At 69.7% G+C, this 49817-nt stretch carries 52 protein-coding genes (1 of these 52 only partly in view); 25 read left to right on the forward strand and 27 right to left on the reverse strand.

Going from position 1 to position 49817, the window contains the following annotated elements; genetic code table 11:
* A protein-coding gene (locus AD72_RS26465; RefSeq protein ID WP_031469310.1) for an SDR family oxidoreductase crosses the window boundary here: on the reverse strand, positions 1–545 show its 5' portion. 232 nt of this gene lie to the left of the window's left edge; 545 of the gene's 777 nt are visible here — the first part of the coding sequence; its start codon is at positions 543–545; its stop codon lies off the left edge, out of view.
* Positions 546–558: 13 nt separating this feature from the next.
* Positions 559–1830, reverse strand: a complete 1272-nt coding sequence (locus AD72_RS26470) for an MFS transporter (RefSeq protein ID WP_055731213.1) — start codon at positions 1828–1830, stop codon at positions 559–561.
* Positions 1831–2064: 234 nt separating this feature from the next.
* On the opposite strand from AD72_RS26470, the gene AD72_RS26475 reads away from it, so the two are divergent.
* From AD72_RS26475 to AD72_RS26500, 6 genes are all read left to right on the forward strand, one after another.
* Positions 2065–2631, forward strand: a complete 567-nt coding sequence (locus AD72_RS26475; RefSeq protein WP_031469312.1) for a TetR/AcrR family transcriptional regulator — start codon at positions 2065–2067, stop codon at positions 2629–2631.
* A 118-nt stretch (positions 2632–2749) separates the two neighbouring features.
* Complete coding sequence (locus tag AD72_RS26480; protein WP_231644968.1) at positions 2750–4219, forward strand: purine-cytosine permease family protein; 1470 nt, start codon at positions 2750–2752, stop codon at positions 4217–4219.
* The gene (locus AD72_RS26485; RefSeq protein ID WP_031469314.1) at positions 4216–5181 is read left to right on the forward strand and encodes a nitrilase-related carbon-nitrogen hydrolase; all 966 of its coding nucleotides are present in this window, start codon (positions 4216–4218) and stop codon (positions 5179–5181) included. Before AD72_RS26480 ends, AD72_RS26485 begins: the two co-directional genes overlap by 4 nt.
* Positions 5178–6206, forward strand: coding sequence for an agmatine deiminase family protein (locus AD72_RS26490; RefSeq protein WP_031469315.1), 1029 nt, complete (start codon positions 5178–5180; stop codon positions 6204–6206). Before AD72_RS26485 ends, AD72_RS26490 begins: the two co-directional genes overlap by 4 nt.
* On the forward strand, positions 6203–7789 hold the full coding sequence (locus AD72_RS26495; RefSeq protein ID WP_031469316.1) for an amidohydrolase: 1587 nt from the start codon (positions 6203–6205) through the stop codon (positions 7787–7789). The genes AD72_RS26490 and AD72_RS26495 overlap by 4 nt, the downstream gene beginning before the upstream one ends.
* Positions 7790–7888: 99 nt before the next feature.
* Positions 7889–9136: an HNH endonuclease signature motif containing protein gene (locus tag AD72_RS26500; RefSeq protein ID WP_082469180.1), complete on the forward strand. Its 1248-nt coding sequence runs from the start codon at positions 7889–7891 to the stop codon at positions 9134–9136.
* On the opposite strand, the gene AD72_RS26505 is transcribed toward AD72_RS26500, so the two are convergent.
* Together AD72_RS26505 and AD72_RS26510 are read right to left on the reverse strand one after the other, a co-directional pair.
* On the reverse strand, positions 9112–9792 hold the full coding sequence (locus AD72_RS26505) for a YoaK family protein (RefSeq protein WP_031469318.1): 681 nt from the start codon (positions 9790–9792) through the stop codon (positions 9112–9114). The genes AD72_RS26500 and AD72_RS26505 overlap by 25 nt on opposite strands.
* Positions 9793–9810: 18 nt before the next feature.
* Positions 9811–10389, reverse strand: coding sequence for a winged helix-turn-helix transcriptional regulator (locus tag AD72_RS26510; protein ID WP_231644969.1), 579 nt, complete (start codon positions 10387–10389; stop codon positions 9811–9813).
* A gap of 82 nt (positions 10390–10471) precedes the next feature.
* Here AD72_RS26510 and AD72_RS26515 point away from each other — a divergent pair, with 82 nt between their 5' ends.
* Both AD72_RS26515 and AD72_RS26520 read left to right on the forward strand, forming a co-directional pair.
* A complete protein-coding gene (locus AD72_RS26515) occupies positions 10472–10918 on the forward strand; it encodes a hypothetical protein (protein ID WP_031469320.1) in 447 nt (148 codons plus the stop codon).
* A 179-nt stretch (positions 10919–11097) separates the two neighbouring features.
* Positions 11098–13470, forward strand: coding sequence for an HAD-IC family P-type ATPase (locus tag AD72_RS26520; RefSeq protein WP_031469321.1), 2373 nt, complete (start codon positions 11098–11100; stop codon positions 13468–13470).
* A 3-nt stretch (positions 13471–13473) separates the two neighbouring features.
* Here AD72_RS26520 and AD72_RS26525 read toward each other — a convergent pair whose 3' ends face one another.
* On the reverse strand, positions 13474–14646 hold the full coding sequence (locus tag AD72_RS26525) for a CdaR family transcriptional regulator (protein WP_051899043.1): 1173 nt from the start codon (positions 14644–14646) through the stop codon (positions 13474–13476).
* Between the two features lie 107 nt (positions 14647–14753).
* Between AD72_RS26525 and AD72_RS26530 the strand changes: the two genes are divergently transcribed.
* A complete protein-coding gene (locus AD72_RS26530) occupies positions 14754–16106 on the forward strand; it encodes an MFS transporter (RefSeq protein ID WP_051899044.1) in 1353 nt (450 codons plus the stop codon).
* Positions 16107–16118: 12 nt separating this feature from the next.
* Positions 16119–17387: an NAD(P)/FAD-dependent oxidoreductase gene (locus AD72_RS26535; protein ID WP_031469324.1), complete on the forward strand. Its 1269-nt coding sequence runs from the start codon at positions 16119–16121 to the stop codon at positions 17385–17387.
* 25 nt (positions 17388–17412) lie between these two features.
* Here the strand turns inward: AD72_RS26535 and AD72_RS26540 are convergent, their stop codons facing one another.
* From AD72_RS26540 to AD72_RS26550, 3 genes are read right to left on the reverse strand one after another with little or no spacing between them, the layout of a single operon-like run.
* Positions 17413–17838 carry a PepSY domain-containing protein gene (locus AD72_RS26540; protein ID WP_156365381.1) on the reverse strand — a complete coding sequence of 142 codons (426 nt, stop codon included), beginning with the start codon at positions 17836–17838 and terminating at the stop codon, positions 17413–17415.
* Between the two features lie 52 nt (positions 17839–17890).
* A complete protein-coding gene (locus tag AD72_RS26545) occupies positions 17891–19174 on the reverse strand; it encodes a sensor histidine kinase (RefSeq protein WP_031469326.1) in 1284 nt (427 codons plus the stop codon).
* A gap of 7 nt (positions 19175–19181) precedes the next feature.
* Positions 19182–19865, reverse strand: a complete 684-nt coding sequence (locus AD72_RS26550; protein WP_031469327.1) for a response regulator transcription factor — start codon at positions 19863–19865, stop codon at positions 19182–19184.
* 80 nt (positions 19866–19945) lie between these two features.
* Here AD72_RS26550 and AD72_RS26555 point away from each other — a divergent pair, with 80 nt between their 5' ends.
* Positions 19946–20443, forward strand: a complete 498-nt coding sequence (locus AD72_RS26555; RefSeq protein WP_037347402.1) for a hypothetical protein — start codon at positions 19946–19948, stop codon at positions 20441–20443.
* 139 nt (positions 20444–20582) lie between these two features.
* Here the strand turns inward: AD72_RS26555 and AD72_RS26560 are convergent, their stop codons facing one another.
* From AD72_RS26560 to AD72_RS26575, 4 genes are all read right to left on the reverse strand, one after another.
* A complete protein-coding gene (locus AD72_RS26560) occupies positions 20583–21380 on the reverse strand; it encodes an IclR family transcriptional regulator (protein ID WP_031469329.1) in 798 nt (265 codons plus the stop codon).
* 46 nt (positions 21381–21426) lie between these two features.
* Positions 21427–22233 carry a DUF6282 family protein gene (locus tag AD72_RS26565; RefSeq protein ID WP_031469330.1) on the reverse strand — a complete coding sequence of 269 codons (807 nt, stop codon included), beginning with the start codon at positions 22231–22233 and terminating at the stop codon, positions 21427–21429.
* A complete protein-coding gene (locus AD72_RS26570; protein ID WP_031469331.1) occupies positions 22233–23063 on the reverse strand; it encodes a nitrilase-related carbon-nitrogen hydrolase in 831 nt (276 codons plus the stop codon). Before AD72_RS26570 ends, AD72_RS26565 begins: the two co-directional genes overlap by 1 nt.
* A 107-nt stretch (positions 23064–23170) precedes the next feature.
* Positions 23171–23557: a nuclear transport factor 2 family protein gene (locus tag AD72_RS26575; protein WP_031469332.1), complete on the reverse strand. Its 387-nt coding sequence runs from the start codon at positions 23555–23557 to the stop codon at positions 23171–23173.
* A 66-nt stretch (positions 23558–23623) separates the two neighbouring features.
* Here AD72_RS26575 and AD72_RS26580 point away from each other — a divergent pair, with 66 nt between their 5' ends.
* From AD72_RS26580 to AD72_RS26615, 8 genes are all read left to right on the forward strand, one after another.
* The gene (locus AD72_RS26580; RefSeq protein ID WP_031469333.1) at positions 23624–23920 is read left to right on the forward strand and encodes an ArsR/SmtB family transcription factor; all 297 of its coding nucleotides are present in this window, start codon (positions 23624–23626) and stop codon (positions 23918–23920) included.
* Between the two features lie 159 nt (positions 23921–24079).
* The gene (locus AD72_RS26585) at positions 24080–26077 is read left to right on the forward strand and encodes a molybdopterin oxidoreductase family protein (RefSeq protein WP_051899046.1); all 1998 of its coding nucleotides are present in this window, start codon (positions 24080–24082) and stop codon (positions 26075–26077) included.
* Entirely contained in the window at positions 26074–27543 is a 1470-nt protein-coding gene (locus AD72_RS26590; RefSeq protein WP_037347404.1) for an FAD-dependent oxidoreductase, read from the forward strand. Before AD72_RS26585 ends, AD72_RS26590 begins: the two co-directional genes overlap by 4 nt.
* Positions 27527–28900: an MFS transporter gene (locus AD72_RS26595; RefSeq protein ID WP_051899047.1), complete on the forward strand. Its 1374-nt coding sequence runs from the start codon at positions 27527–27529 to the stop codon at positions 28898–28900. Before AD72_RS26590 ends, AD72_RS26595 begins: the two co-directional genes overlap by 17 nt.
* Positions 28901–31405, forward strand: coding sequence for a nitrite reductase large subunit NirB (gene nirB / locus AD72_RS26600; protein WP_031469337.1), 2505 nt, complete (start codon positions 28901–28903; stop codon positions 31403–31405).
* Positions 31402–31755 (forward strand): nitrite reductase small subunit NirD, encoded by a 354-nt coding sequence (nirD, locus tag AD72_RS26605; protein ID WP_051899048.1) that lies wholly within the window; start codon positions 31402–31404, stop codon positions 31753–31755. Before nirB ends, nirD begins: the two co-directional genes overlap by 4 nt.
* Positions 31752–32885: a uroporphyrinogen-III synthase gene (locus AD72_RS26610; protein ID WP_031469339.1), complete on the forward strand. Its 1134-nt coding sequence runs from the start codon at positions 31752–31754 to the stop codon at positions 32883–32885. The genes nirD and AD72_RS26610 overlap by 4 nt, the downstream gene beginning before the upstream one ends.
* A complete protein-coding gene (locus AD72_RS26615) occupies positions 32882–33562 on the forward strand; it encodes a sirohydrochlorin chelatase (RefSeq protein ID WP_031469340.1) in 681 nt (226 codons plus the stop codon). The genes AD72_RS26610 and AD72_RS26615 overlap by 4 nt, the downstream gene beginning before the upstream one ends.
* Here the strand turns inward: AD72_RS26615 and AD72_RS26620 are convergent.
* The 6 genes from AD72_RS26620 to AD72_RS26645 form a co-directional block, all read right to left on the reverse strand.
* Positions 33534–34310 (reverse strand): SDR family NAD(P)-dependent oxidoreductase, encoded by a 777-nt coding sequence (locus AD72_RS26620; RefSeq protein ID WP_231644970.1) that lies wholly within the window; start codon positions 34308–34310, stop codon positions 33534–33536. The two genes, AD72_RS26615 and AD72_RS26620, sit on opposite strands and share 29 nt — an antisense overlap.
* Positions 34310–34996, reverse strand: coding sequence for an acetoacetate decarboxylase family protein (locus tag AD72_RS26625; protein WP_031469342.1), 687 nt, complete (start codon positions 34994–34996; stop codon positions 34310–34312). The genes AD72_RS26620 and AD72_RS26625 overlap by 1 nt, the downstream gene beginning before the upstream one ends.
* Positions 34993–35895, reverse strand: coding sequence for an alpha/beta hydrolase (locus AD72_RS26630; protein WP_031469343.1), 903 nt, complete (start codon positions 35893–35895; stop codon positions 34993–34995). The genes AD72_RS26625 and AD72_RS26630 overlap by 4 nt, the downstream gene beginning before the upstream one ends.
* Entirely contained in the window at positions 35892–36512 is a 621-nt protein-coding gene (locus AD72_RS26635; protein ID WP_031469344.1) for a TetR/AcrR family transcriptional regulator, read from the reverse strand. The genes AD72_RS26630 and AD72_RS26635 overlap by 4 nt, the downstream gene beginning before the upstream one ends.
* The gene (locus tag AD72_RS26640; RefSeq protein WP_031469345.1) at positions 36509–37858 is read right to left on the reverse strand and encodes a flavin-containing monooxygenase; all 1350 of its coding nucleotides are present in this window, start codon (positions 37856–37858) and stop codon (positions 36509–36511) included. The genes AD72_RS26635 and AD72_RS26640 overlap by 4 nt, the downstream gene beginning before the upstream one ends.
* Positions 37859–37943: 85 nt before the next feature.
* The gene (locus tag AD72_RS26645; protein ID WP_031469346.1) at positions 37944–38459 is read right to left on the reverse strand and encodes a putative immunity protein; all 516 of its coding nucleotides are present in this window, start codon (positions 38457–38459) and stop codon (positions 37944–37946) included.
* Between the two features lie 33 nt (positions 38460–38492).
* Between AD72_RS26645 and AD72_RS26650 the strand changes: the two genes are divergently transcribed.
* Entirely contained in the window at positions 38493–38888 is a 396-nt protein-coding gene (locus AD72_RS26650) for a VOC family protein (RefSeq protein ID WP_031469347.1), read from the forward strand.
* A gap of 8 nt (positions 38889–38896) precedes the next feature.
* On the opposite strand, the gene AD72_RS26655 is transcribed toward AD72_RS26650, so the two are convergent.
* Positions 38897–40018 carry a serine hydrolase domain-containing protein gene (locus AD72_RS26655; protein ID WP_031469348.1) on the reverse strand — a complete coding sequence of 374 codons (1122 nt, stop codon included), beginning with the start codon at positions 40016–40018 and terminating at the stop codon, positions 38897–38899.
* Positions 40019–40026: 8 nt separating this feature from the next.
* Complete coding sequence (locus AD72_RS26660; RefSeq protein WP_197285081.1) at positions 40027–40494, reverse strand: hypothetical protein; 468 nt, start codon at positions 40492–40494, stop codon at positions 40027–40029.
* Between the two features lie 85 nt (positions 40495–40579).
* On the opposite strand from AD72_RS26660, the gene AD72_RS26665 reads away from it, so the two are divergent.
* On the forward strand, positions 40580–41227 hold the full coding sequence (locus AD72_RS26665) for a TetR/AcrR family transcriptional regulator (protein WP_031469350.1): 648 nt from the start codon (positions 40580–40582) through the stop codon (positions 41225–41227).
* Positions 41228–41231: 4 nt separating this feature from the next.
* Here the strand turns inward: AD72_RS26665 and AD72_RS26670 are convergent, their stop codons facing one another.
* The 4 genes from AD72_RS26670 to AD72_RS26685 are packed head-to-tail and all read right to left on the reverse strand — an operon-like array spanning position 41232 to position 45163.
* A complete protein-coding gene (locus AD72_RS26670; protein WP_031469351.1) occupies positions 41232–42665 on the reverse strand; it encodes a CoA transferase in 1434 nt (477 codons plus the stop codon).
* Positions 42666–42702: 37 nt separating this feature from the next.
* On the reverse strand, positions 42703–43698 hold the full coding sequence (locus AD72_RS26675) for an MDR family oxidoreductase (protein WP_031469352.1): 996 nt from the start codon (positions 43696–43698) through the stop codon (positions 42703–42705).
* Positions 43699–43726: 28 nt separating this feature from the next.
* Positions 43727–44119 carry a tautomerase family protein gene (locus AD72_RS26680; RefSeq protein ID WP_031469353.1) on the reverse strand — a complete coding sequence of 131 codons (393 nt, stop codon included), beginning with the start codon at positions 44117–44119 and terminating at the stop codon, positions 43727–43729.
* Between the two features lie 18 nt (positions 44120–44137).
* The gene (locus tag AD72_RS26685; RefSeq protein WP_031469354.1) at positions 44138–45163 is read right to left on the reverse strand and encodes an NAD(P)H-dependent flavin oxidoreductase; all 1026 of its coding nucleotides are present in this window, start codon (positions 45161–45163) and stop codon (positions 44138–44140) included.
* A gap of 128 nt (positions 45164–45291) precedes the next feature.
* Here AD72_RS26685 and AD72_RS26690 point away from each other — a divergent pair, with 128 nt between their 5' ends.
* Positions 45292–46137 (forward strand): LysR family transcriptional regulator, encoded by an 846-nt coding sequence (locus AD72_RS26690; protein WP_031469355.1) that lies wholly within the window; start codon positions 45292–45294, stop codon positions 46135–46137.
* Here AD72_RS26690 and AD72_RS26695 read toward each other — a convergent pair.
* Complete coding sequence (locus tag AD72_RS26695; protein WP_031469356.1) at positions 46123–46401, reverse strand: hypothetical protein; 279 nt, start codon at positions 46399–46401, stop codon at positions 46123–46125. The two genes, AD72_RS26690 and AD72_RS26695, sit on opposite strands and share 15 nt — an antisense overlap.
* A 27-nt stretch (positions 46402–46428) precedes the next feature.
* Positions 46429–46671, reverse strand: a complete 243-nt coding sequence (locus tag AD72_RS26700; RefSeq protein WP_231644971.1) for a PspC domain-containing protein — start codon at positions 46669–46671, stop codon at positions 46429–46431.
* Positions 46672–46784: 113 nt separating this feature from the next.
* Between AD72_RS26700 and AD72_RS26705 the strand changes: the two genes are divergently transcribed.
* The 3 genes from AD72_RS26705 to AD72_RS26715 are packed head-to-tail and all read left to right on the forward strand — an operon-like array spanning position 46785 to position 48993.
* Positions 46785–47975, forward strand: coding sequence for an FAD-dependent oxidoreductase (locus AD72_RS26705; protein WP_031469358.1), 1191 nt, complete (start codon positions 46785–46787; stop codon positions 47973–47975).
* A 9-nt stretch (positions 47976–47984) separates the two neighbouring features.
* Entirely contained in the window at positions 47985–48521 is a 537-nt protein-coding gene (locus tag AD72_RS26710) for a TetR/AcrR family transcriptional regulator C-terminal domain-containing protein (protein WP_031469359.1), read from the forward strand.
* Positions 48514–48993 (forward strand): SRPBCC family protein, encoded by a 480-nt coding sequence (locus AD72_RS26715; RefSeq protein WP_031469360.1) that lies wholly within the window; start codon positions 48514–48516, stop codon positions 48991–48993. The genes AD72_RS26710 and AD72_RS26715 overlap by 8 nt, the downstream gene beginning before the upstream one ends.
* Position 48994: 1 nt before the next feature.
* On the opposite strand, the gene AD72_RS26720 is transcribed toward AD72_RS26715, so the two are convergent.
* Positions 48995–49174: a hypothetical protein gene (locus tag AD72_RS26720; RefSeq protein WP_156365383.1), complete on the reverse strand. Its 180-nt coding sequence runs from the start codon at positions 49172–49174 to the stop codon at positions 48995–48997.
* Positions 49175–49817 lie beyond the last annotated feature (643 nt).

A 49817-nucleotide genomic window follows, 5' to 3' on the forward strand; every position in this document is an offset into this window, starting at 1 on the left:
CCGAGTTCATCGCAGTACGCCTTGGTGAATCCGACGATGCCGTGTTTGCTCGCGGCGTAGGCCGGGGACCACTGGCCGCCGAGAAACGAGAACAGCGAGGCGATGTTGATGATCTTCCCGGAACCCTGATCGATCATGAACCGGGACACCGCGTGGCCGAGCTCGAACGGCGCGGTGAGGTTGACCGAGAGCATCGGATCCCACTGTTCGCGGCCGAATTCCTCGACCGCGGCCAGCCGGGCGATCCCGGCCGAGTTCACCAGGATGTCGACCGAGCCGAGAGTGTCCACACAGGACTGGGCGACCTGCGCGGGGGCTCCGGGCTCGGTGAGGTCGATCCGGTGGAACTCCATCCGGCGCCCGGTCCCGGCGATCAGTTCCCGGGTCCGGCCACCGTCGTCGAGCACGCTCGGCACGTAGACATCCGCGCCCGCCTTGGCCAGCGCGAGCGAGAACGCCTGCCCGAGCCCGGTGTTGCCGCCGGTGACGATCGCGTTCTTTCCGGTGAGCGAGAAGAAATCGAGGGAGAAGTCGTCGATGTCCAAGTGTCTTTCCTTTTCAGGCAACGGGTTCGGGGGCCGGTTCCGGCGCGGATTCGCGGCGCTGGGCGCGCACGGTGAGCGTGGTGAGCAGGAGGCCGAGCAGTCCGGCCACGGTGAGTGCGCCGAACAGGGCACCGTAGCCGCCGTGTGGCGCGGTGTTCGTGCTCGGATCGCCGATCCACCAGGCGGACAGCGCCGGGAGGAAGGCATCGGGAAGGTAGGCCAGTCCGGAGGCGAGCCCGATCACCCCGGCACGCTGCTGTTCGGGGATGCGCGCCTCGGTGATGCTCGCCCAGTACACACCCCTGCTGGTGAACACCATCGCGGAGAGCACGAACATCAGCACGAGCGCGGCCCACCACAGCTCCGCGCGCTCGGGCAGCACCAGGAACAGGGCGACACAGACCGCCGCGCCCGCGAAGGTCAGCCGCAGGAACTTCGGGGTCGAGCCGGTGAGTTTGTCCACGCAGAACCCGCCGACCGGTCCGGCGAGGAACTGGAACACGTAGGTGCGCACCACTCCGATGATGCCGATCAGCCCGAGTCCGAGGCCGAAGCGGTGTTCGAGCAGCGGGGAGAAGTAGCCGAGGGTGGTGTAGAAGCAGTACATCAGCATGATCGAGCCGCCGAGCAGCCAGGTGTACTTGTTCCGTACCGCGGCGGCGAGGACTGCGAACGAGAGGGTGCCCGTGGTGGCCGGGACACCGCGCTCCCGGTTGCCGAGCACGAACCAGACGAGCACCGCGAGCAATACGCACAGCACCCCGTAGATGCCGATCAGCCGGAGCACCCCGGTCTCCGGTGCGAGCGCGTTGCTCACCAGCAGCGCACCGATCGCGCCGATCGCGGTGGATGTGATGCCGCGGATCGCCTCGAGGAAACCGAACAGCCTGCCCTGTTGCCGCGCCTGTCCCAGCGAGCCGATCACCCGCACCAGGGCGGGCCAGTACAACGCCATCCCGGCGACCGCCATCACGACGTGCGCGGCGAGCACCCCGCCGTAGCCGGGAACGGTGGTCAGATAGAGATCGGCGGCCCCGGTGCCGAGCAGCGCGAGCACGATGAGCGCGCGTGGCGGGAACCGGGAGGCGAACCAGCCCCCGGCGAAGTACATCACCGCGGCGACCGCGCCGAAGACCGACATGATGGCGCCGTATTCCTGAGCGGTCAGGTGCAGCGCCCGATAGGTCGGTTCGAGGAAGACGAACCGGATGTAGGCCACCTGGAAGATGACGCCACCGGTCACCGAGAGGAGCAGGTAACTCACCCGCTCCCGGGTACCGCGCATGAAAACCACCCCGCACTGCCGTAGTCCGAGCACAAAAAAAGAGAACAGTCTCCCGTCGTGTGCACGGGTCACTGTTCTCTCAGGTCTCTAGTAACCGCCCGCCGCAGCGGGCCTATTCGGTTGTCGCGGGGCGCACCTCCGCTTCGCCGCGAAATCTAATCCGCGGCCAGCCGGACTGTCAAACCACCGGGGCGCTCGGCGGGAGCCGGGCGAGCGCCCGTTACCGTGCAAGGCGTGACCGACCGCCGAACGCAACTGCTCGCCGCCGCCTGCCACGTGATCGCGCGCACCGGGGTGCGCGGGCTGCGGGTGGAGGAAGTGGCCGCGAAGGCCGGGGTCTCCACCGCGCTGATCTACCACCATTTCCGCAACCGCTCCGGACTGGTCACCCAGGCCATGCTGTACATCAACGAACGGCTCGCGGCCGAATCGGCGTCCGCGAGCGGGGGCACCGGGATGCGGCGGCTGCTCGAGCGAATGCTCAGCGAATTCGCCGAGGACGAGCAGACCAGGGAGAACTCGGCGGTGTGGGGCGAGGTGCGCGGGGCCGCGGTGTTCGACGAGGAGTTGCGCCCGATCATCCGGGACGCGACCGACTACTGGGCCGGTCAGCTCGTCGAACTGATCGAACAGGGCCGCGCGGACGGGAGCATCCGCGCGGACGCCGAACCCGAACCGGTGGCACTGCGGCTGACCGCGATGGTGGAGGGTCTGGCCAATCGCTGGCTGGCCGGGCTGCTGAGCACCGAACAGGCGCGCACGCACATCACCGCGACGGTGCGCGCCGAGCTCGATTCCTGACACTTTCCCGCCGACCGGCCGGACCCGGTCAGCGCTTCGGCATTGACTGAATTTTCAGTCAATGCCATGCTGCGATCCATCAGGCGCGCGTCTGAGAGCCCAGTGCAGGGAGGTGCCCGTGTCCGGACACGACCGGTTCGGCAAGGTGGAGCAGGCGGGAATCGAGTACCTGTCCGAACACGAGCGGACCTCCCGCCCTGCCAACCTGTTCACGGTGTTCTTCAGCGGGAACCTCTCCTTCGGGGTGATCGTGTTCGGCTGGCTCCCGGTGACCTACGGGCTGGACTTCTTCGACGCGGTCACCTCCAGCCTCGCCGGGATCGCGCTCGGCACCCTGCTCGTGGCCCCGCTCGGCCTGCTCGGGCCGCGTACCGGAACGAGCACCCCGGTCTCCAGCGGCGCGCACTTCGGGGTGACCGGGCGGCTCGTCGGTTCCGGGATCACGCTGCTGTTCGCGCTCGCCTACGCCGCCATCGCGGTCTGGACCTCAGGGGACGCGCTGATCGCCGTGGCACACCGGGTTTTCGGGCTCTCCGCATCGGATGGCACCCGGGCGATCGGCTATGGCCTCATCGCGATCGAGGTGGTCGTCGTCGCCCTGTTCGGGCACGGCACGGTGGTCGCGATGCAGCGCTTCGTGCTCCCGGTGGTCGCGGCACTGCTGCTGCTCGGCCTGCCCGCGTTCGCCTTCGGTTTCCGGGCGGCGCCCGCGGGAACCGGGCACTATCTGCTCGGCGGGCATTGGCAGACCTGGGTGTTCGCGGTGGTGATCGCGATCGGCGGGCCGTTGTCCTATGCCACCGGGATGGGCGACTACACCAGGCGGGTCGCGCGGCGCCACGGTGACCGCAGGGTGCTGCTCGCCTGCGGCGGCGGGCTGTTCCTCGGTCTGGGGATCACCTCGGTGTTCGGCTCGTTCACCGCGACCGCGTTCGGCGGGCTGACCGGGTCCTATGTGCAGAACCTGGTCGCCATCGCGCCTGCCTGGTACGTGCTCCCGGTGCTGCTCATCGCCCTGGTCGGCGGGCTCGGCCAGGGCGTGATGACGGTGTACTCCAGCGGCCTGGACCTCGTCGCGCTGCTGCCGAGGCTGCGCAGGGTGCACACCACGCTGATCACCTCGATCGCCTCGGTGGCCCTGGTCTATCTCGGCGCGGTGGCCACCGACGCGGTGGACTCGATCACCGCGATGACCGTCGTGCTCAACGGGTTCGCCGGGCCCTGGGTGATCATCACGCTGATCGGGTTCCTGCGCACCCGCGGCCGCGGCTACGACCCGGCCGATCTGCAGGTGTTCAACGAGCGCCGCAGGGGTGGCCGCTACTGGTTCACCGGGGGCTGGAATCTGCGCGCGGTGATCCCCTTCGCGCTCGGCTCGGTGTTCGGCCTGCTCGCCGTGGACACCGAGCTCTACCACGGACCGCTGGCCGCGCTGGCCGGTGGCATCGACCTCTCGGTGCTCGGCTCGATGGCGATCACCGGGATCGGTTACCTGATCGCGCTGCGTTGCTGGCCGGAGCCGGCTGACCCGATCGCGGCAGCCGCCCCGGCCACCCGTGCCCGGATCACGAGTCAAGGAGAAGGATGAGAGTCATCACCAGCACGGCCCCGCCCGCCTCGCTCGCCCGCGCGGACCGGGAAGCCCGTCCACCGCTGCGCATCGGGCTCGTGCAGCACGCTTGGGATCCCGACCCCGCGGCCTTGGAGCAGCGGCTCTCCGAGGGGATCGGCGCGGCCGCCGAACAGGGCGCCCGCGCGGTGTTCCTGCCCGAGCTGACGCTGTCCCGCTACCCAGCCTTCGAGCGTGCGGGCACCGAACCCGGACGCGCCGCCGAGGAACTCACCGACGGGCCCACTTACGCCTTCGCCTGCCGCGCGGCCAAGGAACACGGTGTGCTGGTGCACGCCTCGCTGTATGAGCGGGCGGATGCCGCGGACGGCCTCGGGTTCAACACCGCGATCCTGGTCGGCCCGGACGGCGAGTTGCTCGGGCGCACCAGGAAACTCCACATCCCGGTCAGCCCCGGCTACTACGAGGACACCTACTTCCGCGCCGGACCGGCCGAGGACGCGTATCCGGTGTACCGGCCCGGCGCACTCGACGGCGCCGCACTCGGACTGCCGACCTGCTGGGACGAGTGGTTCCCCGAGGTGTCCCGCTGCTATTCGCTCGCCGGTGCCGAACTGCTCGTCTACCCCACCGCGATCGGCTCCGAGCCCACCTTCCCCGGATTCGACACGCAACCCTTGTGGCGCAAGGTCATCGTGGCGAACGGGATCACCGCGGGCACCTTCATGGTGGTGCCGAACCGGACCGGGGACGAGGGCGGACTGCGCTTCTACGGTTCCTCGTTCATCTCCGACCCGTATGGCAGGGTGCTCGTGGAGGCCCCGCGCGAACAGGAGGCGGTACTCGTGGCCGATCTGGACCTGGATGCCCGCAAGGACTGGCTGGACCTGTTCCCCTTCCTGACCACGCGCCGCCCGGACACCTACGCCGCGCTCACCGAACCGGTGGTCCCTGGCGCGCCCTACGGAGGCAAGGCATGACCTTCCGGATGCCCGCGGAAACCGATCCGCAGGAACGGGTCTGGATGGCCTTTCCCACCGCCGGGTACATGCTCGGGGAAACCGATGCGGAGGCCGAGGAGGCCTTCGCGGCGTGGAGCGCGGTGGCGCTCGCGGTCGCGGAGTTCGAACCGGTGACCGTGCTCGTGGACCCGAGCGCGCGCACCGAGGCCCGCGACCGGCTCGGCGAGGCCGTGGAGCTGGTGGAGTACCCGCTCGATGATGCCTGGATGCGCGATATCGGCCCGACTTTCGTGTTCGACGAGCACGGCGCACCGGCCGCGGTGGACTGGGTGTTCAACGGCTGGGGCCAGCAGGAGTGGGCGCGCTGGGGCAGGGACCAGCACGTGGGCGCCGAGGTCGCCCGGCTAGCCGGGGTGTCCCTTGTGGACTCCCCCTTGGTGAACGAGGGTGGCGGGATCCACGTGGACGGGCTCGGTACGGTGCTGCTCACCGAGACCGTGCAACTGGACCCGTACCGCAATCCCGGGCACACCAAGGAATCCGTGGAGGCCGAGCTGGCGCGGACCATCGGGGCGAGCAACCCGATCTGGCTGCCGCGCGGGCTGACCAGGGACGCTCAGCGGTTCGGCACCCGCGGCCACGTGGACATCCTCGCCACCATCCCGGAACCGGGAACCCTGCTCGTGCACGCCCAGCGCGATCCCGGGCATCCGGATCACCGGATCAGCCACGACATCCGGGAACGGCTCGAAGCCGCGCGCACCCCGGACGGGGATCCGTGGCGCATCGTGGACCTTCCCGCCCCCGAGGTGCTGCGCGATGCCGAGGGCTGGGTGGACTACAGCTACGTCAACCACCTCGTGGTCAACGGCGCGGTGATCGCCTGTTCCTTCGCGGATCCGGTGGACGCCGAGGCGGCCGCGATCCTCGCCGAGGCCTATCCCGGCCGCCAGGTGGTCGGCATCGACGCGCGGGCCATCTTCGCCCGTGGTGGCGGAATCCACTGCATCACCCAGCAACAGCCGCGAAGGGCCGCACCGTGATTCGTTATGTCAACGGGAAACTGTTCACCGCCGATCCCGGGCAGCCGTGGGCAAGCGCGCTCGTGGTCACCGGGGACCGCCTCGGTTATGTCGGCGACGAGCAGGGTGCCCGCCACCACGCCCCGGAGGCCACCGAGGTCGACCTGGAGGGGCGGACCGTGCTCCCCGGTTTCGTGGACGGGCACGTGCACCTGCTCATGGCCGGTGCCGCGCAGCTGCAGGCACATCTCACCGATGCCGGGGACCTCGCGGAGATCCAGCGCCGAGTGCGCGACTGGGCGCGGGACAACCCGGACGCGCCGCGGGTGCTCGGCCGGGGCTGGCTGTTCGACGCGGTCCCCGAGGGTCGCCCGACCCGGGACATGCTCGACACCGTGGTGCCCGATCGGCCGGTGTACCTGGACGCGAACGACTACCACTCGGTCTGGGTGAACAGCGCGGCGCTTGCCGAACTGGGCATCGACGCGAACACCCCGGATCCGGTCGGCGGCCGGGTGGACCGCGATCCGGTGACCGGGGAACCGAGTGGGCACCTGGTGGAGACCGCGGCCCAGGATCTGGTGTGGCCCTTCCTCGAGGACGTGTCCACCGACGCCGAACGGGACCGCGCACTGGCCGCCGCGACCCGCGCGTATCAGGAAAGCGGGGTGACCGGCGTGGTGGACATGGCCCTGGACGAGCACGGGCTCGCCGCCCTGGAACGTGCCGGGGAACCCGGGATGCGTATCGCGGCACACTGGCTGATCAGCCGCAACCGGGATCCGCTCGAACAGGTGCGCCGCGCAGCCGAACTCGCGGAGCGGCACCACACCGGGCGGCTGCGTGTCGTCGGGGTGAAGTTCATCGTGGACGGGGTGATCGACGGCTGCACAGCGAGCATGAACACCCCCTACGTGGACGGATCCAACGCCGAGGCCATCTGGGAACCCGAGGCGCTCGCGCCCGCGGTGGCCGCGGCCGATGCGGCGGGGCTGCAGATCGCGCTGCACGCCATCGGGGACCGCAGCGTGCGGATCGCGCTCGACGCACTGGAACACGCCGCCCGGGTGAACGGCCCGCGAACGCGGCGGCATCGCATCGAACACCTCGAGTACGTGGATCCCGCCGATGTTCCCCGGCTCGCCGAGCTCGGCGTCACCGCCTCCATGCAACCAGTGCACGCCGATCCCGCCATCCGCCCCAACTGGGCCGCCATGCTCGGACCCGGGCGCGCCGAACGCGGATTCGCCTGGCCCGAGTTCACCGCGGCCGGTGCCCGGCTGGTGTTCGGTACCGACGCGCCCACCGCCCCGCATCCACCGCTGCCCAATATGTTCATCGCGAACACCCGGCGTTCCGCCTTGTCCCCCGAACTTCCCGCGCTGCAACCGGAATTCGCGCTCGAACTCGGCGAGGCGATCACCCACGCCAGCGCCGACTCCGCGTGGGCCTGCGGGGCCGAACACGACCAGGGCAGTCTGCGCGCCGGATTGTTCGCCGATTTCGTGGTGCTCGACCGGGATCCGTTCGCCGGTCCGGAGGAACTGCTGCGGGCGGACTGCGTGCGCACCGTGCTCGGCGGGAAGACGGTATTTTCTGACTGAATGACCGGAAATGTTCATACGGTTTTATGGTTGCCCCGTTCAGGCGATTATTTGACTATTCCCTGACCACACCCCCGTTGTTTCGGTATCATTGATGGCATGAGCACTGGGGAAATAGGCACAATACTGTCGAGTCGGGAACGGTTGGATCGGTTCATCGAGCAGGCCGCCGTGGTGCGGCGTGCCGAGGCGGAGTTGTTGCATCAGCTTGCCGAATTGGACAAAGATGGTGCTCCGGTCGAGTTCGGGTATTGCGGTTCGGCGGCGACTTTGGCGCAGGACGTGTTGCGGATCAGTCGCGCCGAAGCCCGCAGAATGGCCGAACGAGCACGAGTGTTGTTTGGTGCGCTCGGGATCAGCGGGGAACCACTGTCCCCGGATCTGCCGAATACCGCGGAGGCGTATTCGCGTGGCGAGGTCGGTGTCGAGCATGTGGATCGGATCCGCACATTTGCCGCCGAGCTTCCGGCTGAGGTGTTGATCGGGGATGCGTGGCCGATCGCGGAAAAAGCCCTCGCCGAGATCGCCGGTGAAGTGGGCCCGCATGGGCTCGTCCGGCCGATCCGGGAACTGCGGGCACGCCTCGATCCAGACGGGCACCCACCGAATGACCATGAACCTGTGCGCCCGGATCGGGAGATCTGGTTCCGGCAACACGCAAACCAGTGGGAAATCCGGGGACGCCTGGACTATGAAACCGGGCTAAAGCTCCGCAGTGTTCTCGATGCGCTCGGGAAACCCCGCAGCAGTGAGGCTAACGGCGGAACACCCGACACCCGCACCCCAACAGAACGCGACGCCGACGCCTTCGCCGAGATCGTTCAGTTGGCGGCGAACCCGGAGAATCTTCCCGAAAACGGGGGCGAGCCGTTCACGATCATGGTGACGATGACCGAAGCATCCCTCCGCGAAGGCATCGGCCACGCCACCACCATGGACGGCACCACCATCCCCGCCACCCAACTACGCCGCATCGCCTGCGATGCGGGAATCGTCCCCACGGTTCTTGGCTCAGCGGGCGAAGTGCTCGACATGGGCTGCCGCGACCGCACCGCACCACCCAAACTCCGCCGACGCCTCATCGCCAGAGACCACGGCTGCGCCCACCCTGACTACGATCACCAGCCAGCCCTCACCCAGGCCCACCACATCCACCACCACGCCAACGGCGGACCCACTACCGAAGAAAACATGGTCCTGCTCTGCGCCCACCACCACCGCATGATCCACCACACCGAATGGCAAGTCCGCATCCACAACGGAAAGCCCGAATTCACCCCACCCGAATACCGGCGAGGTATCAGGTTCGCGAACGCCGAACCTCAGCGGCTCCTGCGTTCGTCGTAGAGGAACAGCGCGAGACCGATGGCGAGCAGTGCGGCCACCGGCCAGGTCGCCGCGTCCCCGAGCAGCAGGGTCAGCGGGGCACCGGCAGCGGCACCAGCCAGGAAACCGAGACAGATCACGCCGAACGCACCGGCCTGTTCGGCGGCCTCCCGATCCCGCCTGGCCACCGCGCGGAACGCGGCCGAGGTCGCGGTGCGCAGATTCCCGGTGGTCATCACGCTGTTGTAGGACCAGCGGCGCAGCGTACGAAAGGAGGTGGCCTGCACCGCGGCCACATAGGCCACCAGCACCACGACCGCGGTGTCCCCCAGTCCACCGGGCACCACGGCGAGGACCGCGAGCACCAGGATCTCCAGCACGAGCGCGAGCCGCATCGGCCGCCGCACGAACCGGGCGACCCGCGGCAGCACCAGCGCCTCCGCGGTGAGCACACCGAGCACGAAGGCGAGCAACGGCGGCACATGGCGCACCGCGTCCGCCCAGTGCCCGGTCGCCGCGGAGATCCCGAGCAGCACCACGTTTCCGGTCTGCGCGTTGGCGAACACCCCATGGTGGCCCACATAGGTGAAAGCATCGAGGAAGCCGCCGCCCGCGGACAGCAGCACACCCAGTGGCAGCGAGGGCGCGGTCAGGCGGGCGTTCTCGGTCTCCGGCACGTCTGCGCAGCCTAGCGTTCAGTCCGCACTGTCAGCACTGCCCACGCCGTCCGCACTGTCAGCACTGCCCACACCGTTCGCACTGTCCATGCCGTCCGCGCTGCCCGCTGTGGCGCGCCGGTGCAGCAGTGCGGTTCCGGGGCCCGCCGCCGCACCCGGCCCGGGCAGCTCGGTGACGGTCGCCGCGGTCACCGGCTCGCCGCAGTCCGAGCAGCACACCCGCGGAGTGAACAGCGCCCCGCAGCTGTCATGGCGCAGCCGGACCGGTGGACCCCCGGGAGGCGTGGCCCATTTGTCGCCCCAGGCCATCAGCGCCATCAGCACCGGGGCGAGCTCCCGCCCCGCCTCGGTGAGGTGATATTCGCTGCGCGGTGGTCGATCCTGATAGAGCCTGCGTTCCACGATGTCCGACTCCACCAGCTGGGCCAACCGCCCGGTGAGCAGGTTCCTGGAAATTCCGAGGTTCTCGGTCAGATCCTCGAACCGGTGCAGCCCGAGCAGCAGATCGCGCAGGATCAGCGGGGTCCACCAGTCCCCGACGAGCTCGAGCGCCTGGGCTATCGAGCAGTGCATCTGCGTGAAACTTGTCCTTCGCACGCCCCGAGCCTAGTCAGTTGCCTCATTGAATGCACTTCGCTACCGTCATCATGGTAAGCAAGTTCAATGGAAGGACTTACTCATGCCATTCGTGGAACTGTTCGCCCCGAAGGGAAGCCTCGACGAAGACCGCCGCACACGGATCGGCGAAGACCTCGTCGCGGAGGTGATGCGCGCCGAGGGCGCACCGGACACCGAGGCCGCTCGGTCCATCTCCTGGCTGACGATCACCGAGATCGACGACTGGTTCGTCGGCGGAACCCGGACCGCCCCCGGGGAACCGCCCCGCTTCGTGGTCAAGGTGAGCGTCCCGGCGGGCTCGATGAACGAGGCCAAGCGCACCGACATCGTGGAGCGGGTCACCAAGGTCCTCGCGGACTCGGATCCGGATCCACGCCGGTTCTACGAACGCGATTCCGGGGCGTGGGTGCACATCTACGAGATCCCCGAGGGCAACTGGGGCGCGTTCGGCCGCGTGGTGCGAATCGGGGACATCCTCGAATACGTGACCACCGGCGCGGCGGCCTGAGCTCACCCGCACCACACCCGACATGTCGTATAAGTCCGTTTCATCCACCTTCGAGTGGTGCGTCTTGGTACTGTGAGATCACACAGCACACCGCGACGAACACGGCGCGGAGCGTTCGGATGAGCAGCGTTCGGATGGGCAGCGTCCGAACGGGACAGAGGTGGGGTGCGGGTCGGTTCATGGACAACAGCCGGGAAACCGTCGTGGACATCGACCTCGAGCACGGCCTGAGCAGCGAACAGGTCGCCGCCCGCCGTGCCGAGGGCCGCGGCAACGATGTGCCGACCAGGGCGAGCCGTAGCACGTGGGACATCGTCCGGGGCAACGTGTTCACCCGGATCAACGCGTTGCTCGGCATCCTGTTCGTCATCATCCTGACCACCGGATACCTGCTCGACGGGCTGTTCGGGGTGCTGATCGTGGTGAACAGCCTCACCGGGATGATCCAGGAGCTGCGCGCGAAACGCACCCTCGACCAGCTCTCCATCATCGGCCAGGCGAAACCACGAGTACGCAGGGACGGGCAGAGCCAGGAGCTGGCCCCGAACGAGATCGTCGCCGAGGACATCATCGAGATGGGCGCAGGCGACCAGATCGTGGTGGACGGCCAGGTGCTGACCGCCGAGGCACTCGAGGTGGACGAATCGCTGCTGACCGGGGAATCCGACCCGGTGCTCAAACAGCCCGGCGATCAGGTGCTCTCCGGCAGCTTCGTGGTCGCGGGGACCGGGCTCTACCTCGCGACCAAGGTCGGTCACGAGGCCTATGCGGCGAAGCTCGCCGAGGAGGCCAGCAAGTTCACCCTGGTGGACTCCGAACTGCGCAACGGCATCAACCGGATCCTGAAGCTGATCACCTATCTGCTGATCCCGGCCGGTGCACTGTCCATCTACAACCAGCTCTCCGGGAACCAGGCGCTGCCCGAGGCGCTGCGCGGAATGGTCGCCGCGCTCGTGCCGATGGTGCCCGAGGGACTCGTGCTGATCACCTCGATCGCCTTCGCGGTCGGGGTGATCCGGCTCGGCCAGCGCAAGTGCCTGGTCAACGAGCTGCCCGCGATCGAGGGCCTGGCCAGGGTGAACGTGGTCTGCGCGGACAAGACGGGAACCCTCACCGAGAACGCCATGCGGCTTTCCGAGGTGCGCCCCTTCACCGCGGACGGACACGAGCTCGCCGGGAAGGCACTGGCGGCGCTCGCCGCCGCCGATCCGCGCCCGAACGCGAGCCTGCTCGCGATCGCCGAGGCATACACCGAGGATCCCGGCTGGCACAGCACCGGGATCGCACCGTTCTCCTCGGCGCGCAAATGGAGCGGGGCGAGCTTCGCCGAGCACGGGAACTGGGTGCTCGGCGCACCGGACGTGCTGCTCGCCGCGGACAGCGCGGAACGCGCGGAAGCGGAGCGGATCGGATCGCGCGGGCTCCGGGTGCTGCTGCTGGGCCGCGCCGCGCAGGCGGTGGACGCCCCGGAAGCGCCCGGCGAGATCACTCCGGCGGCACTGGTGGTGCTCGAACAGCGCATCCGCCCGGACGCCAAGGACACCCTCGAATACTTCGCCTCCCAGGATGTCACGGTCAAGGTGATCTCCGGGGACAACGCGCAGTCGGTCGGCGCGGTCGCCGCCTCGCTGGAACTGCCGGACGCCGAGCACCCGGTCGATGCGTTCACCCTGCCCGAGGACCCCGAACGGCTCGCCGGGGTCATGCAGGAGTCCTCGGTGTTCGGCCGGGTCACCCCCGCGCAGAAGCGGTCCATGGTGGGCGCGCTGCAGGCCAAGGGACACACCGTGGCGATGACCGGCGACGGGGTGAACGACGTACTCGCGCTCAAGGACGCCAGCATCGGCGTGGCCATGGGCGCGGGCAGCCCGGCGACCCGCTCGGTGGCACAGATCGTGTTGCTGGACAACAAGTTCGCCACGCTGCCCCACGTGGTCGCCGAGGGCAGGCGGGTGATCGGGAACATCGAACGGGTCGCCAACCTGTTCCTGACCAAGACCGTCTACTCGGTACTGCTCGCGGTCATGGTCGGCATCCCCGGGCTGATCGGCTTCGACGCGCTGCCCTATCCCTTCCTGCCGAGGCATGTGACCATCGTCGGCTGGTTCACCATCGGGCTGCCCGCCTTCGTGCTCTCGCTGGCCCCGAACAACGAGCGCGCGCGGCCCGGATTCGTGCCCCGGGTGCTGCGCATGGCCATTCCCTCCGGGATCATCATCGCCGCAGCGAGCTTCGTCTCCTATCTGCTCGTCCACGGTGGACAGGCCGATCAGGTGCAGGTGAGCACCACCGCGCTGATCACCGTGATCACCATCGCCCTGTGGGTGCTGGCGATCGTGGCCCGGCCCTACACCTGGTGGCGAGTACTGCTGCTGGTCGTGATGGCGGTGCTCTCGGCACTGATGTTCGTGATCCCGCTGGCCAAGCAACTGTTCCAATTGGACCCGAGCAATCTCGCGTTCACCTGGACCGCGCTGATCTGCGCCGCGGCCGGGATCGTGCTCGTCGAACTGGCCTGGCAGATCTCGAGCCGGATCGCCGGGAAACGCTGAGGATCACCCGCCATCCGGATCCGGCCCGCTCAGTTCCTCGGCGAGACAGGCGAGATACATCGGCAGCGCCGACCGCGGATCCCGGATGTCCGCACCGGTTTCCCCGCTGATCTTGTCGAGCCGGTACACCACCGTGTTCCGGTGCACCCCGAGCAATGCCGCGGTGCGCACCAGATTGAACCCGCTCGTGCACCAGGCGATGACGGTCGAGCGCAGCTGCCCGGCGTCCCCGCACCGGCGCAGCGCGCTGAGCTGGCTGCCGACATAGCGTTCCCGCGCGGGAACCGGGACCGATTCGAGCACCTGGTGCATCCGCACGGTTTCGATGTCGAGAACCTCGTGCGCCGGGAAGCATTTCCGCCCGATGCGCAGCGCGGAATCGGCGTCCGCACAGGATCCGGCGAGCGCGGCGACGCCACGGCCGATGCCGCCGATGCCGATGCGTACCACCGTGCCGCGCCCGCCGAGCGTGTTCGCCGCCGCACGGCAACGCTCGAGCAGCCGCTGCCGCGGGGCACGGGCGGGATCGGCGCTCCGGGAGAGGCGATGCAGTACCACGCATCGGCCCTGCGGCAGTTCCGCGACGATGTCCTGCCGGTTCGCGAACGCGTCCCGCACCAGCTGGGCGCGCGGGGCCCGCGTTCCCGTGCCGTCCCGGGATTCGATCGCGATCGCCACCCGGTCCCCGGACAGGTCGTAGCCGAGCTCGCTCGCACGCGTGCGCAGTACCCCTTCCTCGAGCACCCGCTCGTCGTACATGACGATGTCCCGGACCAGCTGGGTGGCCGCGTTCTCCCGGAGCACCCTGGTGCGCTGGGAGAAGGATTCGCGCAGCAGGATCTCGGTCTGGCGCTGCACGAGGCGGCCGAGTTTGCGCACCGTCCGCACCGGCCCGGCGATCCCGACCGTGCCGATCGTGGTCCCCTCGATGATGATCGGCATGGTGATCCCGGGCCGCACCCCCGCATCGGGGAGTTCCGCGCGGGTCTTGCTGCTGGCCAGCTGGGTGGCGGCGACCTGGACCGAGGGCGAGTGCATGGTGCCGATCCGGTCCGGTTCCCCGCTGCCGATCACCAGCCCGCGGTTGTCGGTGATCAGTACCCGGTAGCCGAGGATCTCGCTGGTCTCCTTCGCGATCTCGGTGGCGAGTTCGGTGGTCAGCATCGACGGATCCATCACCGCACCTCCTGGATGATTCGAACAATCCACTCCGGGATTCACCGGCCGAACTTGGCCGTATCGTACAGTGACGCCAGCCACTGCCCTGGCTAACGTCACCGGGTATGCGGACAAAGGCAACGCGGCCGGCTCGATCCCGCACACCGGTGCTGATCACGCTCTACGCGGGCGGCGGCGAATTCTGCGACGGCTACATCCTCAGCGTCATCGGGGTGTCCCTGCCCATGCTCGGTGAACAGTTCAGCCTGACGAGCACCCAGTCCGGGCTGATCGGTTCCGCGGCACTGGTCGGGATGTTCCTCGGCGGGCTGGTCTTCGGCTATGTCACCGACCGGGTCGGCAGACAGAAGATCTACCTGTTCGACATCGCGGCGTTCATCGTGTTGTCCGCCTTGCAGTTCTTCGCGACCGCACCCTGGCAGCTGATCGTGCTGCGGTTACTGATGGGAGTGGCGATCGGCGCGGACTTCGCGATCGCCAGCACCCTGGTCTCCGAGTTCGCCCCGAAACGCTCCCGGGGCCCGCTTCTGGTCATGCTCGCCACGATGTGGTCGGTCGGTGCCGCGGTCGCCTACATCGTCGGCTGGCTGATCGTGTCGAACAGCGATGACCCCGGAACCTGGCGCTGGGTGCTCGGCTCGAGCGTGGTCCCCTCGCTGCTCATCCTCTTTCTCCGGATGGGGACCCCGGAATCCCCGCGCTGGCTGCTGAGCAAGGGGCGCCGTGACGAGGCGAGAGCGGCGCTGCGCAAGATGCTCGGCCCGGACGCCCGGATCGAGGACCTCGCCGTCCCGGAGAACACCCCGACCCGGTACAGCACGATCTTCCGGCCGCCGTACCGCCGCCGGACCGGTTTCGTGTGCCTGTTCTGGGCGTGCCAGCTGCTGCCCATCTACGCGATCAGCACCTACGAACCCACGATCCTGGCCTCGTTCGGGCTCAGCGAGGGAAGTTATCTCGGCGCGGCCGTGCTCCAGGTCTTCTTCGTCTTCGGTTCCCTTTCCGGGGTGTTGTTCGTCAACCGGGGCCGTCGCAAACTACTGCTGGCCAGCTTCGCCCTCTCCGCGGTCTCGCTCGGCGGGCTCACGATCCTCGCGCAGCCACCGACGGCGCTGGTGATCGCCCTTTTCGTGTTGTTCGGCCTCGGCATGTACTCCGCGCAGTGCCTGGAATCCCTTTATCCGTCGGAACTTTTCCCCACCCGGGTGCGGGCGACCGCCCGCGGGTTCACCACCGGGGTCAGCCGGATCGGCGCGGCCATCGGCACCTTCGGTGCCCCACTCCTGCTGAGCGCGAACCTCCAGCTCGCGATGGCCGTCGGCGCCGGAATCTGCCTGCTGGGCCTGATCAGTTCCTATTTCCTCGCCCCGGAAACCCGCGGGCTCAGCCTCGAGGAAGCCAGCGGCGAGGCACCCGCCGCGGAAAACCAGCCGGTACAGCGGTCAACGAAGAGTTAGGAAGGAAACCGCATGCACGGGGAGCCACTCCCGGAATCGATCGTCGTCGTCGGTGCGGGCCTCATCGGCCTGTGCTGCGCCCATTATCTGCGCCAGCAGGGTTTCGAGGTCACCGTCATCGAGCGCGACCGGCTCGGCAGCGGGGCCGCGCGCGGGAACGCGGGCGAGATCTGCCCCGGTGTGGCCCAGCCGCTGGCCGCTCCGGGCATGGTCTCCTCCGCGATCGCCGGAATGTACCGGCCGGATTCGGCACTGCACATCCATCCGAGCCCGGACGCCGCGCTGATCCGCTTCCTGTCCCAGTTCCTGGTCAACGCCACCGCGCGCCGTTATCGGTCCGGGGTCGCCGCGCTGGCCATGCTCGGCGCCGATGCCCGGCGGCGGTTCGACGAGCTGCGCGCCGAGGGGGTGGATGTCGAGATCAACAAGAAGGGTTATCTCTACGTCTTCGGCTCCGAGAGTTCCGCGGCCCGCGTACACGAACTGGTCCGTGCCAACGGTTCCGCCGCGGCCGGTCCGCTGCTCACCGGCGGTGCGCTCGCCGAACGGGAACCCTGCCTGGCCGAAGGGGCCCGCGCCGGATTCGAGATCGCCGAGGAGTGGACGCTCGATCCGTCCCGGTTCGTGTCCGCTCTGGTCACGGTGCTGGAGAAATCCGGGGTCCGGTTCATCGAGGGCGCCCGGGTCAACGACATCCGGGAAGTCGCCGGGGAGACGGTGATCCACACCAGCCTCGGCGAGACCCGGGCCGGCGCCGCGGTGCTCGCGGCCGGGGCCCGGAGCCCGGAGCTGAGCGCGAACGCGGGTGTCGCGCTGAACATGTTCCCCGGCAAGGGATACAGCTTCTCCGCGGAGTTCAGCGAACCACCGAGCAGGTTGGTCAAACTCGAGGACGCCCGGGTGGCGGTCACCCCGATGGACGGGCATGTCCGGATCGCCGGGACCATGGAGTTCGATCGCGATCACGATCGGCTCAACCGCGCCAGGATCGCGGCCATCGGCAAGGCGGCGCACCCGTATCTGCGCGGCGTCGACTGGTCGCGCATTCACTCGGAGTGGGTCGGATCCCGGCCCATGACACCGGACGGCCTGCCGTTGATCGGCCGCCTTCCCGGGCACCGCAACACGTATCTGGCCACCGGGCACAACATGCTCGGCCTCGCGCTCGGCCCCTCGACCGGTGCCCTGATCGCCGGGCTGGTCACCGGGCAGCGCGAACAGCCGCCGGAGTTCCGCCCCGAACGGTTCGCCAGGAAGGTCCGTGCCGGATCGGCGCGGTAGCACCGATCCGGCTCGATCCGCGGGCTCAGTCGTCGTCGCAGACGCCGTCCCGGCCGTCGTTGTCGTCCTGGTCCACCTTGAGCACCGCGCCGGTGTGCGCGTCCACATCCACCTCGTACTCGGTGCTCGGGTTCTCCAGATCGATCTCCCAGATGAGCACGCCGTTCTCGTGGTCGAGCTCCGCCTCGGTGACCCGCGCCTGGGGCACCTTGGCCTGGGCGGTGCGCACCGCCTGGTCCTTGCTGATGGTGCCCGCCGCCTGCGCCCGGCCGGTGCCCTGATCCTGGCTGGTGCCCTGGTCCTGGCTGATGGTCCGGTCCGCGGCCGGAGCGACACCGCCCGCGGTGCTCGCCAGCGCCGCTCCGGTCCCGGCGAGCGCGAACGCCCCGACTGCCGCCACGGTGATCACGGTCTTGCGCATCATGGTCTTTCCTCCATCGGTCTCGTCCAAGCTGACCGGTCCACCATGTCGCGGCGGGCGCTAGGACCGCGCTGCGCGAGGGTTAAGCGTTCCCTAAGGGCGCGCCGAGCTCCACGCGCACCTCGGCACCGCCACCGGGTGCGGTGCCGAGTACCAGTTCGCCGTCCGCCTCGCGCGCGGCACGCCGGGCGATGTCCAGGCCGAGCCCGGTGGAACCGGCCCCGCTCACCCCGCGCCGCGACGCGGCCGCATCGGGGAATCCGGGGCCCCGATCGCGCACCACGAGCCGGGCCCCGCCCTCCGGGCGCGCGGTGAGCAGCACGGTGAACCCGGTGCCGTCCGGGGTGTGTGCGAACACGTTGCCGAGCAAGGCATCCACGCAGGCGGCGAGCGTTTCCTGGGTCAACCGCACCGGAATCGGGCCCGGCGCGAGTTCGGCGCGCACCTCCCGCTCGGTGTCCTCGGCCAGCGCCGACCAGAACCGCACCCGTTCGGCGACCACGGCGGCCGCGTCCGCGCACCCCGGCTCGCCCTGCTGTCCGCGCGCCTGGGTGATGACCGCGGTGATGGACCGCTCCAGCGCGTCGACGCCCGCGTTGATCCGCTCCGCCTCGGCCGGATCACGCAGTGCCTCGGCCTCCAGGCGAAGCGCGGTCAGCGGAGTGCGCAGCCGGTGCGAGATATCGGCCACCGCCTCGCGTTCCGCGGTGAGCAGATCCCGGATCCGCCCGGCAAGGTGGTTGAGCGCGGTGGCCACGGAACGCACCTCGGCCGGTCCCTCGGCGACCGCGCGCGCGTCCAGTTCACCGCGGGCGAGCCGGTGCGAGACCGCGGAGAGCTCCCCCATCGGGCGCACCAGGGTCCTGGCGAGCCGGTCCGCGACGAGCACCCCGACCAGCACGAGCACCACACCGAGCCCGGCCAGGATCAGCCAGGCCCGCTGCACCCCGCGCTGCATCGCGGCATCGGTGACGAAGGTCCGGATCACCGCGGTGCCGCCGCCGGTGCCTACCGCGACCAGGATCTCCCGCCCACCGGGCGCCTTGGCGGACAGACTGTTCCCGCTCCCACGCCCGGCAAGGCGCACCGCGGCCGAACGCGGCGCCGGTTCACCGAGCACCGTCCCCTCCGGCAGGAACAGCGTGACCGGCTGTTCCCCGGTCGCGTTCGCCTGGGCCACGGACAGCGCGAGCGTGCGCCGGTCGGCGGCGGCGACCACCGGGGCGAGCGAATCCACGGTGTGCGTCGCCGCGTTCACCGCCCGGTCCTCGGCGACCGTGTGCACCAGCATCGCCAGCGGGATCACGAAGGCCACAAGCACCAGCGAGGTCGTGGCGGCGACCAGCAGCGCGAGCCTCCTCCTCATGTCCGCCTCACGACTCCGGCGCCGTGACCTTGACCCCGACCCCGCGCACCACGTGCAGATAGCGCGGGTTCGCCGCAGTCTCGTTCAGCTTGCGGCGCAGCCAGGCCAGGTGCACGTCCACGGTCTTGTCCGCGCCGCCGTAGGGAATCTGCCAGACCTCGGTGAGCAGTTCCCGTTTGCTCACCACGGTTCCCGCGCGCACCGCCAGATAGTGCAGCAGCTCGAATTCGCGCGGGGCCAGGTCGAGGCGTTCCCCGTCGAGTTCCACCTCGCGGGAACGCGGATCCACCCGCAGCCCGCCGACCACGCAGGCGCTCTCCTCGTCCTCCCGGCCGCCCCTGCGCAGCACCGCGCGAATGCGCGCGTCCAGCTGGGCCCCGGAGAACGGCTTGACCAGGTAATCGTCCGCTCCCGCGTCCAGCACCCGCACGATCTCGCTCTCCTGCTCGCGCGCCGTGGCCACGATCACCGGCACCGAGGACACCGCACGCAGCATGCGCAGCATCTCCACCCCGTCCATGTCCGGCAGCCCCAGATCGAGCACGACCAGATCGGGGCGGTCCTTGGTGGCCCGGGCCAGCCCCTCCATCGCCGCACGCACCGAGGCCACCGCGTGTCCGCGTTCATCGAGGGCCCGGTGCAGCGCGGCCCGGATGGACACCTCGTCCTCGATGAGCAACACGTTCGCCATCCGGACACGGTAGCCCAGTGATCGTCTTCGCGTCGGGGTCCTTAGTGCGCGCTTAGCCTTCGGCCTGGGATAGTCGGGGCATGGCAAGCAACGGCACCCGGACCGTCCTGGCCGTCGCCGGCTGGGTGTGCGCGGCGGCCGCGGCGACGGCGGTCGGCATCGCCTCGGTCACCGCGATCGGCAGCGGGATCGCCGACAGCACCCAGCGCCCGTTCAACGGCCAGCAGGTCGCGGCCGCGCTGGCCAGGCCGGTTCCCCCGACGCCGCCCGCGCAATCGAGCACGCCGGGTTCGACTAGTGCCCCGGGGGCCACCCCGGGCCCGGCGAACAAGGTGCTCGCTTCCGCGGGCGGCAGCGTGGTCGCCGCCTGCTCGGCGGGCAAGGCCCAGTTGCTCTCCTGGACCCCGCGCCAGGGGTACCGCACCGACGACATCGACCGCGGCCCGGACCGCACCGCGAAGATCGAGTTCGAATCCGCGGACACCGAGATCACCGTGCGGATCGACTGCGCGAACGGCGTACCGACCGCGCACACCACCCTGGACACCGACGGCGACAACGACGGGGACGGCGACTGAGCTGGCGCGTCGGCGGTGCGCGGACGCCGTGGAATCGCGGACGAACCGCTGTGCCGCAACGGAATCGAGGCCAGCTGGCTGGACGGTGCGGCCAAGGCTAGGCTGACCGGCGAACTCGGCGCCATCCGGTGAGCCCGCCTCAGCTCCGGTGCGTCCGGGGTGCCCGGGGCTGCCCGCCCGCGAGGCTCACGGACAGCTGTTCGGCGGCCGCGCGCACCATGCGCCCGATCGTGTCCAGTTCGCGGCCGATCCGGAACTTGGGCGCGGAGACGTTCAGTGCCGCCACGATCCGGCCGCGGAAATCCCGGACCGGGGCCGCGGTCGCGACCAGTCCCTCCTCGAACTCCTCGTCCACGAGCGCGTAACCGCGGTCGCGCGCCTTGGCCAGCCGGGCGAGCACGGTGTCCGCATCGGGTGCCGATTTCGGTCCGCTGCCGGGAAACGCGGCTTCCGCGAGCAGTTCCCGCACCTCTTCCTCGGCCGTGTCGAACAACAGCGCCCGCCCGCTCGAGGTGTTGTGCAAGGGGGTGATGTGCCCGACCCAGCTCACCGCCTGCAGCGCGCGGGCCGGGCTCTCGGAGAGCACGGTCAGCGCGCCGGCGCCGTCCAGCACGCTCAGGTGCGCGCCCTCCTTCGTCGCGCTGACCAGTTTGCGCAGCACCGTGGGCGCTTCGACGAGCAGCCGCTGCCGGGAGACGGTGGCCGCCATGGTGAACAGCCGTGGTCCGAGCCGGTAGCCGAGGGTGTCCCGGTCCCGTTCGACCAGCCCGGTCTCCTCGAGCACCCGCAGCGCGCGGGAGATCTGGGTTTTCTCCTTCCCGACGGTCCGGGCGATCTCGGTGACCCCGAGTCCTTCGCGGACCGCGTTCCGCTCGGATCCGAGGGCCAGCAGAATCGCCGCTGCCCGGTGCACGCTGTTCGTCGGCTCGGTCGCCATGCGGGCAAGCTTGGCGACCGCGGCACCAGCGGGCAACCCCGGTTGCTCAGCGAGCAACCACGAGCCGTTCCGCCCGTTCCCCCGCGCAGGCGAGCAGCGCACCCCGGTCGAGCCCTTCCCCGGCGAGCGTGTCCACGAGCAGTTCCAGCGCCTGCGGTGGCGGCGGGGAGTCCGGCTGGCCCGCGTCCGAGGACAGCACGATGTGCTCGAGGCCCACCCGCGCGGCGAAATCCGCGAGCCGGGCCGCGGTCATCTCCGGCTGGTGCAGCAGCTGGAACGCGGTGATCTCGGCGCACGCGCCCAGTTCGGCGAGTTCCCGCGTCCGTTCGGCGCTCATCGCGGGGACCGTGTAACCGGGGTGGGTCAACAGGATCCGGCGCACCCCTTCGGCGCGCGCGGTGCGCACCAGCCAGGCGACCTCTTCGGCCCCGAGGTGCCCGGTGGCCAGTACCGCATCGGCCTCGGCGATCAGTGCGCAGATCCGGCGCGCGGGTTCGCCCGTATCCGGATCCACCGGCGGCAGCGCGTAGGTCGGGCCACCGTGCAGGCTCGGCAGCCCGGCCGTGCGCTGCAACCGCGCGTCCTGGGTCGGCATCCACACCACCCGCCCGCCCGCGGCGAGACAGGCACGCACCGCGGCCGGGTTGATCCCGCCTGCGTGCTGGTTGAGCGCGATGCCGCCGTAGACCGGGAGCGCCCCGGTCACCGCGGCGGCCCTGCCGACCGTGGACTCGTAGTGTCCTTTGAGGACACAACCGGTGAACCCGGCGGCCGCATAGGCCTCGACGACCTCCCGGTCCCCGGCCAGCCGGGGCGTGATGTCCGGGGCGGCGTGTACGTGCACGTCGAACATCAGTCGTGCCCCTCCGCGAGCAGCCGGTTCACTTCGCGGGAGACCAGGCCGAACCGCGATTCCTGCACCAGCGGCATCTCCCTGCGCCGCCGGCGCACCGCGGACACATCCAGTTCCGCCACGAGCAGTTCCTCCGTATCGCCGGGTATCTCGGCGTGCACATCGCCCCAGGGATCGAGCACCCGCGAACCGCCCCAGAACCGCGCGTTGCCCTCCACACCGACCCGGTTCACGAACACCACCCAGCACTGCTGCAGCCGCGCGATCGCCAGCAGCAGATCCCGCCAGTACACGGTGGTGTCGATCGCGCCGGGGGCGAGGCCGGAGGCGCTGTTGGTGGGTACGAACAGCACCTCCGCCCCGTCCTGGGCGGCGAGCCAGGGCAGCACCGACTGCCAGGCGTCGTTGCAGATCAGCGTGGCGGCCCTGGCATGCGCGGTGTCGAAGGCCCGCAGCGTCTGCCCGGGGCTGAAGTGTTTGCGCTCCTCCCAGTCCCGGTAGTTGGGCAGGTACAGCTTGCGGTGGGTGTGCAGCAACTCGCCGCCGCTGAAGTAGCTCGCCGCGTTGTACAGCCGCAGCCGTCCGTCCTCGTGCAGGCCGAGCAGCACATCCGGGCCGTGCGTGGACAGCTTCGCCAGCCGCGGATCGGTCACCGGCACCGACATCTCCCGATCCAGTGCCCCGAGCGAGTAGCCGTGCAGGCTCAGTTCGGGGAACACCACCACATCCGCGCCCTGTTCGGCGGCCCGGCGCACGACGCGCTCGGCCGTATCCAGGTTCGCGGCCACATCACCGAGGTGGCAGTCCACCTGAGCAATTCCCACCCGCATCCGATTCACCTCTCGCCGAAGCCGCACCCGCGCCGTTCGCGGACGACCAGTGCGTTGTAGACAGCCGGAGGCGGGCTGACAAGGGCGGTTGCCGTGGCGGCAACCGCTTATTCCGGCGGCTCGGCGAAGAAGGCGTTCATCCCGTCCAGATCCGAAAGATAGGTCTCGATCGAGGCGATCAGTCCGTCCTCGATCCGGCACACCGTGGCCAGGTGTTCGTCGAGCACGAGCTCTCCCCTGCGCGCCGTGTTGTGCAGCGCGAGCGCCATATTGTCCCTGCTGAGCAGCACGTGTTCGAGCGCGAAGTTCAGCCCATAGCTCGCGATCAGTCCGGCACGGGCGAGCACCTCGTCCACCCCGTGCGCGGTACCCGAGATCCGGTTGTCTCCGGGAAGGGTCCAGCTCACATCCGCGCGCATGAGCGTGCGCATCAGGGCCCAGTCCTTACTGGTCAGTGCCTTGTGGAAGGTCTCGGCGAGTTCCTGCTGGGTCACAGCTCCTCCTATAGTTCGATTCGATTCGAACCGTATCCGTTCGAGTCGAGTCGTACAATCGGATGTGTGGAGGAACTCGAACACCCCGATCGCGCGGGGCTGCGCATCGAGGCGGTACTCGCCGCGCTCGATCACCCGGTGCGGCTGCGCGTGGTGCGCACCCTCGCCGATGGGGAGGAACTGACCTGCAGGCAGATCCTGCCGGAGATGACCAAGAGCAGCGCCAGTCACCACTGGCGGGTGTTGCGCGAGAACGGGATCGTCGAACAGCGCAGACAGGGCCGGAACCTGTACATGCGGCTGCGCCGCGCCGACCTGGACGCTCGCTTCCCCGGAGTGCTGGACGCGGTGATCGACGGCTGAATCTCACCGGGCCCGCGTGTGGATTCCGGCACGATCTCAACTGGCCGAAACATCGCGGTAGCACTGGTTAACAACGCCCACCTAGCGTCGGAGGACACCGATGCCTGGAGGTGGGCCGTGGCCGATACGCATTGCCCCTACTGCGCGCTGCAGTGCCGGATGAGGATGGACGGCGCCCGGATCACGGCCGCCGAGGGCGGGCTGTGCCAGAAGGGCTGGACCGCGGCCGAGACACTGAACTCCGGGCAGCGGCTCAGGAATCCCTTGGTGCGCACCGGCGGCCGCCTGCGCCCGGCGAGCTGGGACAGCGCGCTGGACCTGATCGCCGAACGGCTCGCCACCCTGCGCGCCGCGCACGGACCGGATACGAACGCGGTGTTCGGCGGTGGCGGGCTCACCAACGAAAAGGCCTATCTGCTCGGGAAATTCGCCCGGCTCGCACTCGGTACCGCGCGGATCGACTACAACGGCCGGTTCTGCATGTCCGCCGCGGCGAAAGGGATGCGCAGGGCCTTCGGCATCGACCGGGGCCTGCCCTTCCCGCTCGCCGATCTGGGCGAGGCGGACGCGGTGCTGCTCATCGGCGCCAACCCGGCCGAGACGATGCCGCCCTTCCTGCGTTACCTGCGCGGGGCCCGGGAAAACGGCGGGCTGATCGTGGCGGATCCGCGCCGCACCGCGACCGCCGAACAGGCCACGCTGCATCTGGCCCCGGCCCCGGGTACCGATCTGGCCCTCGCACTCGGCATGCTGCACGCCGCGGTCACCGAAGGGCTGGTCGATCAGTCCTATGTGGACGACCGGACTGCCGGTTTCGAGGAAGCCTGGCGGATCGCGGCCGACTGGTGGCCGGAACGGGCCGAACTGGTCACCGGGGTCGCGGCGGCCGACCAGCGCCGCGCGGTCCGGATGCTCGCCGCCGCGGATCGTGCCTATGTGCTCACCGCGCGGGGCACCGAGCAGCATGCGGACGGCACGGCCACCGTGCACGCGTGGATCAACCTCGCGCTCGCGCTCGGTCTTCCCGGAACGCCAGGCAGCGGATTCGGTTGCCTCACCGGGCAGGGCAACGGCCAGGGCGGGCGCGAACACGGCCAGAAATCCGATCAGCTTCCCGGTTACCGGGACCTCGCCGATCCCGCGGCGCGCGCCCACATCGCCGGATTCTGGGGTATTTCCCCGGAACAGTTGCCCGCCCCGGGCCCCTCCGCCTATGAACTGCTGAACTCGCTGGGCACCGAGACCGGCCCGCGGTCCCTGCTGGTGTTCGGCAGCAATCCGGTGGTTTCCGCACCCGATGCGGCCCGGATCACCGGGAAACTCGCCGCGCTGGATTTCCTCGTGGTCGCCGATCTCGCCGTCTCGGCGACCGCCGAACTCGCCGATGTGGTGCTCCCGGTGACCCAGTGGGCCGAGGAAACCGGCACCATGACCAATCTCGAAGGCCGGGTCCTGTTACGCGCCCGCGCGGTGTCCCCGCCCGCGGGAGTGCGTTCCGATCTGGAGATCCTCGCCGCGCTGGCCCACCGGCTCGGCCAGCCGCGCGAACGTTTCCCTTCCGCGCCCGAGGATGTGTTCACCGAACTGCGCGCGGCCTCGGCCGGTGGTCCCGCCGACTACGCCGGGATCAGCTACCCGCGACTGCGTTCGGGTGCGGCACTGCACTGGCCGGTGCCGCACCCGGAGCACGCGGGCACACCCCGGCTGTTCCTGGAAGGCTTCGCCCATCCGGACGGGCGCGCGGTGTTCCATGCCGAGCCGTACACCGGTCCGGCGGAACCACCCGATACCGGCTTTCCCTTGCAGGCCACCACCGGGCGGATCCTGCGGCACTATCAGTCGGGCACCCAGACCAGGATGGTCCCCGAGCTCGCGGACTCGGTGCCCCGGGTGCACGTCGAGATGCATCCGGAGACGGCGCGGCGTGCCGGGCTGGCCGAGGGCGCACCGGCCCGGGTGAGTTCGCGGCGCGGTTCGGTGCTCGCCGAGGTGCGCTGTATCGAGTCGATGCGCCTGGATCTGGTGTTCCTGCCGTTCCACTTCCCCGGCGCCGAGCGGGCGAACCTGCTCACCGACGGAGTGCTGGATCCCGAGTGCGGGATGCCGGAGTTCAAGGTGTGCGCGGTGCGCCTGGATCCCGCCGGAGTGGCCGCATGAGCCCGCGTTCGGTGCTCGTGCTCGGTTACGGGATGGCGGCGGCACGGTTCGCCGAACAGGTCCGCAGGTCCGATCCGGACGGGGAACTGGTCCGGCTGACCGTGCTCGGCGCCGAGGACCGTCCCGCGTACAACCGGGTGCTGCTCTCCCCCGTGCTCGCGGGCAGCGTGCGCGCCGAACACCTCGCCCTGCATAGGGATTCCTGGCACCACCGGCGTGGCATCGCCGTGCGCACCGGCTGCGCGGCGGTCCGGATCGACCGCGCGGCCCGGATCGTGGAGTGCGCCGATGGCAGCAGCCACCACTACGACGAATTGGTCCTGGCCACCGGCGCCCGGCCGTGGCTGCCCCCGGTCGACGGACTGCGCGAGGAGGACGGCGCGCTCACCGAGGGAGTGCGGTGCCTGCGCACCCTCGCCGATACCGAGTACATCGTGGACCGTTCCCGCGGGGGCGGACCGATCGCGGTGCTCGGCGGGGGTGTGCTCGGCATCGAGGCCGCGCGAGCCCTTGCCCTACGCGGGAATCCGGTGACCGTGGTGCATCCGGCCGGTCATCCGATGCAGCGCCAGCTCGATCCGGAGGCGGGCCGGGTGCTCGGCAGGGTACTGTCCCGCCTCGGTGTCGAGGTCCGTCTCGAGGCGCGGGCACGGCGCTACCTGCCGGGCGATGGCCTCAAACTGGACGACGGCACCCTGGTACCCGCCGAACTGCTCGTGCTCGCGGCCGGAACCCGGCCCCGCACGGAACTGGCGCAGCAATCCGGGATCACGGTGGATTCCGGGATCCTGGTCGACGATCTGCTGCGCACCAACGATCCCCGGGTGCACGCGATCGGCGACTGCGCCCGCCACCCCGGAGCCGTTCCGGGCCTCGTGCAACCGGCCTACGAACAGGCCGACGCGCTCGCCGCCACCCTGACCGGGAATCCCGCACCGTACCGCGGAACCTCGGCGCCGACCCGGCTCAAGGCGGATGGGATCGAGCTGACCGCGTTCGGCGATTCCCTTGCCGGAACGGATGATCCCGCTGCCGAGGTGTGTGCCTTCAGCGATCCGGCCGGGGGCCGCTACGCGAAGCTCGTGGTGCGCGAGGACCGGGTGCACGGCGCGATCCTGCTCGGGTTCCCGGACGCCGCTGCGACGCTGGCCCAGTGCCATCACCGCGGTGTTCCGGTGCCCGAGGACCGGCTCCCGCTGCTGTTCGGCCGTGCCCTCCCTGGGTCCGCCGGCACCACGGCCGGTCCCGCCGATCTGCCGGGCGGATCCGTGGTGTGCCAGTGCAATTCGGTGACCAAGTCGGCACTGGTCAAGGCGTTCACCGCGGGCGCGCGCGGCACCAGGGGGCTGGCCGAGGCGACCAGGGCGAGCACCGGCTGCGGCGGTTGCCTCGGCGCGGTCGGCGGGATCGCGCGCTGGCTCGCCGAAAGCGAAGGAGAGGAAACCACCGATGAACTGGCTTCATGACTGGGATCCCGAGGACCGCGCGTTCTGGGAACGGACCGGGAAACGGATCGCGAACCGCAACCTGTGGTGCTCGGTCTTCGTCGAGCACATCGGCTTCTCGGTGTGGACACTGTGGTCGGTGTTCGTGCTGTTCCTCGGCCCGGAGTACGGGCTCTCGGCCGGGGACAAGTTCCTGCTCGTCTCACTGTCCTCGCTGGTCGGCGCGCTGCTGCGGATCCCGTACTCGCTCGCGGTTGCCAGGTTCGGCGGCCGGAACTGGACCGTGGTCAGCGCGGCCTCGCTGCTGATCCCGACCGTGTTCGCGGCGCTGGTGCTGCATCCGGGCACCCCGCTGTGGGTGTTCGCGCTGCTCGCCGCAGCAGGCGGGCTCGGTGGCGGGAACTTCGCCTCGGCGATGGCGAACATCAATTCCTTCTACCCGGAGCGCGCCAAGGGCTGGGCGCTCGGGATCGGCGCGGGCGGCGGAAATCTGGGTGTCGCGGTGATCCAGCTCCTCGCGCTCGGGGTACTCGCCATCGCGGGCACCGCGGCGGATCCGCGGCTGCTGCTGTGGATCTACATCCCGCTGATCGTGCTCGCCACCGGGCTCGCCGTGACCAGGATGGACAATATCGCCCGGGTGCGCGCGGAGGGCAACGCGATGCGCGAGGTGCTCCGGCACGGGCACACCTACCTGATCTCGCTGCTCTACATCGGCACCTTCGGCTCGTTCATCGGCTACAGTTTCGCCTTCGGACTGGTCCTGTCGAGCCAGTTCCAGCAGAGCGCGGTGCAGGCGGCGACGGTGACCTTCCTCGGCCCGCTGCTCGGTTCGCTTTCCCGGCCGCTCGGTGGCAGGCTCGCCGACCGGTTCGGCGGCGCGGTGATCAGTTTCGGCTGTTTCACGCTGCTGGCCGCCGCGACGGTACTGGTCCTGGCCGCCTCGGGCACCGGATCGCTCGGCGCCTACGTCTGCGGTTTCATCCTGCTGTTCGTGCTCTCCGGGATCGGCAACGGTTCGGTGTACAAGATGATCCCGGCGATCCACGCGAGTGCCGCGGACCGCGCGATCGGCGCGGGCGCGCCCGTGGCGGCCAGCCTGGCCACCGCGCGCAGGCACGCGAACGCGCTGATCGGGATCGCGGCCGCGGTCGGCGCGCTCGGCGGGGTGTTCATCAACCTCGCGTTCCGCGCCTCGTTCTCCGCCACCGGCTCGGGAGATCCCGCCTGCTACGGCTTTCTCGGCTGCTATCTGCTGTGCGCGCTGCTCACCTGGGCGGTCTATCTGCGCGGATCGGTAACACGGACGCAACCGCGGCGAAGCGGTGCCGACAAATCCGCACTGCACGCTGATCCGGAAGCCTTGGAGGTGCACTGAATGCGGTTGCTCATCATCGGGAACGGCATGGTGGCCCATCGCCTCGTCGAGGCGGTGCTCGCCGAACCCGGTCTCACGGACTGGCAGATCCTCGTGCTCGCCGAGGAGAACCGGCCCACCTACGACCGGGTCGCGCTCAGTTCCTATGTGGACAGCTGGGACCCGGCGGCGCTCACCCTGCCCGGTTCGGACTACGCCGGGCAGCACCGGGTCGAGCTGCGGCTCGGCGACCCGGTCGCGCACATCGACCGGGAACGCCGCGTGGTGACCACGGCCGCGGGTGCCGAGCACGGCTACGAGCAGCTGGTGTTCGCGACCGGATCCCGCCCCTTCGTTCCCCCGGTGCCCGGGCACGACCTGCCCGGTTGTTTCGTCTACCGCACCATCGACGACCTGGACGCGATCCGGGAGGCGGCGCTGGCCCGGCGGCCCGGCCGCAGCTCCGCGCTCGTGGTCGGCGGCGGCCTGCTCGGGCTCGAAGCGGCGAAGGCCTTGCGGGACATGGGGTTGTCCCCGCACGTGGTCGAGCTCGCCGACCGGTTGATGCCGGTGCAGATCGACGAGGGCGGGGCCGGGCTGCTGCGCGAGCTGATCACCGCGCTCGAGGTCACGGTGCACACCGGGACGGGAACCGAGGCGATCGAGCGGGATGGCGAACGGCTGCTTGCCAGGCTGGGCAACGGAACCGAACTGGACGTCGACCTCGTGGTCTGGGCCGCCGGGATCCGGCCACGTGATGAGCTCGCCACCGAATGCGGGCTCGAGCGCGGCGAACGCGGCGGAGTACGCACCGACGACGCCTGCCGCACCGGGGATCCGCGGGTCTGGGCGATCGGCGAGTGCGCCGCGGTCGATGGGAAGGTCTACGGACTGGTGGCACCCGGATACGCGATGGCCGAGGTGGTCGCGGCGAACCTCGCGGGGCAGCCGGCAAGCCTTCCCGAACCGGACACCGCGACCAAACTGAAACTGCTCGGCGTGGATGTGGCGAGTTTCGGGGACGCGCACGCCGCGAGCGAGGGCGCACTCGAGGTCGTGTTCGCCGACCGGGTCGCCGGAACCTACAAGAAGCTCGTGGTCTCCGACGATGCGCGCACCCTGCTCGGCGGGATCCTGGTCGGGGAGGCCGGGGAGTACGGCACCCTGCGCGCCCTGCTCGGCGCCGAACTGCCCGCCGAACCAGCGGCCCTGCTCGCCCCCGCGGCCGGCGGATCGGCCCTCGCGGGCCCCGACGCGCTGCCCGGCACCGCGCAGATCTGCACCTGCAACGCGGTCAGCAAGGCCGCGATCACCGGCGCGATCACCGAACAGGGCGCGGATTCGGTCGCCGCCATCAAGTCCTGCACCAAAGCGGGCACCTCCTGCGGTTCCTGTGTCCCGATGCTCGGCAAACTGCTCACCGGCTGCGGCGTCGTCCAGTCGAAGGCCCTGTGCGAGCACTTCGATGCCTCGCGCTCGGAACTGTTCGAGATCGTGGCGGCCACCGGAATCGGCACCTTCAGCGAGCTGATCTCCCGCTATGGCACCGGTTCGGGCTGCGCGGTGTGCAAACCGGCGGTCGCCTCCATCCTGGCCAGCCTCGGCAATGGGCACATCCTCGGCGGGGAGCAGGCCACCCTGCAGGACACCAACGACCGGTTCCTGGCGAACATGCAACGGAACGGAACCTATTCGGTGGTGCCCAGGATCCCCGGCGGGGAGATCACCCCGGAGAAGCTGATCGTTCTCGGTGAGATAGCCCGTGATTTCGGCCTGTACACCAAGATCACCGGCGGCCAGCGCATCGACATGTTCGGCGCGACCGTGGAGGATCTGCCGCTGATCTGGCACCGGCTCGTGGAGTCCGGCTTCGAATCCGGGCACGCCTACGGCAAGGCGCTGCGCACCGTGAAATCCTGTGTCGGCCAGACCTGGTGCCGCTACGGCGTGCAGGACAGCGTCGCGCTGGCGATCGAACTGGAGCTGCGCTACCGGGGGCTGCGTTCCCCGCACAAGCTCAAGGCCGGGGTCTCCGGATGTGCGCGGGAGTGCGCCGAGGCCCGCAGCAAGGACTTCGGCATCATCGCGACCGAGAACGGCTGGAACCTCTACGTCGGCGGCAACGGCGGGGCGAACCCCCGGCATGCCGAACTGCTCGTGTCCGATGTGGACCGTGCCGAGCTGATCCGGATAATCGACCGCTACTTGATGTTCTACATCCGCACCGCGGACCGCCTGCAGCGCACCGCGGCGTGGATCGAGGAGACCGAGGGCGGTGTCGAGCATCTGCGGGAGGTGATCGTGCGGGACAGCCTCGGCATCTGCGCGGACCTGGAGGAGGCCATGGCCGGGCACATCGAGCACTACCGTTGCGAATGGCGCGAGGTGCTCGAGGATCCCGAGAAACTGGGCCGGTTCGTGTCCTTCGTGAACGCACCGGGAACCCCCGAGCCGGGGATCTCCTTCCGTACCGAACGCGAACAGCGGGTACCCGTGGCCCTCGGCATTCCGGTGGTGGCGCGATGAACTGGATCCGTATCTGCCGGGCCGCGGAACTGCCGGACGGCGGCGGGCGTGCGGCGCTGCTCCCCGGACAGCGCAGCATCGCCGTGTTCCGCTACCGGGAAACCGAGTACTACGCGCTGTCCAATGTGGACCCGTTCAGCGGGGCACCGGTGCTCGCGCACGGCATCCTCGGCGATGCCGGTGGCGAACCGTTCGTCGCCTCCCCCATCTACAAACAGCGCTTCTCCCTGCGCACCGGGGTCTGCCTGGACGAGGAGGAGGTCGTCGTGGCCACCTTCGGGGTGCGCATCCGCGACGACCTGCTGTACGTGGGCGAATCCGCACTATCCCCCTTGGACGCGGTGCCGTGACCGGGCAGGTGCCGCCGCTCGCGGGGTTCTCCGTCGGGATCACCGCGGCACGCCGGGCCGAGGACCTCGGCGCCCTGCTCATCCGCAAGGGCGCGGAAGTCCACTATGGACCGGCGATCCGGATCGTCCCGCTCGCCGACGACACCGAGCTGCACGCCGCGACGCTGCGGTTGCTCGCCGAGCCGGTGGACACCGTCGTGGCCACGACCGGAATCGGGTTCCGCGGCTGGATCGAGGCGGCCGAGGGCTGGGGACTGAGCCAGGCACTGCTCGGCGCGCTCGCCGGCACCCGGGTGTTCGCGCGCGGCCCCAAGGCCACCGGTGCGGTGCGCGCCGCCGGGCTCGCCGAGGCGTACTCCCCCGAATCCGAGAGCAATGCCGAGGTGCTCGCCGAACTGCTCCAGTCCGGAGTGGACGGCCGCAGAATCGCGGTGCAACTGCACGGGAAACCGCTGCCCTACTTCGTGGAATCACTGCGCGCCGCCGGAGCGGAGGTCATCGAGATCCCGGTCTACCGCTGGGTCGGGCCCGCCGATCCACGGCAGCTGGACCGGCTGCTCGAACGCGCGCTCGGCGGTTGCGTGGACGCCCTGCTGTTCACCAGCGCCCCGGCCGCGGCGAGCACCATCGCCACCGCGAAGCGCACCGGGCGCCTGCCCGCACTGATCCGCGCCTTCGAGCGGCGGGTGCTGGCCGGTTGCGTCGGCCCGATCACCGCCGCACCGCTGGCCGCGCTCGGCATCCGCACCGTCACTCCGGAACGGGCTCGCATCGGTGCCCTCGCCCGTACCGTCGCCACCACCCTCAGCGAGAGCGCGCCCCGGCTGCGTGCCGCGCAGGGCCAGCTCGAACTGCGCGGGCAGGCCGCCCTGCTCGACGGGGATCTGCGCGAACTGCCGCCCGCTCCCATGGCCGTTCTGCGGGCGATGGCCACGCGCCCCGGTCAGGTCGTCTCCCGCAGGGCACTCGCGGCCGTGCTTCCGGGCCACGGCGAGGAACACGCCGTGGAGGCCGCGGTCGCCCGGTTACGCAGCGGACTCGGCAGCGGCGACCTGGTGCAGACCGTGGTCAAGCGCGGCTACCGGCTCTGTGTCAAGGAATCCAGCGCCGAGGAGGCGGACCGGACATGATCGTGCTCGCCGCGCATGGCACCCGTGATCCCGCCGGTGCCCACGCCATCGAACACCTCGCCGGGCAGGTGCGCGCGCACGGCGTGCCGGTCCGCGTCGCCTACGCCGATGTCCGCGAACCCAGCGTGACCACCGTGCTCACCGGGCTGCACGGGCAAGCCGCCCTCGTGGTGCCCGCCTTTCTCGCCGCCGGGTACCACGTGCGCGCCGACCTGCCCGCGCAGATCACCGCGAGCGGGCACCCCGCCACCCGGCTCACCGAGCCCCTGGGACCCGATCCCGCGCTGCTGCGCATCACCGCGCACCGGTTGCGGCACAACGGATTGCGCGCGGGCGACCAGATCGTGCTCGCCGCGGCCGGTTCCCGCGACCCGCAGGCGCTGGCCGAAGTGCGCCGCGCCGCGGGACAGCTCGCCCGGCTGCTCGGCGCTCCGGTACGGATCGGCTACCTCACCAGCGCAGAGCCCCGGCTTCCCGAACTGGTCCGGTCCCTGCCCGGCCGGGTGGTCGTGGCCTCCTGGCTGCTCGCGCCCGGACTGTTCCACCGGCGGGTGCGCGAGTGCGGCGCCGATTTCGTCACCGGCCCGCTGCTGCCGCACCCCGGGATCGCCGAACTGATCGTGCGCCGCTACACCGCCGCGCTCCCGCTCAGTCCGACGGCCGCACGTACCGGGTGATCAGCCTGCCGAGCAGCCGGGGCGCGAACCGGCGCGCCCGCCACAGCGCCCGGGTACCCGCGGCCGGGAACACGAACAGCGGAGCGCGCGGATCGGCGATCGCACGGTCCACGGCGTCGAGCACGCTCGCGGGATCGGCGCCCCGGCGCCCGCCGAGCACGGCGGGATCGGTGGCGCGCACCTGCTCGGCCAGTGGCGTCTCCACGTGATCCGGGCAGGGGCACAGGATCCGCACCCCGGTCCCCGCGGTCTCCTGCGCGAGCACCTCGCAGAACGCGGTGACGGCGAACTTCGAGGAGGAGTAGGCGGCCAGCCGCGGGGAAGGCAGCCACCCGGCGAGCGAGCCGAACACGACGAGGGTGCCCCGGCCGCGCTCGATCATTCCCGGCACGCACGCACGCGCCACGTGCACGGTGCCGAGGTAGTTGACCTCGAACACGCGGCGCAGGGTGTCCAGCGGCTGATCGAGTGCGCGGCCGATCCGGCATAGCCCGGCGGCGTGCACGACCAGTTCGACCGGGCCGAGTTCGGCGGTGACCGCGTCGACCGTGGCCCGGACGGCGGCTTCGTCGGTGACATCGCAGGAGTAGGCGCGCATCGCCGGTGCCCGCCGTACGGTTCCGGCGAGCCCGTCCGCGTCCAGGTCGACCGCGGCCACCGGGGTTCCCGCCGCGGCCAATCGCAGCGCGGCCAGCCTGCCGAGACCGCTCGCCGCACCGGTCACCAGTGCCGTCATCGGTGCCGTCATCACAGCACCTCCGCATCGCCGAAGCTCATCCGCATCCGGGCGATCCCGCTGCTGAACAGTGCCCTGCCTGGCAGCCCCATCCGGCGCAGTTCCGCGGCGACGGGATGCGCGCCGAGCCGCAGTACGGCCCCGCCCGGCCGTGCCCGCACCCCGGCGCCGTGCAACCGCCACGGAGTCCGGCGCAGTACCCCGTCCGCATACGTGTAAGCGTCGATCGAGGTTCCCGCTCCGCGAGCGGGAACGGGAACACCGGGCCGGATGAGGAGTTCCAGCACCCGCTCTCCTTCCAGGTGCACGGCGCAGCGGCCGGTGCCGCCGGAGAACCCCAGCTCGATATCGGCCATCTCCTTGGGGAAACCCCAGATGGAGCGCCCGGCCTCCAGGGTGAAGGACTGGTTGACCGGTAGCCAGTGGACGAACGCGCCGAGCCCGCGCCCGGCCGGGGAACGGATGAGGAACACCACGCCGAATTCGTGGTACGGCCCGAGATCCCCGTCCAGATAACGCACGAAGACCAGCGAGCACAGGGCACGGCCGGGCACCGGTTCGGCGGGCACCACCCCGGCATGGCCGAGCACCGAACGGACCACGCCCGCGCGCACCGCGAACACCGCCGTGCACGCGCTCGCGTCCCGGATCTCGACGGGCATGGTGATCCGCTCGCCCTGGATGAGGTGTTCGGTCATCCGCGTTCCTCCTCGCTCAGGTGCCGCCGCAGGAAGGCGAGCTGATGCTCGACCGCGGTCCGGTACCAGGACCGGCCGGGCAGCACGTCGAAGTGATCACAGGGGTAGTGCCGGACCTCGGCGCGCCCGGCGATCGCCGCCCTGGCCGCCGTGTGCGCGGGACTGCTCCGGTCCAGATCGGCGATCTGCACCAGCAGCGGGCAGCGGATCCGGGCCGCCTGCCGGATCGGCCGGTAGCGGCCGATCTCCACCCCCGCGAACGCGTCGATCTCGTTGCGCCAGCCGGGACCCGCGATCTGGGTGTACGCCTCGAACTGTCCGGGCAGGGAGAGCGCCGCGCCCGAACCGGGCGCCCCGGCAAGCGGCACCGGTGCGCCCGTCCGCCCGGCCAGCCGGGCCATCATGCCGCGCGCCGCGGTACGTGCCGCACGCCCCAGCCGCAGTGGCCGATCCTGGCGGGCCGCGTGTTTCGCGGCGGCCAGCCCGTCCACCATGGGAACGAGCGCGACGATGGCCGCCACCTCCTGGTCCCGCGCACCGGTGGCGAACACATGGCCACCGCCGAGGGAAACGCCCCACAGCACCACGCGCCGCGGATCCACTCCGTCCAGCCGGCGCGCCATGCCCACCGCGGCCCGGTAATCGGCGAGCTGTCCGGCGATGCGCACGGTCTGCCGGGGTCCACCGCCGCTGTCCCCGAAACCGCGGTAGTCGAAGGCGAGCACATCCAGCCCGGCAGCGGAGAACTCGGCGGCGAACGCGTCCAGCCCGCAGTCCCTCGTGGCGCCGAAACCGTGCGCCATCACCACACACGGCCGCCCCTTCCGGTCGCCCCCGCGCCACCAGCGGGCGGCGCATTCGGCGTCCCCGGAAGGGAAACGCAGGTCCGTTCCGGTCATCCGGGACCGCCGTAGATCGTCCGCAACCACACCGTCACCAGCCCTTCGCGCAGTTGTTCGCCGGAAAACGCCGAGTAGCCTCCCCGGGAGATCCGTTCCAGGGCGCGGTCGTTGAGCTCGAGCAGCACGGTGGCCAGCACCGCGGCATCCGGGCCCTCCGGCGCCCTCCCCGCGGCGCGCTCGTTCTCGATCAGCTCGGCGACCTGGGGGATGAACGATTCCCGGTCCCGGTCCCACAGTTCCCGCACGGTCTGATCGGCGTCCCTGGCCTCCAGCATCGCCCGGAACACGTGCCGGTGCTTGCCCCAGGCCTCGAACAGCCCGGCGATCGTGCGGCCGATGCGCTCCTCAGGGGAATCCTGTCCGGAAGCCAGCATGGTGCCCGCGGTGAACGCTTCCTGGTACATCTCGTCGCAGAGCGCGGCGACCGCGGTGGCCTTGTTGTCGAAGTAGAAGTAGAACGCCGAACGGGTCACCTCGGCCCGCCGCGAGATCTCCCGCACGTTGATCGAACCGAGGTCACCCTCACGCAGCAATTCGTCGAGCGCGCCGAGCAGTGCCCTGCGGCGCCGATCGCCGCGATTGGGTCCGCGACGGTCCAGGATCTGTTCCCTCACCCGGTTTTCCCTCCGAATACCACGGGGCCCAGCTCCCGCACCCGATTACGCCCCGCGGGCAGTTCCCGCGTACGGATGTCGTGCTCGTAGACGAAATAGTCGACCTGCTGGGTGTGCCGCGGCCGGTCACCGAAATGCGCCACGAACCGTTTCTCGTCCTCGGCGATGATCCGCCGCATCCGGTCCCGTTCCGGTGGCCGGTACACACCGGCGAGATAGGCGGCGAGCAACCGCGCCTGGCATTCCACGAACGGAAACAGCGTCGGGGTGGCCTGGGCGAAACCGATGAACGCGAGGTCCGGGATGTCCGGGCGGAACATCCGTTTGTACAGGGGAAGCCGATTGTCCGGGGCACTCAGGAACTCCGGATCGAAGAACGGGAACGAGATATCGTAACCGGTCGCGTAGACGACGGCGTCGAATTCCGCGCTCGTCCCGTCGGTGAACCGCACGCGGTCCCCGTCGAGCCGTTCGATATCGGGTTTCGCCGTGATGTCCCCGGAACCCAGCCGCAGCGGCAGTTCGTGCGACTGGGTGGGATGGGCCTCCAGGAAGTGGTGGTTCGGCGTGGGCAGGCCGAACCGCTCCGGGCGCCCGGTGAGCAGGACCGGGCTCTTCCGGAACAGCCGCCGCTGCCAGGAGAGCGGGAGATGCGGGCTGGTGGCGAACAACCGGTCCGCGGGAACACCGAGAATGTATTTCGGCACGATCCACGCACTGGAGCGCGTGGAGAGCACCACCGTATTGCCGAGGCTGCGCTGGGAGAGCTCCACCGCGATGTCCGCCGCGCTGTTGCCGATGCCGACAACGAGGATCCGTTTCCCGTGCAGCCGGAACGGATTATCCGGGTCGACATAGTGATGCGAGTGCATGCTCTTGCCGGTGAATTCCCCCGGGAAATCCGGCAATCGCGGGTCCCAGTGGTGCCCGTTCGCCACCACGAGGGCCTCGAAGAAATGCCGCTCCCCGTCTGCCGTGCGGATCTCCCAGCCGCCCCCGGGTAACCGGTGCGCCCGCGCCACTGTGGTGCGGAAGCGGATGTTCTCCTTCAGCGCGAAGGCCGCCGCGTAGTCCTCGAGGTACTCCTTGACCTGCGAGTGATGCGGGAAGTCCGGAAACCGTTCCGGCATCGGGAAGTCCGCGAACGACAGCCGGTGCTTCGAGGTATCGATGTGCAGCGAACGGTAGGCACTCGAATGCCCGTTGGGATTGCCGAACGCCCAGTTGCCGCCGATCCGGTCGGAGGACTCGAAACAGACGTAGGGCACACCGTAGTCCGACAACATCTTGCCCGCGCAGAGCCCGCTGAGCCCCGCCCCGATGATGCATGTCCGCGGTCCGGCCATGACGGACACCGTACGAGCGAATTTGACACGCGTCAATAATCACAGACAGGCGTCAGGCAGCGGCGGGGCGATGGCTGCCGCGCGCTCAGCAGTCGAACACCGACCAGCAGATCTCGTTGCGCAGTCGCTGATCGTCGAGCACGAGTTCGCGGATCTCGTCCGGTAGCTGCTCGCGCTGCCAGCGGCATTCCCGCTGCCCCGCGGCCGCGCTCTCCTCCCCCGGGACCGCGGCGCGGGCGGCCTTGATCGCATAGGCGGCGGCCCCGAGTTCGTGGGCGGCGACGTGCGCGACGGCCCCGGCCTGGCCCGCGGCGTAGGCGGCGTGCCGGGCCGCACCGCGCAGATCCCGTGCCGCGCCCATGGCGTGCCCGCCCGCCGCGCGAGCCTGCATCATCTTCACCTCACCACGCACCCAGGCGCGGGCGTGCTCGATCGCCGCGCGCGGTCGCGGATCCCCGGGCCGCACCGATTCGAACAGCTCGAGGACGTGTTCCGCGCAGGATGCCGCCCACAGCGCGAGAAGCCGGTGATCGGAATCCGTGAGCGTCCCGCCGCGGCGGATCGTCACGAAGCGGGGATCGCGTACCTTCGGAAGAATCACCACTGGCACGCTACCCGACCAGGAGGTCCGGCCATGGCCAGTAAATTCACCGAACTCGCGATCGACTGTGCCGATCCCGCGGGGCTCGCCCGGTTCTGGTGCGCGGTACTCGGTTACGAGGTGCGGGACGAGGACGAGGCCGACGGGGTCGTCATCATCGGCTCACCCACGGTCCCGGAAGGCAAGGACCGCCCCGGCCCGATCCCGCCGATGCTGACCTTCGCGCGGGTTCCCGAGGCGAAGAGCATCAAGAACAGGCTCCATCTCGACCTGAATCCGACCGATGCGGATCAGGCCGAGGAGGTCCACCGGCTGCTCGGACTGGGCGCGCGCCATGCCGATGTGGGACAGACCGGCGAGGAGTCCTGGGTCTGTCTCGCCGATCCGGAGGGCAACGAGTTCTGCGTGCTCGCCAGCCGCTGCCCCTGAAGAAGGACCTACTCGCCACCCATCGCCGACCGGTAGAGGGCCGCGAGCGGGGCATCGATGGGATGCGGGCGAGGTTTCCCCTCGGCATCGAGTTCGTTCCACCGCTGGCGGTTGATCGCGATCGCCATCTGCCGCATTCCGTCGGCGCGGGTCATGGTGATCGTGCCACCGCCCCACACCGATCCGTCGTGCCCCCAGAAGACGCCGTGCCCGGGAACCTCCTGGCGGTGCAGACCGAGCCCGTAGTCGATCATCGTCCCGTCGAGCGCGATGACCGGGACGGTGCGCCGCATCTGGTCGAGCAAGCCAGCACCGAGGAGGTCCCCGCCGAGCAGCATGCCGAAGAACCGGTTGAGGTCCGCGACGGTGGAGATCAGCGAAGCGGCGGGGCCCACCCAGGACATGTCGTAAACGCTGTACTCGTGCGGTGGTTCGAGCATGCCGAACCAGGATTCGTACAGCCGCGAATGAGGACCGTCGATCACGGTGCCGCTCGGCAGCACGGTGTGTTCGAGCCCCGCGCGGTCGATGACGTCCTCGGTGACGTACCGCTGCGCGGTGGTACCGGTGACCAGTTCCAGAATCCGGCACAGCAACAGGTAGTTGGTGTTGGAGTAGACGCCCGGTGTGCGGCCCGGGACACGGTCGGCCGGTGCCGCGAGCCCCATCGCGATCAGCTCCGCCGGATCGAATCGGGTGAACCGGTTGTCGTCCAGGCTGTCCGGCCGGGTGCGCGCCACGGCGGGAAACGCCTCGAGGGAAGGGAAAGCGGCGGGAAGGTAATCGGAAAGCCCGCTGGTGTGGTTGAGCAGCATCCGGACCGTGACAGCCGCTCCCCGCTGCCCGGGAACCAGCCGCGGCAGATAGTGCCCGATCGCCGTGTCGAGTCCGATCGCCCCACACTCGACCTGCCGGAGCACCGCGGCCGCCAGGAACGTCTTGCTCACGCTGCCGACCCGGTGCCGCATATCGGCGGTGACCGGGGCTCCGGTATCGAGATCGGCGAACCCCGCGGCACCCCGCCACACCTCGGCGCCGTCCCGGACTTCGCCGAACACGCCGGGAATTCCCGCCCGGTGCACCCGTTCCATTGCCGCGTTCAGCCGGACGGGATCGAGTCGCTTCGCCATGTCGCCCCTCAGCCGGTCACCCGTGGCGAGCGCGGCAGCCACAGCAGGACCACCGCGACGAGCCCCGCCACACAGGGCAGCACGCCGAGCCAGCCGATGACCGGCGGCACGCCGGTGTCCCCGGAGGTGTCCTTCACCACCGCGAGGTAGACGGCGGTGATCGTGCCGAGCACGAAGAGCGTGGCCGCTGCCCAGCGCGCCCAGGCCTTCCGTGCGCTCGCCGCCCAGATACTGCCTACCCAGCCGAGGACGCCGAGGGCCCCGACTACGGCAAGTACGGTCACATAAACACTGACGGCCGAATCGATCTGTGCCTGATCGGAACCGGGATACCCGGCCCGCACGTGCCCGGCGAGCAAACCCTTGGCGGCGAATGGAACCACCAGGGCGGTGACGGTGAGCACGAGGCCCGCGTACATCGTCCGGATCGCCGGGCGAACCGGAGAGGTTTCGCCGGGCGGGACTGTGCGAGTCATGAAGTCCCCTCTGTGTTTTACGCTGTAAAGACGATACGCCGAGCATAGCTTTACGACGTAAAACATGTCAACGCGGAGGAGCACGATGAACGCCAGCCGAAACCGCGGGCAGCACGCGGGCCTGGACGCCGGGACGATCCTGCGTGCCGCCATCGGCCTCGCCGACCGGGAAGGGCTGGCCGCGCTTTCCATGCGCAGGCTGGGCACCGAGCTCGGCGTCGAGGCGATGGCGCTGTACCACCACTTCCCCAACAAGGACGCCCTGCTCGACGGGGTGGTCGGGGAACTCGTCGCGGAGGCGGACGTGCCGGAGTTCGGGGGCGCGGACTGGCGGGACAATCTGCGCGTCTACACCCGGGCACGGTTCGACACGCTCGTCGCGCACCCGAACCTGATTCCGCTCACCCTCTCCCGGCCCGCGACGACCGAGGGGAATCTGCGCATCATGGAACGGGTGCTGCGCTCGCTGGAGAACGCCGGGTTCGAACCGCTGCGGGCACTGGACATGGTGTTCGCCCTCAACGGGCTGATCGTGATCAACGCCGCACTGCTGACGGGCATCGGCGATGCACCGGAACCGCATGGGGAGCCCGGCCAGACCGACCGGCTCGCCAGGTTGTCCCCGGAGAACTATCCGCTGCTCGTCGCGGCCGCCGAGGCGGGCGCCGGCCGCGGTCCGACGGCGCGCTTCGAGTTCGCCCTCGAAGCGCTGCTCGCCGGATTCGAACGCTGACCGCTCAGCGCGGCAGCCATTCCGGATCGGAGCTGCCCAGCCGGGGAGTCGTCCGCGCCCAGCGGGGCGCGGTCTCGGACATCCGGATGATCGGGCCGAGGCTCTTCAGATCGCCGTAGTGGGTTCCCGCATCGGTGACCGCGTACCGCTCGAACTCCTCGGGACGGAGCCGCCCCGGCGCGTCCTCGAAGTCACCGATCAATCCCTGGCGCTGCAGGAGCATCGAGGACTGGCTCAGCGAGACCTGCACCCGGTACGACCCGCCTTCGGTGGCACGGCGGGCCAAGGCGAGCATGGCACCGAAGCTGCCGAGGAAACCGGTGAGGAAATCGCACAGGTACACCGGGGTCAGCTGCGGCCTGCCCGCCCCGAGCGCGTTCCCCTGGACATCGCAGATTCCGGTGACCGCCTGGGCGATCTGGTCCCAGCCCGCCCGCGGCTCGAACGGTCCGCCCGAGCCGTAGCAGTCCACGCTCACGTACACCAGCCCCGGATGGTCCGCGGCGAGTTCCTCGGCCCCGAAACCGTGCGCCTCCAGGCGATGCGGGCGGTATCCCTCGAGGAACACATCCGTGTCCCGGGTGAGCTCGCGCAGCCGGGCGGCCTGGTCCGGCTTGGTGAAGTCCAGATAGGTGCTGCGCTTGCCGTGACTGGTGTCCCGCACGAACGGGGGCACCTGCGGCAGCTGCGGGGCGGTGACCATGAGGACATCGGCGCCATGCTCGGCCATGCTCAGCCCGGCGGTCGGACCGGCCAGGATGCGGGTGAGGTCGAGGACCCGGACCCCGGAGAGGGGTTCGCTGCCCTCGCGCAGCGGCATGGGCTCGCCATCCCCGATCTTGGTGATCTCCACGACCGGGCGCGAGGCGAGGTAGGCACCGTGCGGGTGGGCGAGCCATTCCGCCGCCGTGCGTACGATTCCGCCGCAGGCGCCCGCGTCCGCGATGGCGTCCTCGAGATCCTGGGCCTTCCACGCGCGGACCGCGGACCGCACCGAATCGGGAGTCGGCTCGCAGCCGAGCACATCCAGCACCCTGCGTTCCAGGTGCGGCAGATTGAAGTGCGGCACGAACCAGCGGTCGTCGGCGGTCTGCCATGGCTGGGTGAGCGAAACCATGTGCTCGACATCGGGGGAAAGCGGAGCCGGGCGGAACTCCCCCTGCTCGTCCCGGACGAGGGTCATGTCCTCACCGCCGAGGGCGGTGGCCGCCGCGGCTCGCACATCGACCCCGATCCGCTGACGGCGCCCGGTGCGCAACTCCCAGAGATCGTTCGCGGCCACCGCGCGCGCCGCGAGGGCATCGGCGAGGGTCGCCCCGATCCGGAACGGGGACACGAACAGCGGGTCCGATCCGCTGATCGTCACCTCGTCCTCGGCGGGCCGTGCTGTACCGCGAATCGCCATCAGTTCATCGAAAGCGCGGGGATCACTGCTCATCGTCATTTCCTTTCTCATCGATCAAGTTCGTCGTTGATCAGTCCGTCTTGGTGTCCACGACAATGCGGCCGGTACCGCGCCCGGCGAGGACCTCGGCGGCGGCATCCTGTGCCTCGGCGAGCGGGATCGTGTGCGTCACCGCGTCGAGCAGGTCCGGGTCGAGATCGCGGGCGAGCCGCTGCCACGCGGCCTCCCGGCGCTCGACCGGGGTGCGCACCGAGTCGATGCCGAGCAGTGAGATGCCCCGGAGAATGAAGGGCAGCACATTGCCCGGGTATTCGGCGCTCGCGGCGAGCCCGCAGGTGCTCGCGATGCCGGAGTGATGCAGTCCGGACAAGGCCCCGGCGAGGACCGTGCCGCCGACGGCGTCGATCACGCCCGCCCATCGCTGCCGGGCCAGCGGTTTGCCGCCCCCTTCGAGCTCGGCCCGGTCGAGCACACTGCTCGCGCCGAGCGCGGTGAGCCGATCGCCAAGCGATTCGGGACGGCCGGTCGCGGCGACCGGTTCGTAGCCGGAACCGGCGAGCAGCGCGAGGGCGATCGATCCGACACCACCACCGGCGCCGGTGACCAGGACCGGACCGGCGGCCGGGGTCAGGCCGTGCCGTTCCAGGGCGAGCAGGCTGAGCGCCGCGGTGAATCCGGCGGTGCCGATGGCCGCGGCGTACGCCGGGGTGAACGGTTCCGGTACCCGGACGAGATCGTCGCCGTGCACCACGGCGTGGGTGGCGAGCCCGCCGTGCAGCTCCTCCCCGAGCCCCGCGCCGTCCAGGGTCACGAGATCTCCGCGCTGCCAGCGCGGGTGCCGGGAGTCCAGGATTTCCCCGGTCACATCGATTCCCGGGATCAGCGGATACCGGCGGATCACCCCGGGCTTGCCGTGCAGAGCGAGCGCGTCCTTGTAGTTGACGCTGGAATAGTGCACCCGGATCGTGGTGTCCAGGTCATCCAGCATGCCGTGGTCGAGTTCTTCGAACCGGGCACGGCGGCCCTCGGCGGTGTCCCGGACGATCCAGCCGGTGAATGTCGTCATGTGCTTGACCTTTCTGTCGATGGCGGGGTCAGCTGAGTTCGCCGGTGAGGAACTGGGCGCGGCCCGCGCCGAAGGACCAGTCGGTGTCCTCGTTCTCGGTGATCGTCACGATCAGGTCGTCCCCGCTGATGCCGAGGCGGTCCCGCAGGTGCGCGGCGAGAAGTTCGTAGAGCTTCACCTTCTGCTCGCGGGTCCGGCGGCGGCTGACGAAGTGCAGGACGACCAGGTCCTTGCTGCGCGGATGACCGAGACCGGTGTCCAGGGCGCGGATCTCGCCCGGTTCGTGCTGGCTGACCAACTGGTAGCGGTCGGTTTCCGGCACTCCGAACGCTTCGACCTGAGCATCGTGGACGGCATCCAGGAGCGCATCCAGCTGTTCTGCGGTGCGGCCGCGCAGGACGTGCACGTTGACAAGGGGCATGATGGCGGGCTTTCCGTTCTACAGTGCGGTGGCGAGGTGGCCGAGAATCGCGGCGGCGGGCCCGGTGCGCGCGGATCGGTATCCGGTGCCCGCCCACAGGTGCATACGGCCGGTGTCCCCGGCCTGGCCCGCCCGGCGGCGCAGTTCCCTGGTGAGGTGGTGCACGGCCGGATAGGCGGTGATCGCCTCTCCCTGGTGCCGGTCGATGAACCCGTTGTGCAGTGCGCGGGCCGGTCGTCCGGTGAACGCGCGAGTGATCGTGGTGCCGGTGAATTCCGGTGCGGCGAGCGCATTCTTGTGCGCGGCCGAAGCACCGGACTCGTCCGCCCGCAGCAACAGGGTGCCGACCGCCACCGCCTGCGCGCCGCAGTGCACCAGTTCGCGCACCACACCGGGTCCGTCCACCCCACCGGCGGCGATGATGGGGAGTCCGGTCACCGTGCGCACCGAGCGCACCACCTCCGTGGTCGCGGCCTCGGTGATCGCCCGGTCCGGATCCCAGGTCCCGGAATGCCCACCGGCAGCGGGGCCTTGCACGACCACACCGTCCACACCGGACTCCTCGGCGGCGCGCGCTTCGGCGGGCGTGGTCACCGTGGCCAGTACCACGGTGCCGACCCGGCGCAGGGCCGCGATCTCCCCCGCTGCGGGCAGGGCGAAGGTGAACGACACCACCGGAACCGGGTTTTCGCGCAACAGCGCCAGTTTGTCCGCCCAGTGATCATCGTCCGAACGGGGCGCCGGATCGAGCTCGACCCCGTGGGCCGCCGCCTCGGGTTCGAGGGCTCGCGCATAGGCCGCGAACGCCGCCGTGTCGACCCGATCCGGCCCGGGGGCGAACAGATTCACCCCGAACGGGCTCCCCCACCCCCGGGCTGTGGCGATCTGCTCCGCGAGTGCCGCGGGCTTCTGGTAACCACCCGCGAGAAAGGCGAACCCACCGGCATCGGTGACCGCTTCGGCGAGTGCCGTGCTCGTCGGGCCACCGGCCATCGGTGCAGCCACGAGCGGAAGTTCGCTACCGAGTAACGACGAGCTGGTCATTTGGCGCCTCCTGGGGACTCTTCCTGACGTCTGCCTCGATTTCGACGTTAGGCAGGCGAGCGCGCCGAGGGAAATGCCGATGCCGAGCGATCTATGCACCCCATGCATAGATCGCCTACGATGGGGGTATGGAGGTGGAACTGCGGCATCTGCGGGCGTTCGTCGCGGTGGCGACCCAGCGCTCGTTCACGGCCGCGAGCCGCGAACTACTGATCACCCAGCCCGCCCTGACACGCACCATCCAACAGCTGGAGACCACGGTGCGGGCCCGACTGCTGGAGCGCACCTCACGCAGTGTCGAGCTCACCGACACCGGCGCGGAACTGCTCGAACGCCTGCGTGTGGTGCTGCACGACCTGGACGCCGCCCTGATCGCCGCCGGTGGCCGCGCCGGGCTGCGACTCGGTTTCCAGTGGGCACTGCCCGATCCGTGGATCAGCGAACTGCTCTCCGCGTTCGAAACCGCGACCGGTGCGAGCGTGACCCTGCTCCGCAGGGACGACATCGTCACCGCCCTGCATTCCGGGGATGTCGACGCCGCGCTGGTGCGCGCCCCGGTGCACGCTTCCGGCATCACCCAGACCGTGTTGTTCGAGGAAGACCGGGTCGCGGCCGTGTCCGCCGGATCGCCACTTGCCGCCCGCACCGAACTGGACTGGTCGGAACTGGCCGAGCATCCGCTGGTCGTCAACACCGTGAGCGGGGCGACAAGCGTCGACCTGTGGCCGCCCGAACACCGGCCGACGCAGGTGATCGAGTGCGGCAGCTACGACGAATGGCTCACCATCATCGCCGCGGGCCGCGGTGTCGGATCCACCACGACCTCGGCCGCCGAGGCGCACCTGCACGCGCGGGTCACCCATCTGCCACTCGACGGCGCACCGCCGGTCGCCCTGCGGCTGTTGTGGCCCACCCGCCGCAAGAACGACACCCTGCTGCGCCGGTTCAGCGAATTCGCCTCATCCGTGCGGTGAAACCGGGCCGTTCAGCAAAGTGTTGCTGTAGCAGCTGATCCAGCCGACCAGCGTGAGCCGATTCGCCCCGTCGAGGTTGTCCGGGGCGGCGAGCGCAGAGCAGAACAGCGATGCGGCACTGGCGTGCCCGAGCACGGCCTGCCAACGACGTCCGGCGCAAGCCGAGTTCGGGCCATCCGGCCCGGCCTCGACATTCTCATCGCCACCGATATCGACGCCGCACTCACCGCCGAAGGCGGCTGACAGCCCGAGGACGTCGAGCACCGGTGGAGCCGGGTGCTTTGCCGCGAGCTACTCGCCGACACCCCGGTTTCGCCGTGACTCGATAGGAACGAAGAACCACAGCAACAGGTACGCCAGCATCGACGGGCCCGGAACCGACCACGAGACGATGAACAGGACCCGCACCAGCGCCGGCGACCAGCCGAGGAATTCCGCCACACCACCGCAGACACCACCCACGAGATTGTGCTCTCGCGAACGGGTCAGCGTGCTGGCACGCACATTTCCTACCCGTCCGTAGTACTCGGTCACGACTCACCCTTTCCTGTGCTGACACCAAACCGGCACTGGGCGGGCACGGTAACACGCGTCCCCCCAGGCCTCCGCAATTGACCCTTCGCCATAGTCGAGAGTAACCTCATCTTATGGATAACACGCAAGTCTGCGTCGTCGGTGGCGGCCCGGCAGGCATGATGCTCGGACTTCTCCTGGCCAGATGCGATATCGACGTCACCGTTCTGGAGAAACACGGCGATTTCCTCCGGGACTTCCGTGGTGACACGGTCCATCCCTCGACCTTGCGGCTCCTCGACCAGTTGGAGCTGGGCGAGGAGTTCGCCGCCATCCCGCACACGAAGGTGCAAGCCATCGACTCCGTCTCCGTCGCGGACGGCCGCCGGGCGGTGCTGGGCGACCTGACCGGGCTGCGGACCCCGCACCCGTACATTTCCCTTGTCCCGCAATGGGATTTCCTGAACCTGCTGGCCGAAGCGGGAAAGCGCGAACCTCGGTTCGACCTGCGCATGAGCACCGAATGCACGGGCGTGATCCACAGGAACGGGAAGGTGACCGGTGTACGGACCAGCGAGGGCGACATCGCCGCACAGTTGGTCGTGGGCACCGACGGACGCTGGTCGACGGTACGTACGAGCGCGGGTATGCGCCCGTACGAAATTCCCACACCATCCGATTCCTGGATATTCCGGCTCGAACACCCCGAGGAACGGCTCGGCACACTCGAGGCTCGCACGCTGCGCGAACAGACCCTGACCGCGACACCGCGCCGGGACTACGTGCAGCTGGCCTACCGCGCTCCCAAGGGGCTGGATAACCGGCTTCGCACGGAGGGACTGGATTCCTTCCGCGAACGGGTCCGGGTGTTGATGCCGGAGTTCACCGAACAACTGCGCGGGCTGGAAACGATGGACGAAGTCAAGCATCTCAGTGTCCGCATCTCGCGCCTGCGCCGGTGGTTCGGCCGAGGCGTACTGTGCATCGGCGACGCTGCCCACGCCATGTCTCCCATGGGCGGGGTCGGGGTCAACCTCGCCGTGCAGGACGCCGTGGCCACTGCGCGGATATTGGCAAAACCCTTGCGGGACAACAAGCTGAGCCCTCGGAGCCTGGCGCTCGTCCAGGCGCGCCGGTACCTGCCTGCGGTGGTCGTCCAGGGTATCCAGCGCGCCATCGAAAGCAGGACCGATCACCGCGGGACCAGCGAAATCCGCGGGCCGTGGAAGACCGCGGTGAATTTCCTCTCCACCCGGCCCACCGCGATGGCCCGCTTACTGGCCGTCGGCCTGCAGGAGAACCCGCCACCGCCCGCCCGTAGATAAGAGGTTTCCATGAACCAGACCATTCTTCACACAGCCGAGGACCTGCTGAATGCGCGCGGTCTCGATCACCTCACCCTCCCCCACCTAACCGAGAAACTGGGATCGGAGCCGCCGTTCACCGACGACTCGGCGCTCCGGGCGGCACTGGTGGAGAAGCTCTTCACGGAGCATCCGTTCACCCCGTCGCGGTCCTCGCTTGCCGAGCATCTTCGGGAGACGGCCGCCGGGAATCGCCGGATCATGCTCGGCTGCCGGGACGGCGCCCGGCTGGTGTCCGAGTATTTCGCGCGGTCCACTGCCGCCATGGCAGTGTTCGCGAATTCACTGTCCTTTCTCACCGGGGCCGGATTCGGGAGACACGAGGCCGCGCTCGTGCTCGACACGCTGTACTCATACATCAGCGGATTCGTGGCGACCGAGCAGATCAAATACGGTTTCCCCCGGTCGCGTGAGTCCCAGCACGATCGCGAGGAACACTTCCGGAAGGCCACCGAGCTGATCGCATCCGGGGCACGGGCCATGAAGGTACGGAGCGGCGATGCGTGACACCTATTCGTTCGAACTCGCCGGTACCACCCGGGCTCCGATAGAACGTGCATTCGAGGCGGTCGCGGATCCCGCGCAATGGGAGAGGTGGGCACGGCCCGTCGTCCGGCGCGCCGTGCTCAGCAGGGCCGGCCATCCGGAGAGATTCGGCGCCGGAGCGGTCCGGGCCATGGGACCACTCCGCCATGGTCCGGCACCGATCAGGGAAAGAATCCTGGAGTACAGCAGGAACGAATCCATTGTCTACAGCCAGGAACCTCCCGTCCCGTTCCGGACCAATCACGGGGAGATCCACTTCAGGAAGAAAACCTGCGGCACCGAAATACGCTGGACTTGCCGCTTCGCCGAGCTGATTCCCGGATCGGGACCGGTACTCCGATACCTCCTTGCCAAATTCGTGGGTTTCCTGCACGGCCGGCTGATCGAATACCTGGACGCCGAGCACCCCGCGTGCACCGAGGCGGTCAGCTAGTTCAGCTCCCCCGGTACGAGAGCACCGATGAGGAACGCATCCATTGCGCGTGCCGGTATCCGAGCCGCCCCCGGGTCGCCACCACGAGCCCCAACGCCACCACCCCACGGCCGATGAGGGTCGCGTGCCAGAGCATCGCGATCAGCACCGCGCCCCCGGTGCGGTTCACCAGCCAGCTCATCACGATGCTCGTCGCTGTCGAAGACAGCGGCAGGACCACGAACATGATCAACGGATCGGCATCGCCACGCGACCACTCCGTGAAGAACAGTGGCCAATGCCAGATCGCCCACCCGCACCGAGCACCACCGAGGCGGCCAACGGGCCGAACCGATCCTGCAGCCGGGGCAGCGCGAAACCCGCTAACCCGGTTCCTTGGCGATCCCGGTGATCCCGGTGATCCCGGTGATCAGCACCGGCGGCCCGAGGAGCACGATCGCGTACCACTACCAGCTGAATCGCCACCGCAACAGACCACGTAGCCACACCCGCGCTCCAGCGCGGCCGCGCACGATCCGGGTCACGATCAGCGCCGAACCCAACAGGCCCAGGTAGCCGCCCCGGCACGATGCCGAGAAACTGCCCCGTGCCGAGTCCCCTCGGAAAGCGAAACGCCAACACGGCCGCCGCTCTCCGAGAGCAGATAGGGCACACAGCTCAGCCCGCAGGAAAGCAGAAAGAACGCGAACACCGGCGCGAGCGCACGAACCCGAGGAACCCGCCTTCGGACACCGCGCGACCGATCATGATGCCCCATGGTCCTTCGTCACCGCCCCACAGTCCTTGGGGTGCGCACCCTTTTCCGGGCTCTGTCGCACTTTTCG

Source organism: Sciscionella sediminilitoris (assembly GCF_000737195.2).
Classification (GTDB): Bacteria; Actinomycetota; Actinomycetes; order Mycobacteriales; family Pseudonocardiaceae; genus Sciscionella; species Sciscionella sediminilitoris.

Bases quoted from the DNA above. Each gene is read 5' to 3' on its own strand.
- AD72_RS26470 (WP_055731213.1), bottom strand. From the start codon at position 1,830: ATGCGCGGTACCCGGGAGCGGGTGAGTTACCTGCTCCTCTCGGTGACC.
- AD72_RS26485 (WP_031469314.1), top strand. From the start codon at position 4,216: ATGAGAGTCATCACCAGCACGGCCCCGCCCGCCTCGCTCGCCCGCGCG.
- AD72_RS26490 (WP_031469315.1), top strand. From the start codon at position 5,178: ATGACCTTCCGGATGCCCGCGGAAACCGATCCGCAGGAACGGGTCTGG.
- AD72_RS26500 (WP_082469180.1), top strand. From the start codon at position 7,889: ATGAGCACTGGGGAAATAGGCACAATACTGTCGAGTCGGGAACGGTTG.
- AD72_RS26515 (WP_031469320.1), top strand. From the start codon at position 10,472: ATGCCATTCGTGGAACTGTTCGCCCCGAAGGGAAGCCTCGACGAAGAC.
- AD72_RS26520 (WP_031469321.1), top strand. From the start codon at position 11,098: ATGGACAACAGCCGGGAAACCGTCGTGGACATCGACCTCGAGCACGGC.
- AD72_RS26525 (WP_051899043.1), bottom strand. From the start codon at position 14,646: ATGGATCCGTCGATGCTGACCACCGAACTCGCCACCGAGATCGCGAAG.
- AD72_RS26530 (WP_051899044.1), top strand. From the start codon at position 14,754: ATGCGGACAAAGGCAACGCGGCCGGCTCGATCCCGCACACCGGTGCTG.
- AD72_RS26535 (WP_031469324.1), top strand. From the start codon at position 16,119: ATGCACGGGGAGCCACTCCCGGAATCGATCGTCGTCGTCGGTGCGGGC.
- AD72_RS26545 (WP_031469326.1), bottom strand. From the start codon at position 19,174: ATGAGGAGGAGGCTCGCGCTGCTGGTCGCCGCCACGACCTCGCTGGTG.
- AD72_RS26550 (WP_031469327.1), bottom strand. From the start codon at position 19,865: ATGGCGAACGTGTTGCTCATCGAGGACGAGGTGTCCATCCGGGCCGCG.
- AD72_RS26555 (WP_037347402.1), top strand. From the start codon at position 19,946: ATGGCAAGCAACGGCACCCGGACCGTCCTGGCCGTCGCCGGCTGGGTG.
- AD72_RS26560 (WP_031469329.1), bottom strand. From the start codon at position 21,380: ATGGCGACCGAGCCGACGAACAGCGTGCACCGGGCAGCGGCGATTCTG.
- AD72_RS26565 (WP_031469330.1), bottom strand. From the start codon at position 22,233: ATGTTCGACGTGCACGTACACGCCGCCCCGGACATCACGCCCCGGCTG.
- AD72_RS26570 (WP_031469331.1), bottom strand. From the start codon at position 23,063: ATGCGGGTGGGAATTGCTCAGGTGGACTGCCACCTCGGTGATGTGGCC.
- AD72_RS26585 (WP_051899046.1), top strand. From the start codon at position 24,080: ATGAGGATGGACGGCGCCCGGATCACGGCCGCCGAGGGCGGGCTGTGC.
- AD72_RS26590 (WP_037347404.1), top strand. From the start codon at position 26,074: ATGAGCCCGCGTTCGGTGCTCGTGCTCGGTTACGGGATGGCGGCGGCA.
- AD72_RS26595 (WP_051899047.1), top strand. From the start codon at position 27,527: ATGAACTGGCTTCATGACTGGGATCCCGAGGACCGCGCGTTCTGGGAA.
- nirB (WP_031469337.1), top strand. From the start codon at position 28,901: ATGCGGTTGCTCATCATCGGGAACGGCATGGTGGCCCATCGCCTCGTC.
- nirD (WP_051899048.1), top strand. From the start codon at position 31,402: ATGAACTGGATCCGTATCTGCCGGGCCGCGGAACTGCCGGACGGCGGC.
- AD72_RS26615 (WP_031469340.1), top strand. From the start codon at position 32,882: ATGATCGTGCTCGCCGCGCATGGCACCCGTGATCCCGCCGGTGCCCAC.
- AD72_RS26620 (WP_231644970.1), bottom strand. From the start codon at position 34,310: ATGACGGCACCGATGACGGCACTGGTGACCGGTGCGGCGAGCGGTCTC.
- AD72_RS26625 (WP_031469342.1), bottom strand. From the start codon at position 34,996: ATGACCGAACACCTCATCCAGGGCGAGCGGATCACCATGCCCGTCGAG.
- AD72_RS26630 (WP_031469343.1), bottom strand. From the start codon at position 35,895: ATGACCGGAACGGACCTGCGTTTCCCTTCCGGGGACGCCGAATGCGCC.
- AD72_RS26640 (WP_031469345.1), bottom strand. From the start codon at position 37,858: ATGGCCGGACCGCGGACATGCATCATCGGGGCGGGGCTCAGCGGGCTC.
- AD72_RS26650 (WP_031469347.1), top strand. From the start codon at position 38,493: ATGGCCAGTAAATTCACCGAACTCGCGATCGACTGTGCCGATCCCGCG.
- AD72_RS26655 (WP_031469348.1), bottom strand. From the start codon at position 40,018: ATGGCGAAGCGACTCGATCCCGTCCGGCTGAACGCGGCAATGGAACGG.
- AD72_RS26660 (WP_197285081.1), bottom strand. From the start codon at position 40,494: ATGACTCGCACAGTCCCGCCCGGCGAAACCTCTCCGGTTCGCCCGGCG.
- AD72_RS26665 (WP_031469350.1), top strand. From the start codon at position 40,580: ATGAACGCCAGCCGAAACCGCGGGCAGCACGCGGGCCTGGACGCCGGG.
- AD72_RS26670 (WP_031469351.1), bottom strand. From the start codon at position 42,665: ATGAGCAGTGATCCCCGCGCTTTCGATGAACTGATGGCGATTCGCGGT.
- AD72_RS26675 (WP_031469352.1), bottom strand. From the start codon at position 43,698: ATGACGACATTCACCGGCTGGATCGTCCGGGACACCGCCGAGGGCCGC.
- AD72_RS26680 (WP_031469353.1), bottom strand. From the start codon at position 44,119: ATGCCCCTTGTCAACGTGCACGTCCTGCGCGGCCGCACCGCAGAACAG.
- AD72_RS26685 (WP_031469354.1), bottom strand. From the start codon at position 45,163: ATGACCAGCTCGTCGTTACTCGGTAGCGAACTTCCGCTCGTGGCTGCA.
- AD72_RS26690 (WP_031469355.1), top strand. From the start codon at position 45,292: ATGGAGGTGGAACTGCGGCATCTGCGGGCGTTCGTCGCGGTGGCGACC.
- AD72_RS26705 (WP_031469358.1), top strand. From the start codon at position 46,785: ATGGATAACACGCAAGTCTGCGTCGTCGGTGGCGGCCCGGCAGGCATG.
- AD72_RS26710 (WP_031469359.1), top strand. From the start codon at position 47,985: ATGAACCAGACCATTCTTCACACAGCCGAGGACCTGCTGAATGCGCGC.
- AD72_RS26715 (WP_031469360.1), top strand. From the start codon at position 48,514: ATGCGTGACACCTATTCGTTCGAACTCGCCGGTACCACCCGGGCTCCG.
- AD72_RS26720 (WP_156365383.1), bottom strand. From the start codon at position 49,174: ATGAGCTGGCTGGTGAACCGCACCGGGGGCGCGGTGCTGATCGCGATG.